Raw genomic sequence first — 43,127 nt, forward strand, 5'->3', positions numbered from 1 at the left:
TAGAGTGGCAGCGTGCCATAAAATTTCTGAGTTTCCGGCATCAGGGGCCATTGAACCGAAAATATAAGGAGCAATGGGACTTCTTCCAATAATCTCGGAAAGTAAGCCTAAAGAGACGAATCCCATTCCCATTCCGCCTACTTCGCCTGGCATGTGTCCGGCCCATAAACCTAAATCTTTAACCTTTTCTTGAAGCGGTTTCAAAATTTCATCAGGCAACCCGCGATGCGGAACCATATGTTTTTCGTTTGGATATACATACTCATCCATAAATGCAGCAGCCTTATCAATCATCTGTTGCTGTTCCGGTGTGGGGCTAAAATCGAACACAACACTCACTCCTTAGGGATTTTTATTCTCAAGCATGTATTAAAGCAAAAATAATGCCAATAAAATAATGCCGTTTTTACCGGGATAGCAGGGGAAAGCGATGAAAAAAGGAATCAATCATTGAAAAAGATAATCAATTCATAAATACACATATGTTTAGAATATTTAATATTAAAGGAATTACTTAAATAGTGCAGAAAGAAAAATGATTCAACAAAAGCTAGCTGAGCATAGAACCACACGGAAAACGGTGAAGGTGCCAGGGGTTAGCCGGTCATCTCTTGTAAAAAAAGATACAAAGACCAGACATAAAATAAAGCGGTTACAAGTTCAGGTTAATGTCAGGCATTATTTGATTCCAACTGGAATCAAATAACGTAGGACTGAGGAGCGACATGAAGCTTCTTTTTCAGACTTTTTTATATTAAATATGTTTATTACTGTGTCCAGGATTTATGGCATAACAATTGCTTAACCATTAAATGAGAGAAAGCTGACAAGATTTTGACTGTAGAAAGGAAGGGTATGATGCAAATCCCGAGTTTTAATTTAACAGGAAAGATAGCACTTGTGACGGGCGGTAGCAAAGGAATTGGATTCGGTATGGCTCATGCGTTAGGGGCGTATGGAGCTCAGGTTATTATAACAAGCCGTGGAGTAGAAGAAGGGCGGATTAATCAGCTTACGAAGGTATGGGCTGAAGAGCTGGCTCCTTATAACATTACCGTTAACGCTGTTGGTCCTGGTTATATAAGAACCCCCATGACGGATGGATGGTTAAGTGATTCGGTCAGGTATCAGAATATTGTTAATAATACAATGCAAAAAAGAGTGGGTGAGCTTACAGATTTAGCAGGGCCGATTGTCTTTTTAGCTTCCGATGCATCAGCCTATGTTACAGGCCAGGTGTTAAATGTAGATGGCGGATGGACCGCTCGATAAAACCATAGGTCAGGTGGTAATGACATGAAAATTGTAACAGAAAACCACTTTAATCGAACAATCAAAGTGTTTAAAGACAGACCCGGAAACTTAATGGAGATGCTTGAAAAAACGAAGGCTGCCTTTCCTGATAAGGAAGCGCTAGTATCACAAAATGAGCGTCTTACTTATCGGGAGTTATACGATAGAGTAGAATCAATTGCCGGAAACCTCCATTATTCATACGGTATCCGGAAGGGTGACCGAGTTGCTTTACTCGTCGGCAATACTATTGAATTTGTCCTTCTTGTTTTTGCCTGTGCCAGAATTGGAGCCATTGTTGTTACATTGAATACGCGCCTACAGGAAACAGAGCTATCGTATATGATTACTCATTCAGGAGCGGATATCCTGCTTTTAGATGATGAATTCATTGATACAGTGGAAAACATGAGAAGTAAATCGATGATTCAAAACGTTAAACACTTTTTCTTAATTGGCGATGTAAAAGCAAGCAAAAGAGACTATTTACCTTTTGAAATGTTAGAGCAAAAAGAAGTGCCACCGCAAATAGAAGTATCGGAAGATGATCCGCTGTTTATTATGTATACTTCCGGAACAACAGGTTTGCCAAAAGGCGCGATAGGCAGTCACCTGGGTGTCATTCATAGTGTAATGAATTATGAATTTATACTTAAGAGCAATCATAAGACAAAAACGCTCATTGCGATTCCGCTATTTCATGTAACCGGCTTGATAGGACAGCTTCTTCACATGATAAAAGTAGGTGGAACCTCTGTCATTATGAGGAAATATAAGACTGCGGAGTACATTCGATTGATTTCCGAGGAGAAGATTACATTTTTATTTAGTGTTCCAACGATTTATGTGATGGTGCTTTCCCATCCTGACTTTTCTAAATATGCCTATCACTCGGTTACTACTATTGCTTACGGCGGAGCGCCAATGTCTGAAGAAACGATTTCTGGTTTGCAAAAGGCATTCCCAGGGGCTTCTCTGCATAATGCTTATGGTGCTACGGAAACCTCCTCACCGGCTACTATTATGCCCCTGGGGTATCCGAAGGAAAAAATCCGCTCAGTTGGATTGCCTGTTCCGGTTGCAGAAGTGAAAATACTGAGTGAGAATGGAGAACCCTGTGAAGCAGGAGAAGTAGGCGAACTTCTTATTAAAGGGCCGATGGTAGTTGAGGGCTATTGGGACAATGAAAAAGCCAACCGAAGATCATTTGTGGATGGTTACTGGTACTCGGGTGATCTGGCAAAGATTGATAAAGACGGATATGTATATATTATGGATCGTATAAAAGATATGATTAATCGTGGGGGAGAGAAAATCTTTTCCGTAGAAGTTGAAAATATTTTGTATAATCATCCAAAAGTTTTGGAAGCAGCAGTCATTGGTTTTCCAGACAAAATTTTTGGTGAAATTGTGAAAGCGTTTATCGTGCCGAAAGAGAAGACAGAAATTGATGAAGAAGAGATTAAACAATTTGTCCGGGAAAGATTAGCCGACTATAAAGTTCCAGCGGTAGTAGAGTTTATTTCAGAATTGCCCAGAAATCCGGGTGGGAAAATAATTAAAGCTAAACTAAAAGAGATGTAATATCTGTTGATGGAGCTGCTTATGCTGCTCCTTTTATTTTTTATCTAATTGAAGAGGGCAAAGTTGTGTAGGTTTAAGTCCGACGATTCCGCATGCCGAAGAAGGAATGCGGATCGATCCGCCTGTATCGGTACCGAGAGACGCGATCGTCATGTCAGCAGCAACAGCAGCCCCCGATCCCCCGCTTGATCCACCGGGAATTTTCTCTAAGTCCCACGGATTGCGGCATGGACCAAAGTGCGGATTCGTTGTTGTAGCCCCCCAGGCGTATTCATGCATATTGAGCTTTCCTGTAAAAATAACACCGGCTTCTTTTAGCCTGGAAACGACGGTCGCATCATGGGACGGAACGAAATCTTTATGAATTTTCGAACCCATCGTGACGACTTCATTTTTAAAATAAAAAATATCTTTTAGCGCCATCGGAATGCCGTGAAGTGGACCGCGATAGTCACCGTTCATGATCTCTTGCTCGGCATTTTTCGCTGCAACTATGGCAGCCTCTGCATCGATTTGAATGTAAGCATTGATTTGCTTGTTATAGCGCTCTGTTTGGTGAAGAACCGCTTCTGTGATTTCAACAGGGGAGATTTCTCGGTCGCGAAGGAGAGGAGCCAGAGTTTCGATGGATTGGGATGCGAGTTCATGTCTCATTTAGTTGTCTCCTTTACTCGGTGGCATAAGGCGATATCAAAGGCCTTCAACTGCGCTTTGCTCGCTTGTTGTTGTAGAGAAAGAATCGATTGCCACTGGGTTACAAGAACAGAATAATCTTCGTCAGGGGCCTGGACACCTTTCGCCTGTAAAACAGTACGAATCATTTGCTCCAATCTTTTCATCTCCTTTAATTGATAGTGCAAGTTCTATAATACAGAATATAATAAAAATTCTATCAAATGTAAATGAAAAATACCCAGAAGGAGAAGTTAGCCCTTCTTCGCTAAAGCAACTGACCTGGTTAAATCCAGGTCAGTTGCTCTGCTGTGTTCTATAAGCCTGCTTGTTTTATTTCATATTAATCGTTCGATGCTGCTATCTTTGAAAAAAGGAAAACCATTTTTCAAATCCTTTTGTGCCATGTTTTTGTTGTACAGTATCAGGCTCGTATGGTTCATAAGCAAGTGGAACTTTCGTGACTTTACTTGTCCATTCGTCCAGGGCAACCAAATCGTCCTTATTTACTTGACGCAATGAATTTTTTCCGAGAGCCCGAATGGCAACCTTCATTTCTTCAACACAGGAGGTGAAAAAATTCTCTAAGTATTTTGCCGCTTCTTCTTCATCGAATTCATCTGCCATACTACCGGGGTAAAAAACAAGTTGCGTGGGCGGTTCCCATGGGATGGCCTTCGTTACCTGAACATGGGTCATTGCCCATATGAGGGCAGTTCCCATAAATACCGCATCAGCTCCTAAAGCAAGGGCTTTCAGACATTCCCCCGGGTTAAAAAATCCTCCTCCGATCAAGAGACTAATCCTGTCTTTTACCCCCTGCTTTTCAAGATAATCTGCAGCTCGGGATAAAGCATAAATCGTAGGAAGCCCAAAATCATCTTCTAAGATGGGCGGGCCTCCTTTTGTTCCTGCTTGCCCTCCATCAATGCTAATAAAATCAACATCTCCTTGAATCGCTACTTCTAAGTCGGCTTCCAGTGTGGCGCTGGCGCAAATCTTAACTCCAATAGGAACTCCTTCTGTCACTTTACGAAGCCTATTTACCAAAGGTTTAAGATCCTGCGGTTTATTTATTTCCTGGTGGCGGGCAGGGACTACAACTTCACCCGGTGGCACCTGTAAAACATCTCTCGCCCTGCCTTCTAGAAACTCAGGAGGAATAAAACTGGCGGAACCAGCAGTAGCGCCCTGGCCGATATGAATTTCAATTGCATCCGCTTGTTTTAGAATTTCGGGTTCTTTTGACCAGGTTGCCGAATTATATTGAAGGATTAAATACTTAGAGTTAGCCCTATCTTCAGGCAAAAAACCTCCTTCTCCCGTATTGGTGGCTGTGCCAACAGCGGCAGTTCCCTTAGCCATGGCTATTTTCATCTTTTCGCTTACGCCGATTCCATAGCCCAGGGCGGCCGACACCAGGGGGATATTGAGAGTTAATGGCTTTTTTGCCTTTGGCCCGATTGTGACCTTCATATCGACAGGAGCCTTTTCATGAGTGGGCAGAACAGCCAGTTGAGCGGGTGAAAAGATAAGACCATCAAAGTTGAGAAATTTACGAGGGCTGCCAAACGGCCTTTCGATAATTTTTCCTGAATCAGCACGCAGGCTATTTTCGATTACCATTGTCGGGTTTATTCTCGTCATGGCTGTTACCATTTCCCATATATTTTCGGGGTAACGCTCTGACATTAACCGTTTTGTGAAGCGACCTATGATCAATTTAATTAAAGGTCTCGCAAAAATAACGGCAAATATTCCTGTACAAATCATTGCCGTAAATGATGCAGTAAAGGCTCCGAGCCAAAATGAAGATATGTCGTTTTCCATCGTACACTACCTCTTTGTGTGAAGATTATACAGAAATAAATGATTACATACATTAGATATAGGGTTATTTTCTCGTTCTTTTTCCTTATTTATACGTTAGAGTCACCCACAACACCTGTAATAAGACATTATGTTTCTTTGCATACTAGGTAACAAAATCGTATGCGGAGGTATAATGGATGCGAATCGTCATTTTGGGTGGAGGATTTGGCGGACTCAATGCTGCTCTGTTACTTGGAAAAGCACTCCAATCAACTCCTCATGAAATTGTTTTGCTGAGTGATGCCCCCTGCTTTTTATTTCGTCCTTCCCTGATCTGGGTTCCTTTTAACAAGAGACAAATCAAAGAAATATCCTTTCCGCTTAACGAGATATTACAGAAAGTAAGAGTCCAGTTCATGCAAAAAAGGGTCGTATCGATTCTACCAAAGGAAAAACAGATACTTTGTGAAAATGGGACCCGGCTTATATACGATTACTTAATTATTGCTACGGGGGCCGTTCCGGCTTGGGAACAAATCGAAGGATTAAAAGGAAATACAGCATCCGTTTACAATGCGCACGCTGCATTACAAACGAAAAGACGAGTAGGAGAAATAAAAGTCGGACAACCGATCTTGATTGGAGTTGCACAACAAAACCCTTCACAGGGCATGGCTTATGAATTTTTGTTCGAATTACATGCTTTTCTACACGAGCGGAATGTTCAGTGTCCCATTACCTTTTTTACATATGAAAAAGAATTATTTAATCATAAAGGAAAAAAGGTTACATTGATTTTAGAAAAGCACATGAAGGAAAAACAGATTTCTCATTACAGCGATGTGTCGATCACAAAGGTAGAACCGGGCTGCTTGCAATTAAGCAATGGCGTATCGCTTCCTTACTCCTTTTCTTTGATTTTACCTCCTTACAAGGGAGCAGAGTTCATTTTTGCTTCGCCGGATCTAGATCATGAAAATGGTCTGCTTGTAACGAATAAAGGTCTCCAATCCACCCAGTGGGAAAATATTTATGTTGTGGGGGATGCAAATGCAATGAAAGAGTATAAATCCGGAAGAGCGGCTGAGGTACAGGGAAAGATCGCAGCCAGGAATATTTTGAACCGCATACAAGGACACTCCCGGCAACAGGAATATCATCCTGATATGCTGTACGTTATGGAACTTGGTACGGATGGAGGCATGTTCGTCATAAGGTACCCGGGTTCGCGCGAAGGCACGCCTTATTTTGAATGGGCAGTAGACGGATATCTTCCTCACTTGATGAAACTTGCGTTTGAAAAGTATTATAGCTGGAAATTAAGCTGAACAGTTTTTTGGGGAAGGGGAGAAGATGATTGATTTCGTTAGATCGTATGTAGCCCGAAAATTAGGAGTAGAGAAAAAAAGGGACAGTGTATATGCCATCCCTTTGCTTTTATCCAATCATAATTTTTCCTTCAGGATTGCGATAATGTTTTTTGTTGCGATCCCAGCTTAAAGCAAAAGCGATGTATGCATGGAAAGCCTTTTTGTCTTTTTATATTCTACAAGTTCAGCAATGACCACGAAGCCGATCCCCCCTGCGACAATCAGTGTCATAATGACGATGTTGACTACAGGATCATCTACAAAGAGAGTTAAGCTTCTAAAATGTCCAAAAAGATCAAACCCTGCGTTATTAAAGTTAGACACCGAATGAAAAAGGCCAAAATAAAAGCTTTTTTGCCATCCCATGTCCGGAAGCCAATATAAACCTAAGATAAGGGTACCTATCCCTTCAAAAATGACAGTAAAAAGAATCACATGGCGGATAAGACGAATAATTCCCCCAACAGTGAGATGGTTAAGCGATTCCTGAATAAGCAGTCGCTGTCGAAGCGTAATTTTTTTTCCCAGTATCAACACGAAAAGGGAAGCGACTGTCATAAAACCCAGCCCGCCTATTTGAATAAGGCTTAAAATAACGAGTTGTCCAAAATGTGTAAAGGTGGTGCCTGTATCAACAACAACGAGACCTGTCACACAAGTGGCAGAGGTGGCTGTGAACAGAGCGTCTACAAAAGATAGTCCTTCTCCATTTGTGGTGGAGATAGGCAGTGTTAATAATAATGCGCCGAATAAGATAAGCGCTCCGAATCCCATCACAAAAAGTTGAGGCGGACTTATCCAAGAAGCGATTTTTTTAAATTCATTTTTAAGTCGCATTGTTTTTTCTCCACGTTCAGTTTTTTACTTTTTCTTTATAATATTTCCTTTTTTTATCCATTTATAATGTAAAATGTGATAAGATGTGATTGAGGTTCTGTCTTCACGGAATCTCAATTTTTTTATTTGTGAGGAGGACAAAACGTGAAAATGAAAAACAAATTTTGCAATCAGTTAAATCCAGGTAAGGGGGTTATCTACGATGAACCATAGTCTTACCTACTATCCTTTACGAAAAAGTTTAATTAAGCAATTAATCTTTATCGAAGAGAACATGGTTGAGCTTTTAGATTTATATGTATCTTCTACTTTTGTCCACGACAGAGATTTTAATTTTTTCAAACGATATATAGCAGAAGTAGAAGAGTTTCTATCTGGTTCTGAGAATAGCACCTATCCTTCGCTCTCCAAGGTTTTCATCGGCAGTCAAGTTGCTTTGTTATACAAAGAAGATAACTATGTCGAACACTTTACGATCTGCTTCCCGGAAAAAAGTGATCCTGCTCGCGGGTATATTTCTTTTTTATCCCCGGTTGGAAGACAGTTGCTTTTGCATTCCCTAAATGAAGAAATTGTCTTATTAACACCCGGTGGTGAAACAAGAGTAGTGATTAAGAAAATCGAGTTTAAAGATTATCGATAAGGAATCGCTTTTTTAGCAGGAAGGCTAAACCGTTCCGTGTATCTTCAGTCTGAGGCCGTTGAAAACTCTCAACGGCCCAATCGATGTCTTTAACAAAACGTTTGTCTCTATCGTACATTCAATAAAATAGCCAAAAAAGAGACGCGGCCAGTGTCCTTACTTCCATTCTGAGCAAGGGTTCTGGTACGCGTCTCATATGTATAACAAGCGATTGGAACAGATAGATTATTTGTTCTCTATTTTATCTAAGAGTGAAAAAAATTCTCCAATCCATTATCACTTCGCCGGGTAGGAATCAATGTTTCCCATTCGCAATTCGCTATATCCATGCATTTTACTCGATGAACATTCATTTCGTATTCCTTATTATAATACGTTTCGAGAATTCGATAAGGGACTCGCTTGGGTAGACAACTCGGGCATAAACCATTAATAACAGTAGTTTTTTCACCTTCTGAATAATGCTTTCCTTGTTTCTTTGCCAATTCTTCCAGTAATAAAACATCAACCATGGTAGGGTCCTCCTATCGCTTTATCCAGGGTTACATAATTTTTTCGAAATAACCTCAGATGGAAAAGGCAAAACAATTTAAGCGATCGTATTTCGTAAAACGCCCAGCTTTTCAATTTCAACTTCCACAACATCACCCTCCTGTAAGAATCTGGGCGGTTCAAACCCGATTCCTACGCCTTTAGGTGTTCCCGTAGCAATAATGTCTCCAGGCTGTAATGTGATTCCAGCCGAAACCGTTTTGATAATAGTAGGAATGTCAAAAATAAGAAATTTCGTATTTGAATTTTGCCGTATTTCTCCGTTCACTCTGCACTGAATGTTTAAATGAACAGGTGTAGGAATCTCGTCAGCTGTTACAAGGTATGGTCCCATGGGTCCAAAAGTGTCCAGTCCCTTTCCAAGAAACCACTGGTTGTGTCTTTTTTGGAGGTCACGTGCCGTCACATCGTTGATAATTGTATACCCTAAGATATAATCATACGCTTCTTCTTCTGGAATGTTCGTTCCTTCCTTGCCAATCACAATTGCCAGCTCTGCTTCGTAGTCGATTTGATTTGTCACATGGCGATGACTTCTAATTTTTTGATCGGTTCCAATAACGGTTGTCGTGGCTTTACTAAAAACAATAGGATACTGAGGCACGTTTTTTGCCTTTTCCATCGCTGCTGTATATTCAAGCGCATGTTCATGATAATTAAGGCCTAAACAAATAATATCTCTTTTAGGATTTGGAATGGGAGCTTCAAGCGTCACTTCAGATAAAGGTACTATATAATTTGCAGGGATTTGCGACGCTTTATCGCTCATTTCTCTCAGTCGTGCCATCGCTGCTGGATTTTCAATCACTTCGCGCAATGTTTGAGGTAATAATGTATTGGAAAAAAGCTGCTTTTCTGCCTCCACTGCATCAACTAGAGAATTTTCGTCTTTTGTTCTAAATCCAAATTTTAGCTGTCCATCATGCAAAAAAGATGCTAAATACATACAATGTACCCTCCTCAATGTAACTTACATAATTGGAAAGACCAATTATAAATATTGGTATATCCATTAATTGATAATATCGTAGCCCACTTCGATATCTACAGTCAAGAGATATTTTGTATAAGGGGAACGATTTGACGTAATGGTCGACCAAAATGTATGATTTAGTAAAATACACTCTGAATTCAAGCTTTCCGAAGGTTTTATTGATAGGACAATCGAAAGGAGAAGATAAGGTGAAAGCGTTAGATATTACGTTTACACCCGTTGGTGAGAATAAAGCTTTTTTGGATATTGCCAATCAGATCCGGGATCATATCGAAAAAGGGGTGTTAAAAGTTGATTCCAGGTTACCTCCTGAGCGCGAATTAGCGGAAAAGTTTCAAACAAGCCGGGCCACCGTAAGAGAAGCATTGCGGGCCCTGGAAATTATCGGAATTATTGAAAGCAAGGTAGGGCAAGGAACTTTTATAAAGAATGTCAATTTCTCCAGTATGGATGGGTTGTTTGCTGAGATATCAAAACAAACGAGTCCATCTGAAGTCTTTGAGGCTCGGTTCGCGTTTGAACCTTATTTGTCCCATCTAGCGGCGCTGCGGGCTACACATGAGGATTTTGTTCGTTTAAAAAGTATACTAGATGAGTTTGACAGCGCTATTAGCAATATGGACATTCAACATTTCGAGAAATTGGACGGCCAATTTCATTACGGGATTGCTCTTTCGGCCAAAAACTCGTTCTTATTACACGTTGTTAACATCATCAACAATGTAAGGTTGGAGAGATTGTGGGGAACGCTAAAAGAACGGAGTTTGAATCCGGAAAGGATAAAGCAATACCATACAGAACACCACAATATATACCAGGCGATCTATGAACGTGATGCCCGCAAGGCTGAAGATTTAACGCTGCGGCATTTAAAGAATGTGCGTGAAAATATGCTGGGACAGTGATTGATTTTTAAGAAAACAAGCTGAATTTTTCACAATGAGGCTTGTTTTTTTATGCAAAATAAAAATGATTGTTGACGAATGAATACGGGTCCAGTATGATATGGATTATAAATATGGTTTAGCCAATTTTTAAATTTGGTAACCAATATTAATTCTGAAAATTCAGGAGGTACATAAGTGCTTACTCAGGTGAATGATCTTCAGGTGAACTATGAAGTGAAGGGAACTGGTGACGTAGTCGTTTTTGTTCATGGATTAGGCGGAAGTTTAAATATCTGGAATAGCCAGGTAAACGTTTGCTCGCGGTATTATAAAACAATTACCTATGACTTAAGAGGATCAGGTCGTACAGAAATTTCTACTCCCGAATATTCAATCAATCAATTTGTAGAGGATTTAAAGGACCTTCTTGATCAAGAAAACGTAAGTTCTGCACACTTTGTTGGACATTCCATGGGAACCTTAATTATTCAGCACTTTGCGGTCCTTTATCCGGAAAAAGTGAAAACCCTTTCTTTAGTTGGCGGCCTTACTGAAATACCTCCTGCAGGGAAAGAGGGACTGCATGCTCGTTCCGAGCAAGTGAGAGAAAAAGGGATGGATGCAGTGGCAGATGCAGTGATTGAAGGTGGATTATCCGCTTATTCTAAATTTGCAAATTCTGCACTTGTAGGGCTAGTACGTGAGCTGCTGCAACGGAACGATGCAGAAGGCTATGCGGCAACGTGTAGAGCGCTTGCAGATGGTAAGGCCATTGAGCATCAAAATATCAAGCAGCCTGTTCTTTTAATTGTGGGTGACGAAGATAAGGTGACCCCTATTCGGATGGCCCAACAGCTGTATCATGGTTTTCCAAATGCAACATTAGAGATTATTCCAGATTGCGGTCATTGGGCAACGGTTGAAAAACCAGAGAATGTAAACCGTGCACTTTTAACCTTCTTGACAACCCATTAACAGTATATAGATGCCGTTTTTATTATCTTAGTTATTCTTTAGACATTCTTTACTTCATTCTAAAGATTGGTTCTGTCTTATAAAACAATGGAGGTCTTCTTTTCATTACTTGTTCGAAGGTGGAAATAGACTGCTTTCGAACAAGTAATCTAAATATTTTTAATATTGAAAGGGGATTCACGTATGAAGGCAAAATTGTTACGGAATGGTTTATTAATTGATGGAACGGGACAAGAGGAGAAATTAGGAATGGATGTACTAATTGAAGGGAATCGGATTACCGCGATTGGTCCTCATTTAGACATTCCCTCTCAGTATCAACCCCACGAGGTTGACATCATTGAGTTGAATGGTAAGACCATTATGCCCGGAATGACAGAAGCGCATACGCATTTGACATGGCAGGATTCCCTTTATATTCAAGATATTGATTTCAAGCCGATTGAAGAAACGATGGTTGGTGCAATTAAAAATGCAGAAACAATGATTAAAAGTGGTTTTACTTCTTGTGTAAGCGCTGCCGCAAGAGGACGGGTGGATATTGCTATCCGTGATGCCATCAATCGCGGACAGTTAATTGGACCTCGTATGCTTGCAAATGGAGCGGAAGTATCAGCCACGGGAAGTTTTGTGGATGTACAACCAAGTCACGTATCTGTGCATGGGTTAGCTATCCTTGCAGATGGCGAAGATGCCGTACGAAGAACGGTACGCAGCCTATTTAAGGAAGGAGCAGATCTTGTAAAATTAAATGTAAGTGGTGAAAGTCTTACTGCACATGCACGCGGGGAAATGACACTCTACACTTACAAAGAGGTGCGGGCCGCGGTCGAAGAAGCGCATGCTCGTGGAAAAAGGGTCTATACACACGCCAGATCCTCGGACTCCGTTAAAATATGTGTAGAGGCCGAGGTTGATATTATCGGCCATGCCGATTTTATCGATGATGAAGCTTTTGAGATGTTGGTTCACAACAAGGATCGTCTCTTTGTAGTTCCGGCTTTGAATTGGCTGGTTTCTACATTGGAACATGGCGCCAAATATTTCGGGCAGGAGGCCATTGACGCGACTGGATATAAAGAAGGATTAGAAATCGCGCTGCGTAACATGAACCGCTTATATAAAGCAGGTGTACGGATATTGCCGGGTGGGGATTATGGATTTAAATGGTGTCCGCATGGTGAATACGCCAGAGATCTGGAGCATTTTGTTAAGCTGGTGGGTATGACACCGATGGATGCCATTGTATCGGCAACCAAATATGGATCGCAAATTATGGAGATGGAAGACGAGTTAGGAACAATCGAAGTTGGAAAACTTGCAGATATATTGGTTGTTGACGGAAATCCATTAGATGATATTACCGTATTACAAGATCATAGTAAATTAAAAGTCATTCTAAAAGATGGAGAATATATTGTCAATCTTTTAGACGTTGCCCATCAAGTAGAAAATGCAGTAGTCTAAAGCAGGCAAGACCATCGTGAAAAGAAGCGATGGTCTTATTTGTTTTATAAATATGGCTCAAAATCAGAAAATGTAGATGGCCGTTTGTACATAATGTATGGCAAGGACGGAAGAAGGGAGGGGCATGTCACTTCGTTACGCTCCGCAGAGACGGTATATACAGGCCGCTCCAGGGGACCCGCAAGCTCGCCCTAAAAACCTCCATGGCTGACCTAGCTACAAGCCCTGCTATGAAAATGAATGAGGGATCGAGCCCGTCCGTGGTACGAAGGCAAAGAGAGAAAAGAACGAGGATACGAGTTGAATGTAGAAAAAGGCGAAGGCCTTTTTCTTCCGTAAATCTCAGTTCCTCCTATCTTCCTTCATCCCTCTCTGTTTTTCACAGAAAGAAGAAGGATTGTGGGCAACAGCCCGCTCGCGGGTCCCCTGGAGCTTAGAGGTCGCGTAAAAGCGTTCCATTGCCCCTCCCTTCTTCCGTCCAAACAATCTTTATGTATGAAGCAGTCAACCACAGAGTTTGATGTTGAGCCATAAATATAGCACATCATCTGCCTTTAAAGAGATAACAAGTCATTATCGGTAACAGGAAGGAGGAAACAAAAACATGAATAGGAAAGAAGAGAATCATTGGGAAAATGTGTATGACAAAAACTCTGAAATTTTCGGTAAAAATAAAAGAATAACAGAAGATACTCAAGAAAAACCTACTCCATTTTACAACAAACAGCAAGCTCAACTACATCGCACTTTTGGCAGAAGTCCAGACAAGAAGTATGGATATTAGACTGCGGATTAAATGATATCTACTTTTAGCTGGATGGCTTGAAAGTAATGCTGAAATGATAAAAATAAATAAAACGCTTGCAAAGTAGAGAATATTGGATATATAATAAATTCAAGCAATCATATAAAGCGATTCACTTGCTGGCTTATCTATGAAGGATGGGACGTGCACCCAACTTGAATCAAGTGGATAAACAACCAGCAGAATTGAAGGTAGGAATGATATATGCTGTCTTAGCATATATGTACCCTTCTTCTCTTCTGCTGGTTTTTTTATTGCACGAAAAGAGATGAGTGTAAGTATAGAAGACGATGACTCCCGCAAATGAAATAGAAAAGATTGCTGAGTTATCTATGGGGGAGAAGTAACCCTTCTTCTCATTTAGTAGATATTAACCAGCCACTGAAACGACGGTACTGTCTTTTGGTGTGCTGGTTTTTTATTTTCATTCTGTATCTAGTTTTTTAAAAATCAAAGGAGGGTTTTATTATGAAATTTGGTTTGTTTACTGTTTTCGATAACTACAAGAAGAAGTTTGACCGTACGCCTGAACAATTGATTTACCAAGTATTAGAGCAAACGGAAGTGGCGGATCAGTTAGGGTATGAATCCGTATGGTTTGCCGAACATCATTTCAGTGAGTATGGCATTCTTACGTCACCGCAAATGCTGCTTACCGCTGCTGCCCAGCGTACAAAAAATATCCGTTTAGGGGTATCCATTGTATCCCTTCCTTTCCATAATCCCATTCGGATCGCAGAAGATTATGCCTTACTGGATGTATTGAGCAACGGTCGTTTAAACCTTGGTTTAGGAAGTGGATATCTGCCGCACGAATTTACTGGATTCAATGTGGATGGGAAAGATAAGGCATTCCGTTTCAATGATAGCCTTGCCGTCATTGAAAAAGCGTGGAGCGGTGAAACATTCTCGCATGAAGGAGAATACTACCAGTTTTCTGATGTACAACTACAGGTCATTCCGAAGCAGGCACAAGTACCGGTATGGATTGGCACCCTTAGCTCTCGGGGCGCTCAGTATGTAGGGAAAATGGGGTACAACATTATGGGTGTTCCTTATGTAGCCAGCAATTCTATTGCCGAATTGAAGCAGGTCATTGATGATTATAAAAAAGCATATCATGAAGCCGGTCATGATGAGCAGAAGATTAATATTCCACTGGCCCTTCATACGTATATAGCGGAAACAAGAGAAGAAGCGGAGCGAATCGCAAAACCACATCTGAATCTATATCTGGAAACTCGCCAATATGGTAAGGGGGCACAGTACGAGGATTTGGAAGCACGCGAACAATTACTGATCGGTACGCCAGAGGATGTAATTCATATGTTGAGGAAATATCAAGAAGTTGGTTGTGATCATATCATGATGCTTATGAACTTTGGAGGGCTGCCTCACAATAAGGTATTGAAATCCATGGAACTCGCTGCCAAAGAAGTGATGCCGGCCTTTAAGGAGCCCGTCAAGAGTCTCGTTTAAATGAAAGTATAAGCACAATCATTAGAAAAAATGTAAATGACGTGTGTGAAGGGTAGCCTCTTCCTTGTCCGCTACCCTTCGTATGTAAAAGCACAAAAGAACAGGGAGATGAAGAAAGATTATGAAACTACTTGGAATTTCTGGTACCATTCTTGGGGCCAAAACAGCCATACTGGTGGAGAAGGTGCTTCATGCAGCAAGGGAGAACCACTCCAATATAGAGGTAGAGATGCTTGATCTGCGTCATTATAACGTACAGTTTTGTGATGGAAGAGATCCTTCTTTTTATAATGAAGACACCCAGAAGGTGATTGAGATCGTATCTCAGGCAGATTTCTACCTCATCGGAAGTCCGATCTTTAATGGCTCCATGCCGGCACCCTTAAAGAATTTGTTCGATCTCATACCTCCGTCCGTCTTTCGTTATAAAGTTATGGGCTTTGTAGCAAATGGAGGAACGTACCAACATTACCTCGTTGTTGAAAATCAATTAAAGCCGATCGTCGGCTATCTTCGTGCCTATGTCGCCCCGAGCTATGTCTATGCCAATACAAATCATTTCAACCATGAGAATGAGATTGTTGATGAAGATGTACTTGAGCGTATTCAAAATCTAGCAAATGAGTTAGTACACATGCAGCAAGGCTTGAAAGAAAGGAAAACGTATATTATTTAACTTCTGGTTTTACTTCATCAGCGCAGTAATGAAAATTATGGCATTGAAGAACATAACAGGGATCACTTATATAGGATTATGATTCTGAGTTGGTATATCCCTTCATGGAACAAAATCACCTACAAAATAAACGCTTGTTTATAGTACAAACTGCCAGGGTGATATAAAATATTAAATAAAAATGATAGGGGAGGTCTCATATGAACTCAGAAAAAAAGAATCGTATACTTGTGGCGGGATTTGCTCAACTTCCTAAAGGGACGACGTTACACGAAATACAAAAAATTATCGCATGTGTTTTGATTATCGACACTGAAAACGCCATCATCGAGAGGGCCTCTTTTTCCTTTCTTATGGATGTGACAAATGAGTTTATTAGTTCGCTCGTAGAAGGCAAGTCGATCGAAAATGGGATTGACGACATTGTGAAAGATATTGAAGAATACTTTCACGTACCGCCGCAACGGGCCGTGATACAATCCCTGCGCTCAGCCTACGATCGATATATAGAAGCAAAAAACAAATGATAATCTCATGTAAAAGTGAGTCTTCAATAAAAGGACATGTATTTGATTTTTAATAGAACAAATATATTGAAAATTGAAAGCGTATACACTATAATAACAATCAAATAATTATAAAAGACTACTGGCTGTCTATGGAGAAGTTCCTGATAAGAGCTTTCTCAGCTGCAGTAGACAACAACCAGTCCATTACTTAACCATTTTTTCTTAAAGCACTCGAGGTGTATCTTGGTTGCTTTTCGAAAGGATTAAGTTGGACTGGTTTTTTTTATTTGCCAATGTATGCATCTAGGCAAAAGAGTAAAAAGGAGGGAAAGCCAGGATAGTGAAGCAGTAGGTTCCAAGGCATTGAAGTATGAGAGAATAAAAGGGAGTGTAAAGGATGAGTAAACAATATCTGCAAAGTAAAAAACAAGGTATAACCAATGTAAATGCATTTCCTTCATCTTCAAGCTTAGACATCGAGCAAAAAAACAAAAGGAGTTCTCTAACCATACTTGTTGTATTCTCATGTTGGTTCGCTATCTTAGCGGACGGTTACGATTTAGGCATTTACGGTGCGGTTCTTCCGAAGTTACTGGAGTATCAAGAGTGGGGATTAACTCCGGCGAAAGCCGGTGTGATTGCTAGTTATGCGCTGGTAGGCATGCTTATTGGAGCCATTTTGGTAGGTACCATTACAGATTTAATAGGTAGAAAATGGACATTGATCGTATGTCTAACGCTCTTCTCGATTACGATGGCGTTGGCTGCGATGGCGACTACACCAGAAATGTTTGGGTTATTCCGTTTTATTGGAGGAATTGGCTTAGGTGGGGTTATTCCAACGGCCTCTGCCCTTACCATTGAATACTCACCGGTCAAAAGGCGTTCCTTGGCTTACGCGATTATGTTTACAGGGTATTCATTTGGAATTGTACTCGGATCTCTTCTATCCATCGTGATGCTTGAGAGCTTTGGCTGGAGATTGATGTTTTGGATTGGAGCGATTCCGTTACTCGCCGTCCCTTTTTTCGTTCGTTATTTACCTGAATCGCTTAGCTTTCTCCTCATGAAAAACCGAAGGGATGAGGTTGAGAAGATTTGTAAGCGCTATGAATTAGAAGTGCTTGAACAGGATATGGAAGAAAAAAGCTCTCCACAAAGTCGATGGCAAGGAATTTCTACCCTTTTCTCTAAGCCGTATCTAAGAGCAACCATTTTGTTTTGGATCATTGACATTATGGCGATGTTTTTAATTTATGGTCTAAATACCTGGTTGCCGCAAATGATGCGCAAAGCAGGATATCCTCTTGGCTCTAGTTTGTCTTTTTTGCTAATGCTTAATTTGACTGCAGCCGGAGGGGTTTTGATTGCCGGTGCCATTGCCGACCGTTGGGGTTCTAAACGGGTAATCAGCATTTCTTACTTGTTAGCAGCTGTGGCCATCGCTGTACTTTCCATTAAATCATCCCTTTTGGTTGTGTATATACTAGTTGGAATAGCGGGTTTCGGTTCCGTAGGCATTACGCAAATTTTAAATGCCTATATTACGAAATACTATCCTTCACATGCACGTGCCACCGCTTTAGGATGGACATTGGGTTTTGGAAGAATCGGAGCCATCTCTGGACCTATCATTATCGGAATGTTTATGAGCATGCAGTATGAGCAAGTATGGAATTTTTATATTTTTGCCATTGCAGGCTTGATTGCAGCAATCGCTGTTTTACTGATTCCGATGAAGAAGGATACAATTATTTAAATAATATCTAGTCATTCTGGCTGTCTATGGGGAAGACTCCTTAAAAAGAGCTTCTCAATGTAATAGACAGACTCCCAGTCCATTTCGTATCCTTTCGGGGTTATTGAAAGTCAACCATGATTCATTTGACTTTTCTCGAAGGGAAATTGAGATGGACTTTATTTTTCATCTGAGAGAAGGCATAGAGTAAGAAATTAACTAACTATGTCATTTCATTAGAGGCCTAAAATTCGAATTATTTCACGATAGTCCAGTAAGAAATTAACTAACTATGTCATTTCATTATTGAGATATAACACGTAGGGGAGGAAATAACCATGCCATTTTATCATCGATTAGGCAGTATACCTGCAAAACGGCACACCACTTTTTATAAATCAGACGGACAATTATACTATGAACAATTAATGGGAACAAAAGGCTTTTCGGGTATTCAGTCGATTTTGTACCATCACCATCCACCAACACAAGTCACCAAGGTTGAAAAATTCGGAAAGATGGCCATTGATTATGTCGACCGTGAGATTTTAAAACACCAACACTTCTTAACATTTGATTTGCCTGCGGGGGGCGATCCGATTCTTGGGCGGCAATATGTAATGGGTAATGATGATCTAGTAATAGGTATATGTAGACCGACTGAAAAAATGGATTATTACTACCGCAATTCAGAAGGGGATGAAATCATCTTTGTCCACGAAGGGGAAGGGGAGCTTCATAGTGTGTTTGGTACCCTCACGTATCGACCCGGAGACTATTTAGTGATTCCAATTGGAACAACCTATCGAATTGAGCCAAAGAGTAAAGCCACTCGCTTTTTAGTGGTAGAATCGCAAAGTGCAATCGTACCTCCAAAAAGGTATCGTAATGAGCATGGTCAATTGCTTGAACATTCACCATTTTGCGAACGCGATATTCGCATTCCGGAAAGGCTAGAAACACATATCGAATCGGGCCGATTCGAAGTACGGGTCAAGCAGAAACAAACCCTTTACAGCTATTTCTTTGACTTTCATCCACTTGACGTAGTGGGCTGGGACGGATATCTCTATCCGTACGCATTAAGCATCCATGATTTTGAGCCAATTACGGGACGACTTCATCAACCACCGCCGGTTCATCAAACTTTTGAGGGACATAACTTTGTGATTTGTTCCTTTGTACCGCGGTTATACGATTATCATCCCAACGCCATACCGGCTCCCTATTTCCATAGCAATGTAGAAAGCGACGAGGTGCTTTATTACGTGGATCGGAATTTTATGAGCCGAAAAGGAGTAACTGAAGGATCGCTGACTTTGCATCCGATGGGAATTCCGCATGGTCCGCATCCGGGAAAAATTGAAGACAGTATTGGCAAGAAAGAAACGAAAGAATTGGCAGTCATGATTGATACCTTCAGACCTTTGAAAGTGACTCGACAAGCGCTTGCGATTGAAGTGGAAGATTACATGTCAAGCTGGTTACCTATCAAGAAGTAATGATTTTGCATGGAAGACATTCCGTTGGGGAAAGAGCACGTCGCCCAACATCCATTAGATTCATTATTTAGCGAGCAAAGGGGAGAAGAGTTATGAAAACGGAAAGCGAAATCCGGGCAAAGGTGGATGCGATGCAGAAAACAAGTTCCGGCGCCTTCTTGGCACACTTAATCGATTATGCCGGGCTGTTTCCGCCTGCAAGTCTGTCGCTAGAGACAGCGATCCGCAACTATGCTGCTTATCGAACCGGAGGAGACGCCTGGATGCTGGGGCGTTTCATTATATCCGCGTCACGGCTGAACGAGCTTGAGCCATATGTGCCGTTATTTTCAAGTAAAATGCCGCTGGCCATTTCAGTTGTAGGGAGCAAGAGTACGAATACGACAGATTGCCTGAAAGGACTGCAGAATGATTTGGCTCAAGTCACACGCTTTCGTGACCGATATGGAGACACCATAGAGATAGGCGTGTTTGAAATGCCGTTACCGCCTGTTCCGCCCATGCGAGAGCTGCTACACATCATTGCCAAGGAGACAGCTGCGCACGGCCTATACACGTTCTGTGAGGTGACGGTGTCATTAGAAGAAGACTGGGAGTACCATATGATGGATACGCTGGATGCTATAGCGGCACACAATGCCGTGGGTGATCCGGTGCTCGGCTTTAAATTGCGTGCTGGCGGTGTTACGGCTGATATGTTCCCGACACCTGAACAGGTTACTGCTGCCCTCCTCGGATGTCGCGATCGCGGCATCGCAATGAAGTTTACTGCCGGATTGCACCATCCTATCCGGATGCATCGTGATGAGGTCCATACGCGGATGCATGGTTTCGTCAATGTTTTTGCTGCAGGGATGTTGGCTCACGTTCATAACCTGGATGCATTGACGACAGCAAAAATCCTTGCTGACGAGGTACCGACGAACTTTTCCTTTACTCCTAAGAGGTTGGCTTGGTGTAACCTAATGGTTTCTGTTGATGAGATCATACAACTGCGCAAGGAAATGTTATGCTCCTATGGCAGCTGTAGTTTTGATGAGCCACGTGATGACCTGCGGACATTACACATCCTATAATACAATGGAGGCCTATATATGAAACGTTCCTTTATCCCAGTAGAAGCTGAATCTCATTTTCCTATTCAGAATTTACCTTATGGTGTATTTCGTCCTAAGAATAGTGATGTTCCCCGTATCGGTGTTGCCATTGGTGATTACGTATTAGACCTTGCAGTATTAGATGAGGCGGGACACTTTAACACGACTTCAGTGGCCGGCAAACAGGTTTTTCATCAATCTTCTCTTAACGCATTCATGGCTCTTGGACGTACAGCCTGGCGTGAGGTGCGAACGCAGCTCCAGCGTTTGCTGAGCGAAGACGAACCGACCCTACGGGATAACGTTTCGCTTCGTAAGCGCGCACTTCTGCGACAAAGCGACGTGGAGCTGTTATTACCTGCACAAATTGGTGATTATACCGACTTCTATGCTTCGAAAGAACATGCAACCAATGTGGGCATCATGTTCCGCGGCAAAGAAAATGCACTCATGCCAAACTGGACTCACTTACCAGTTGGGTATCATGGTCGGGCGAGTTCAGTCATCCTTAGTGGTACTGACATACGCCGTCCGCAAGGCCAGATGAAGCTCCCTGATACTCCCACCCCCGTTTTTGGACCATGTCGTCAATTGGACTTCGAGCTGGAGTTAGGCTGGTTTATTGGTCCAGGGAATTCGATGGGACAACCAATTTCCGTTGAGAACGCCGAGGAGCAAATCTTTGGGCTTGTGTTGGTTAACGACTGGAGTGCTCGTGATATCCAGTCCTGGGAATACCAACCGCTTGGCCCGTTTCTCGCTAAGAACTTTGCGACCTCAGTCTCGCCATGGGTTGTACCACTTGATGCGTTGGAGCCTTTTCGTGTAATGGGTCCACAGCAGGACCCCGAGCCTCTTTCTTACCTAAGAACAAAGGGAGCTGGTGCGTTTGATATTCATTTGGAGGTCTATCTGCAAGGAGAAAAGATGAAGAACCCCCATCGTATTTTAACCAGTAACTTCCGTTATCTCTATTGGAGTATGGCGCAGCAGATTGCCCATCACACTGTAGGTGGCTGTAATTTACGTCCAGGAGATCTCCTTGCCTCAGGGACCATCAGTGGGCCACAGAAAGAGACACGGGGCTGTATGCTGGAGTTGACCTGGCGTGGAGCCGAACCGATTCGTTTGAATAACGGAGAACAGCGAATATGGGTAGAGGATGGCGATACGGTCACCATGACTGGCTGGTGCCAGGGCGATGGTTACCGTGTCGGATTCGGGCAAGTGACGGGGCGAGTACTGCCGGCGTTGAAATAGGTATCGAATGTGTAATGAAGTAAGTAGTTATGTAACCGAAGTCCGAAATTCCATTGGACTTCGGTTATTTAGTTTGGCTTAAAAAATGCCCGTAGGTGTAAAGAGATATTGTTGAATTGCTTGATTCATCACGCGGCCATCAAGATTAAATTTTATTCCCATAATTGTCAGAATTACAAACGCACGTTCTTGTTTTTCTGCTATAATTTAGAGTGAAGATAATTCTGCAAAGCCCCAAGCTAACTTTTGAAAAATGACAAAAGATATCATGGTAGAAGAACAAAAAACAAGGGAGAATATCTGGAGGGAATATCATGGGATTAATTCTGGAGGAGAAAACACGTAAGAAGTTAGAAGATGGAAAGAGAGCGGTTTTTACCCTGAGCGCCTACACAGACGATTTTCACCCTGATAACGAAGAAGGAGCTTACACCTGTAACATCCGTGTTTTTGATGGAAATGACAGGCTGGTTGATGAGTATTTCCGGTTATTTCTCGTCCGAATCTTTAATGAGCGGCACTATAAAGCTTTTATCCAGAAGTTTGTTCGAGATCAAGCGTATCGTGAACAATTTAATATTCGTCAAGATACCAAAGAGCAACGTCCGGATGGGTGGATTGATATTGAGTTACAAGACATCATTTTGCGATTAAACGATCTGGGATTACGAACTAAATACAGTTGTCAGGGCACTCGGGACCCCTGGATTGATCGTCCTCACCACAGCGACGGACATAGTATAACTGCATACATATTGTTTGAAAAACAGTTACCAGACGATTTCCTATCGATAGCTCTACGGTATCCGTCTTTGCATGTGAATTATAGGGAGATTAGTACCAAACGGAGAAGCGATAATATTCACTTTGCCGATATAATCAGGTCGGTAATTGATCAATGGGTCGTCATAAAGAAAAACGAAATTAGTTGACTAAATATATTGATAGAAAACAAGACAATTCACTATGGGACAAATGCTATCAAGATAAAGTTTAATGAGGACAAACTGTGTAAATCTGGTCGCCATTGTGTAATAGCCCTTTAACGACTTTGGACATGTAAATGAAATGAATCATCGTTTCAACACAACAACGTTACCTAATATCGAATTTTCTAATATTTAATATTATTATTTAAATAATATATATTGTAATAAATAATAATTTTCTATTAAATATGAGAAATTGGAATTACTTAATTGGGCGTTTTGCAAAACACTCAGTTAAATAACGATTTTAATAAATAAATTTATGTCTGTATTATGGAAAGGGGGATCATTAGCAATGTTTTCAGGTGATTCTGCTGTATTATTTGAAGTGATAGATCAAATCGGTGTGATTACCTTAAATCGTCCGCAAAGAATGAACGCAATTTCTGTAGAAGTTTATGAAAAGTTGGATAAAATCTGGAGTACAGTAGATAAGGATAATAATGTACGGGTACTTATTATAACCGGTTCTGGTGAAAAGGCATTTTGTGCCGGAATGGATTTAAAAGAACAAACCGAGCTTAGTAATCAAGGAAAAGACTTTCTGCAAATGGTTACCGACCCGTTGATGATAAATATGACAAAAGTAAAAAAACCAATTATTGCAGCAATTAATGGTGTTGCAGCTGCAGGGGGGTTTTTACTTGCTCAAAATGCAGATCTTCGTGTTGCAAGTTCTAGTGCTCAATTTTCAATTCGGGAGGCAAAAGTAGGGCGTGGTTCACCTTGGGCAATGCCATTATTATGGATGCTTCCTCTTAATATAAGTATGGAATTGACAATGATGGCAGAACCGATTAGTGCGGAAAGAATGTATCAACTAGGTTTTCTGAACCGTTTAGCACAACCAGGAGAAGTACTCTCTTCAGCGATGGAAATGGCTCAAATCATTCGTGACAATGCACCTTTGTCTGTTATGGCTGCAAAGGAGTCTTTTAAGAAGGGAATGGATATGGGGATTACTCTAGCGACTAAAAATGCTGCCCGCATATATGAGCGCGTTTACAATAGCCAAGATGCTATTGAAGGTCCTAGAGCTTTTGCAGAAAAACGCAAACCAAATTGGAAAGGAAATTAATTAATTAATTAACTCCAGGTTCAAGAGGTCCGTGCAAATAAATACTGATCCAGATGTTCCCTATGCTCTGCCAGGAAGTCCAAGGCTCGGTAGTAATGATGAAGCTGAATGTCGGAGATTACCAGAGTATAAATGATCTGCGCCCATTGAGGGAAGAGACCATACATGTAGAAGCATTGAAGATTTTATTTTTTTGTTTTATTATGATGCTCCAAAGCCAATGAACAAATCTGTAACCGATAGATGATGTTGCTATCCCTCTAACAATAGTTGCCGTTCTCATGTTTTTAGCCAATAACTGAGGAGCAGTAATCGTAACAGCGTAAACATAACATTTTAAAATTGACGAAATATCAGGCTTGCCAAATGTTCATATTTATGGAGTAATGCAGGTGGATGTTGCGATTGTAAGGTGATCATGATTAATTCAGCCACTAATGGTTAACAGCTATAATTGACAATCAGTTGTGGTTTGGTTAGAATATATTTAAAAATTTACTTAATATTTAAATTAATCTAAATTTTATAATTTATATCCAGCTTTGTAATAAACTTAAATTAAGTAATTTCTAAGGAAAAACACACTCGTATCCACATCGCTAAGTATATACTAGCAGTGATGAATGCGAGTGTTTTTCAATATTTTGTCATTCATAATAATTTAGAAACAATAAAATATTTTCAGAGGGAGAAGCATAACATTGAATGAATTTTCATTAAAATATAAACAGCCTATGTTACCGGACGGTACTTTAGAGGGTAAAGTGGCTATTGTTACAGGTGGAGCAACAGGTTTGGGTAAAACAATGGCAAACGAATTTGCTAGGTTGGGTGCCAACATAGTCATAGCGAGCCGAAAACAAGAAAATTTAGATGAAGCAGCAGAAGAGATTTCCAAGCACGGTACAAATGTTCAGACAATTAAAACCGACGTTCGTCAACCGGAACAAGTTGAAAGAATGATTGAAAAAACTGTAGAAAAGTTTGGAATGATAGATATCTTGGTAAACAATGCAGCAGGGAATTTTCGTGTTCCTTCATTGGAAATGTCCTTTAATGCTTGGAATACAGTCATTAATATTGTGCTTAATGGCACCTGGTATTGTAGTCAAACCGTTGCAAAACAAATGATAAGACAACAAAGAGGTGGAGCAATTTTAAATATTGGTTCTGTTCATGCATGGACCGGGAGTCCATTAACAGCTCATTCAGCTGCAGCTAAGGCAGGTGTTTTGGCTCTAACAAAAACTCTAGCAGTAGAATGGGCGCCTTATCAGATCAGAACTAATATGATTGCTCCTGGACCAATCGAAGATACCGGTGCTGTGACCCAATTATGGCCCACCCCCCTGAAGCTGTAGAAAAAATATTAAGTGATATTCCGTTGAAACGATTTGGTAATCCTCAAGAGATTGCAAACCTTGCGTCTTATTTGGTTAGTGACTATGCTAGTTATATTTCTGGAGCTTGTATTGTAGTCGATGGGGCAGGATGGCTGAATAAAGGTAAGTATAAATCACCGTGAAGAGGCGGGAATTATTTATAATTATTAGAATTTTTGATTAATATTTCGTTTGAATAGTTAAGTGTATTCTGGTGAGTTACCTTATTTAAATAATGGGGTGGGATTTTTATAATGATGACCATGGATAAAGAGGCTTTAATTGGATTGCGGATCCTGGATTTGACACGTCTTTTGCCGGGCCCTTATTGTACTCTTCTATTAGGGGATCTTGGAGCGGAAATTATTAAAGTAGAAGAAAAAGGGCGTGGTGATTATACACGTGACATGTTACGTGGCATCTACTATGCCGTAAATAGAAATAAAAAAAGTATTTCTGTTGATTTAAAGTTGGAAGAAGGTCGTCAAATTGTTCTCGATCTCGCAAAACAATGTGATGTTCTGGTAGAAGGTTTTAGACCCGGAGTGGTGAACCGTTTAGGGATCGATTATGAAACAATAAAAGCTGTTAATCCAAAAATCATCTATTGTTCAATTTCTGGATACGGGCAGGACGGTCCTTATAAACTGGAACCCGGGCATGATCTTAATTATCTATCGGTTGCCGGAGCAATGAGTATACCTGGACAAATGGGTTATCCGCCTATGCGCAGTGGTTTGCCTGTCGCAGATCTGTCATCTTCCATGTTTGCAGCCGTAAGTATTTTAGCCGCTGTGGTTTACCAGCGTAGTACGGGTAAAGGACAATATATTGATGTCTCAATGACAGATTCTGTATTTTCCTGGGCCAGTACCCGATTTGGAGATTATATGATAGAAAGGGAATTGATTGATCCTGAAAAAATGGAACATATCCTTGCAACAAATGATATTTTTGAGACTAAAGATGGCAAAAAAATTGCACTTGGAGTACTAGAAGAACATTTTTGGATTGGTTTATGTAAAGGGATTAGTAGAGAGGATTTATTACAAGATAATCGTTTTCTTACAAATGAATTACGTAAACAAAATAAAGAAATTCTTCATGAAATCTTAAAAGAGATTTTTAAAACAAAAACCAGGGAAGAATGGTTACGTCTATTAAAGGAACAAAAAGCTCCGGCAAGCAGTGTAAATAACGTAGAAGAAGCCTTTTCGGATCAACAATTGAATTATCGTGGAATGATTCAGAAAATATTTGTATCATCCCTAAATAAGGATATTCTTCAAGTTCCATATCCAGTCAAATTATCAGAAACTCCTGCTAAAATTAAATCGGCTCCACCGGAATTAGGTGAGCATACAGATATGATCTTGCGGTATATTCTCAACTATTCAGAAGAAAAAATAAACAAATTAAAGGAAAGCTGCGTTTTTTAAAAGGAATTCTATAATTTCGTGATGGGGGGGTAAAATCCTGTTTTGTTGAACATACTCCCAGGACCTGGATTTCCAATCCAATCACGGAGGATGAGAATAAAACGGAATATTCAATGAAAACAGAAGATTCAATGCAGACCATTCACCGTGCCATACAAGTTTTAAAAGCCTTTACGTTTGAGAACAGAGAGTTATCCTTGGCCGATTTACATAAGAAATTGGGAATATCCAAGTCAAGCTTGCAAAGAATTCTGAAAACACTAAGTGCAGAAGGGCTTTTAGAGAGAGATGAAAAACAAAAATCGTATAAATTGGGCCTGGAACTTTACTTCCTTGGACAACTGGTGGGGGTAAATTCCCATTTATTGTCGATTGCAAAACCTTACATGGAAAAATTGTCGAACGAGACAGGAGAATCCATTACCTTAAATATCATACATGATAAGAAACGTAAATGTATAGGTTATGTACAGGGAAAACATGAATTAACAACCTTTACCCATATCGGCCACTATTCTCCCCTGTATGCTGGGGCGTCTGCTAAAGTATTGCTTGCCTTCTTGCCGGACCAATTAAGAGATCAATTGTTAAATGAGATGGAATTTGTCTCGATTACAGCAAATACGATTGTAGATAAAAATAATTTACGCAGTGAATTATTGAAGATCAGGGAACAAGGATACGCAACCAGTGAAGGAGAACGCGTACTGGGAGCGTTTAGCTTCTGTGCTCCCATTACAAACCATGTAAATGAAATAGTCGCCAGTCTATCGATTACAATGCCGGTCATCAGAGTGGGAAATGATACGTATGAAGATTATGTAAACTTAATCAAGGATTATGCCAGACAAATTTCCACTCATTACGCAAAAAGTTTTAGATAAATTTTCTATCCATCTTGCAATAAATAACCTGTTTACTTACACAAAATTCTTGACGTTGCCCTCAGGGTACGTCTTTTTTTATTTTTCTAAAAACTTGAAATAATCAAAATAATATAATATTATATGATCATACCGATTAATGAATATAAATACCGATAGTCGGTACATCTATAGTTCTCATAAATTTATAAAACACATGACAAATTTGTTTACCGGAAAAATTTTTGTCATATGGTCACATGACGAAACTTACACTGTTAAAGGAAAGAAAATGTAAGCGATTCACTTAAGTGAATAAAATTTAAAAAGTAGGAGTGAGTATAATTGAGTGGTCCGTTATGTGGAATCCGAGTCCTGGATTTGACCTCAGTATTGATGGGGCCTTACTGTACGCTTATTTTAGGGGATTTGGGCGCTGATGTGATAAAAGTTGAAACTCCCAAGGGAGACAGTACCAGATACCTCGGTCCCGCGAGAAATGATGGAATGGCAAGTGCATTTCTTCAAATGGGACGCAATAAAAAAAGCATTGTTCTTGATCTTAAAACAGATAAAGGAAAAGAAGTGGTATTAGCACTCGCGAAAAACGCCGATGTCTTTATTCACTCTATGCGTCCGCAGGCGATGGAAAAGCTAGGCCTTTCATACGATGAAGTATCAAAGGCTAACAATCATATCATTTATTGCGGCACTTATGGATTTCGTAAAGATGGGCCGTATGGGACTAAGCCTGCGTATGACGATATTATTCAAGGAGCTTCAGGGCTTGCAGCAGCTCAGGGTGAAATGACAGGTGTTCCCCAATATATGGCAACGGTTCTGGCGGACAAGACAACAGGTCTGATGGCAGCAAACGCGATCATGGCAGCGCTCTATTATCGGGAGCAAACCGGTGAAGGGCAGAATATCGAGGTACCTATGTTTGAAACGATGATTTCTTATACATTAATTGAACATATCTATGGGATGGCTTTTGATCCGCCGTTAGGCACCTCTTTGTATCCAAGGGCTACATCAAAACATCGAAAACCGTATCGTACACTGGATGGTTATATATGTGTATTGATTTACAACGATAAACAGTGGCGTTCTTTCTTTGAATTTTCCGGCCACCGTGATCTTATTGAGGATGAACGTTTCCGCGATATTGCGGTAAGAACGGAACATATTAATGAAATATATCAAATGCTTGAAAAAATTATAGCGACCAAAAAAACGAACGAATGGATGGAAATTTTTGAGCAGGCAGATATTCCTGCTATGCCGTTGAATAAACCGGAGAATTTATTAGAAGATCCTCATTTAAAGCACATCGGCTTTTTTAAAAAAGTGAATCATCCTACTGAAGGGCAAATCATTGACATTGATTTTCCTGTAACATTCTCTAAATCTCAGGTAGAAGGTAGACATTTTGCTCCCCGACTTGGTGAGCACAGCGTGCAAATTCTTTCTGAACTCGGATATAGTCATGATGAAATTGATGATTTTATTCAAGATGGAATTACAGTGGATGGCACGATGCAGCATAGTACCAAACCATTGTAGTCGAATGTAAAGGAGGCGCTCGCCCACATGACTGTAACCATTCGAGCGGATGAGGTTCCGCAGCTTTTCCAACCGGGGATGCATGTATATATACAGGGATATGCGTCCGAACCTGTTACGATCCTCCAGGCATTGAAAAACATGCCTGAGGCAAGCAATGGAATTCATTATATATCAAATGTTTTACCGGGATTAAACCAATTGGATTTTACATCGTTGCATAAAAACGCATCGATGACAGCATTTTTTTTGACTCGAGAATTAAAAAAGTCATTTTTAAATGAAAAAGTTCGTTTTGTTCCTTTGCATTTAACCGAGACGTATAATTACCTGAACAATGAGGCTCAAGTTGATGTTGCGATTATTCAGGTTTCTCCTCCTAATGATTGGGGATATTGTAGCCTTGGAATTTCGGCTGATTTTGTTCCGGCTGTTTTGAACAAAGCGAAAGTAATCATTGCCGAAATGAATGATTGTATGCCGTGTACTCATGGAGAAGCGCCGATTCATATCGATAAACTGGATTATATCGTCAAAACGAATCGTCCGCTTCCGGAAATGCCGAAAACGAAATACACTCCGGACATGGAACGGATAGGAAAATATGTTTCGACCTTGGTTAAGGACGGCGACACGATACAGTTCGGGATCGGGGCAGTCCCGGAAGCGATTCTGTCCTGTTTAAAAGACAAAAAGGATCTTGGGATTCATTCTGGCTTAATCATCGATACGGTGGTTGATTTGATTGAAGCGGGAGTAGTGACCGGAAAAAAGAAAACGCTTGACCGTGGGAAAATTGTAACCGGTATCGCGGTGGGGACGAAACGACTTTATGATTTTGTAAACAATAATCCTCTGGTGGATTTTCGTCCTGTATGTTATACCCATTCGATTAACGTGCTTAAGCAGATCGATAATTTTGTTTCTATCAATTCTGCAATAGAGATTGACCTGTTTGGACAAATCAATGCGGAAACGATTAGAGGCGCCCAATTTGGGGGGACAGGCGGTCAAGTTGATTTTATTCGCGGCACCAGGCTTTCTCTAAACGGTAAGTCTATCATTGCACTGTTGTCAACTGCTGATCAAGGGAAAATATCCAGAATAGTACCTGCTCATAAAAGCGGAACCATTATAACAACGACTCGTACCGATGTCCAGTTTGTCGTGACAGAGTATGGGATAGCCGACTTAAGAAATAAATCGCTTCAGGAACGAGCCGATCTATTGATCTCTATTGCAGCTCCGCAGTTCAGAGGAGAATTGGAATCCGCATGGGGTGAGATAAAAGCAAAGTGGAAGGAGTGGGAGTGATTGGTAAAATAAGCTGTATATTCATTGATGGACATGAATTCGTAAGATGCCGGTACTGACGGATTATTAACATTTTTTCAGAATCAAAGGAGGAAAAATGATGGCAGACATCTTGTTTGAAAAGAGAGGGAAAATTGCGATTATCACATTGAATCGCCCGCAAGTCATGAACGCATTTACGATGGATATGATTGACCAATGGGCGGAGGCTTTAGACGAATACAGGAAAGATGATTCGGTTCATGCCGTCGTTTTAACGGGAGCCGGTGAACGCGCTTTTTGTTCGGGGGTTGACCTTGCGGCTTTAGATGCAATGGATGCGTCGAAGTCAATTAACCGGAAGAATATTTTATGGGAGCATATTCATCGTATTGCTCTTACTCTGGAACAGTTGGAGAAGCCGATGATTGCGGCAGTCAACGGATCGGCGGTTGGTGCAGGGATGGACATGGCGTTAATGTGCGACATTCGGTTTGCTTCAGAAAATGCCAGATTCTCTGAAGGGTATATCCGTGTGGGACTCGTCCCCGGAGATGGGGGGGCATATTTTCTGCCGAGAATAGTCGGTATGGCTAAAGCGTTGGAATTATTATGGACAGGTGATTTTATTTCTGCTAAAGAAGCAAAAGATTTGTCAATTGTCAATCATGTATATGCACCACAGGATTTAATGCAAAAGACATTGGAATTTGCAGAAAGAATAGCCAATTCGCCAACAATTGCGATCCGTATGATAAAGCGGGCTGCTTACCAGTCTGCAAATCTTGACCTGCGGACAGCTTTAGATCTTATTTCATCTCACTTTTCTATCGTAAGAGATACGGAGGATCATCATGAAGCATTAGCCGCAATGATAGAAAAAAGAACCCCACATTTTACCGGGAATTAATGTGTTATGTCAATTGATTAGGGAATAAAATGGCCAGGCTCGTTTATGGCGGGGAAGAAATTAGGTGAAAGATTGTCTAAAAAATTGATATTGAATGAATTTACAGGGGGGGGATGTTACAAGATGAAAAAATCGTTTTTCTTCATATTAGGAATTTTATTAGTTTTGGGTACGATAGGATGCGGCACTAAAAGCGAAGAGACGGCAACAAAACAAAATGCTAAAGAATCCAACTCTTCAAACGGTGAAAAAGTAGTCATCAAAATTGCCGATTCTTTTCCTGGCTCGCATTTGATTCCGAAAGTTGCAACGATTCCTTGGACTAAGCGGATCGAGGAGTTAGGTAAAGGGAAAATTAAAGTGGAGTATTATCCAGCGGAACAACTGGGTAAGGCAGCAAGTTTACTGGATGTTGCGAGAACCGGGGTGGCTGATATTACTTATGTGGGACCGCTATATGTTTCCGATAAGATGCCGTTAAGCGGGGTAAGCGGCAATCCTGGCCTTGTTAAAGACTCATTAAGCGGTTCAAAGGCATTTAATAAACTGGTATTGGAGGACCTTTACGAACTCGAATTTAAAAAACAAGGGGTTAAACCACTGTGGGCCGGAACGACCCCCCCATATCAAATTGTAAATTCCAAGCATCCCGTTAAGACGATTGAAGATTTTAAAGGTTTGAAAATCCGCACATCGGGAGGGTTGCAGGAACAAATGATGCAGGCCTGGGGCGCAACACCGGTTTCCATATCAGGTACAGAGATTTATAGTGCCTGGGATCGCGGAACGATAGACGGAACGCTTATATCATTCTTTAGCTGGCCTGGTTATCAGGTGGACAAAGTAGCGAAATATACTACTACGAATGCGGCGCTTTCTGCATTTGGTATAACTTATGTAGTCAATGAGAAAAAATGGAGTAGTTGGCCGAAAGAAGTCCAAGACGCCGTATGGCAGGCGAGCCAGGAAATGCCTGAAATAATGGGAAAAGGGGCTATGGAAGACGAAGACAAATTGATAGAAGAATATAAGAAGTTTAACATCGAATTTTATGAACTGCCGGCAGACGAATTGGAGCATTGGAATAAGGAGTTAGCGCTGTTTAATGATAAGTGGGCTAAAGATTTCGATGCAAAAGGATTGCCTGCATCAGAAATATTACGAAAATTCAAGCAATATAATGAGGAATTTCAACAAGATTTTAAAAAGGGAGGAAATTAGGTTGGTTCCATACCGAGGAATCAGGCGCTCACTTCTTTTTGTGCCGGGTGAGAGTGAACGAAAGTTCCAACATGCCCTGAAAACGGCAGCTGATGGAATTATTTTCGATTTGGAAGATTCTGTAGCGGCTCATTTGAAGCCGGTGGCTAGAAAGCAAGTAAACAGATTGTTGAAAACAAGTGATTTTGCAGGGAAGGAGCGTCTTGTTCGAATTAATCCTTTGTCTTCTGGTTTAACAGAACAGGATATTGAGGAAACGATTGCAGGAAGGCCGCATACGTATGTCATTCCGAAAGTGAGCGTTCCTGAAGACATTCAGCAAATTGACCGTATTTTAGAACGAAACGAAGATAAATATGGGTTCCCTTTAGGTTCTACAGGGCTGCTGGTTATTGTGGCGGAGACACCTGCTTCCATGCTTTATCTGCGTGAAATCGCTGCTTCTTCAACAAGAATTACAGGTTTTACATGGGGAAATGAAGACTTAATTACCGCTCTTGGTGGCAAAAAAATTCGTGATGACGCCGGAGAGCTTATTCCATTGTTTCATATTGTTCGTTCATTCGCTTTGCTAACAGCTGTTTCTTTTAATATTGATCCTCTGGACGCAGTATATGCCAATTTTAAAGATTTGACGGGTTTATCGAAAGAGGCACAGGATGCGGCTGATTTAGGATATATCGGTAAAATCGCAATTCATCCTGACCAAATTAATCCGATTAATCGTCACTTTGAAATAAGTGATGAGGAAATAGCGGAAGCACGTGAACTGGTGGAAGCTTTTGAGGTTGCGAGAGCTAATGGTCAAAATACGTTTGCTTTCAAAGGCGGTATGGTGGATGAACCTCATTATACTCGTGCTATGAAACTGTTAAAACGTGCTGACAGATTAAAGAATAGAATGAAGTTTTAGGGGAGGGGTGTATTGTGGGTGGCAAATATTTCGAAGAGTTAGAAGTAGGGCAAATTTTAAAACATCAGACAGCTAGAACGGTACATGATTACGATAATATTTTATTTTCTACATTAACAATGAACCCGCAACCGCTTCATCTTGACGCGGAATATGCATCCAAAACAGAGTTCGGCAGGCCTCTTGTGAACAGTTTGTTTACATTGGGTTTGGCAGTTGGGCTTTCTGTACAAGATACTACACTTGGAACGACAGTGGGGAATCTTGGTTTTCAGAATGTTGAGTTTCCTCGTCCTGTATTTGGTGGAGATACGATCTATACCGAGACCGAAGTCATAAGTAAAAGGGAATCGAAGTCACGCCCTATGCAAGGAATTGTCGTTTTTGAGCATCGAGCTTTGAATCAACGCGGGGAAATTGTGATGCGTTGCCAGCGGGTGGCTCTGATGCTTAAACGTCCGATCGACAAGTAGATAAATAAGAGATTCAAATACATTAAAAGAAGGTGATGAAGATAAACTTCGAATGGACCAAAGAACAATTAATGATTCGACGGGAAGTAGTCCGCCTGTGTTCCAAATTTGACGATAATTATTGGTTGAATTGTGACAGGGAACACCGTTTTCCCTGGGAGTTTTACAATGCCATTGCCGATGGGGGATGGATCGGTGTAGCGATACCCGAAAAATATGGCGGTGCCGGACTCGGCATTACGGAAGCTGCGATCGTATTGAATGCCATCGCCTCAACCGGGGCGGGGATGAATGGGGGAACTGCGATCCATCTCTCTTTGTTTGGCTTAAATCCGGTTGTAAAACATGGTTCCGAGGAAATGAAGGAAAAATATCTTCCCCTTGCTGCTTTAGGAAAATTGCATGTTTCGTTTGGAGTGACTGAGCCGGATGCAGGCACAGACACGACGCGAATCACTACATTTGCCCGGAGAGATGGAGATCATTTTATTATTAACGGAAAAAAAGTGTGGAATTCAAAAGCGAAAGAATCAAGCAAAGTACTTTTGCTTACAAGAACTACTCCCCTGGAAGAATGTAAGAGAAAAACGGACGGAATGACTCTTTTCCTCGCTGATTTGGATAAAAGGTATGTCTCGATAAAGGAAATCGAAAAACTGGGAAGGAATGCAGTCGATTCTAACGAGCTGTTTATTGAAGATCTCCCCGTCAGTGAAAAGGATGTAGTTGGTGAAATTGGCAAGGGATTTTATCATTTGCTCGATGGACTCAATCCGGAGAGAATCCTGTTATCGGCGGAATTTTGCGGATTAGGCATGTGCGCATTAAAGAAGGCTGTCCAATATGCCAACGAAAGGGTAGTTTTTGGGCGTCCTATTGGTAAAAACCAGGCAATACAGCATCCGCTGGCAGAAAGTTATGCCGAGTTGGAGGCAGCCGATTTGTTATGGCAACGTGCAGCATGGCTGTATGACAATGGTCAGCCCAGCGGAGCCGCTGCAAATGTTGCGAAATACATTGCAGCCGAGGTTGTTTTTAATGTTTGTGATCGGGCTTTGCAGACGTTTGGCGGGTTTGGGTACGCGAAAGAGTATCATGTCGAGCGGTACTGGAGGGAAGCGCGTCTATTAAAGATTGCCCCTGTTTCTCAAGAGATGGTGCTCAACTATATTGGTGAGCATGTGCTTGATTTACCGAAATCTTACTAGATGATCTTGTCTATCCATTTGTTTTCGGAATGGCTCGTTTTATAAACGGCTTTTGTAAAGATAGAACTTACGCATAATTTTAATTGGGGGTGGGTTTTTTGTTCAAAGATTTGCAATTACCGGTAATAAAACTACCGGAAGCTGCAGAAAAAGTACGGAAAGAAGTCCGTGCTTTTATTAAAGAGGAGCTTCAGAAAGGCACATTCGAGCCTCACTGTGATTCCTGGTTGGGAGGGTTTTCTCCTGAATTTAGCCGTAAACTTGGTGAGCGTGGATGGCTTGGCATGACATGGCCCCGTGAATACGGAGGTCATGGACGTTCAGCACTCGAGAGATTTATAGTAACCGAAGAATTGCTGGCTGCCGGTGCCCCGGTTGCAGCGCACTGGATAGCAGACCGTCAAACGGGGCCGCTTTTGTTGCGATTTGGAACTGAATCACAACGGAAAAGGTTCCTTCCTAAAATTTCTGCCGGAGAATGGTATTTTGCCATTGGGTTAAGTGAACCGAATACCGGTTCCGACCTTGCATCGGTCCGTACAAGCGCGAAAAAAGTTGAGAACGGCTGGATTATAAACGGTAGTAAAATATGGACCAGCGGAGCACATCGTGCCCATTACATGATTGCATTATGCCGAACTTCCCTTGTTACTGACGAACGTCATGAGGGAATGAGTCAATTGATCATTGATTTGGCTTCTCCTGGTGTAACTGTTCGCCCCATTCGCCTGATCACGGGGGAGCATCATTTTAATGAGGTGATATTAGAAGAGGTCTTCGTTCCTGACGAAATGGTGATCGGTGATATCGGAAACGGATGGAAGCAAAGTATGACGGAATTGGCGTATGAGCGGAGCGGTCCGGAACGTTTCCTGAGCACATTCCCTTTACTGGTTGAGTTAGTAAGGGTTTTGGATAAGAATGCGAATGAAAGAGCAAGAATTTCGATTTCCGAATTGGTGGCCCATTTATGGACCCTGAGACGGATGTCATTAGGGGTGGCCGGACTCCTTGAAAAAGGTATCGCCCCAGACATAGCGGCCTCTCTGGTAAAAGATCTGGGTACTCAATTTGAAAGCAAAATTGCGGAAACAGCACGCTTGCTTTACGCTTCTGTGCCATCCCTTGCTTCATCTTCCCGCTTTGAAGTCCTGCTTGCACAGGCTTTACTTCATTCACCAGGGTTTACACTGCGTGGAGGGACTACCGAAATATTACGTGGAATTATTGCGAGGGGGTTAGGGATTCGATGACAGATATTCAAGATATGATTTTAAATACCGCGACAAAAATCATGGAAGATTTATGTACAAAAGACGTTATTCATGCTGCTGAACAAGGCGCCTGGGCCGGTGATTTGTGGAATACTTTGGCGGAAGTGGGAATGACTACGATTGGTATCCCCGAAGAATCAGGGGGGGCGGGTGGAAGCTTGGAAGATGCGATGGCTGTTTTGCGGATTGCGGGCAGATTTTCGGCTCCGATCCCGTTAGCGGAAACATTGATGGCCAACAGGTTGCTTTCATTGTCCGGATTACCAGTTTCTACGGACCCATTAACCGTTGTCCCCGTTGTTCAAAACGAAATGATTTTTGCGAAAAAGTCTTCTAAAGGCTGGGTGATTACCGGTAAAGCGGGTCAAGTGCCCTGGGCAGAAAAAGCAAAGGGCATCGTGGTAGTAGCGAATACAGATGAACAACCGATTATCGCATTTGTTGACTCAAATTCATGCACGATTAAACCCGGAATAAACTTAGCAAATGAGCCGCGCAACGAAGTTGTTTTTCAGGATGTGTTTGTAGAAAACCAGCTTGTTGCGACTGTGCCGTTTTCTACTCAAACAATTTATAACCTGGGTGCTTTGACCCGGGTGGTGCTTATGACCGGGTCTTTAGAACGCATTCTAGAGCTTTCAGTACATTATTCGAAAGAACGCTCACAATTTGGGAAGCCAATCGGACGCTTTCAAGCAATCCAGCAACAGCTGGCGGTTTTGGCCGGTGAAGTTTCTGCAGCAAGTATCGTAACGGATTTTGCCGTTTATGCATTCGAGAGCGAATACGCTAAGGAAGAAATAATGATCGCCAAAATTAGAGTCGGAAATGCAGTGAGCACCGCTGTGCCTATCGCTCATCAAGTCCATGGGGCTATTGGTTTTACTGACGAATATCCACTACATCATAGTACGCGCAGGTTATGGTCATGGCGTGATGAGTTCGGTACGGAAAGTGAGTGGGCAAATGATCTTGGGGAAATGATAATCGAAAACGGTCCGGAAAAATTATGGCCTTTCATTTGCTCATCTAAATCGTACTCTTATGAAAGAACGGTTTAGAAAGAACAGAAAAAATAATTCGGATAAGGATGTGAAGATATGAGAGAATTAATGAAATATTTTGATTACTTAGAATTATTTTTCTATTTCATCTCGAAGCTTGCGGTCTTCCTTATGATGTTGACGACAACGGCTGATGCCATATGCCGTTATTTATTTAATAGCCCAATTGTCGGCGCATACGAGTTTGTAGAAAGTTATTTGATGGTTGTGGTAGTGTTTTTAAGCTTGAGTTATGTGATGAAAGTGAATGGCCATATAAAGGTAGATATGCTGGTGGAGCATTTGCCTGACCGCCTTGTCAGAGTATTGAATATTATGTTTCTGCTTGCCGGCGCCCTGTTGATGCTGGTGATCGGTTATCAGGGAGTACTGGCGACGGAAGAAGCATGGGTAAACAATTACACATCAAGCGGTTTGATTGCCTGGCCCACATGGCTTTCGGTTATTTGGGTGCCAATCGGCTCTTTTCTTTTTGTGTTGCGTTTGATTCTGGAAGCAATCAAAGTTGCGCTAATGAATAGCGATGATGAAGAAGCGGCCAATGCTGCGATGGGAATGAATAGTGATGATGAAGATGCGGCCAAGCATAATGTCTTTTAATGTTGAAATAGAAAGGAGTACGACATAGTATGACTGTTGCCATTCCTCTTTCACTATTACTATTTTTGTTGGCATTTGGCATGCCAATCGCTTTTGCGATGGCGGTATCGGGAACCGTTGGCTTGATTATGCTCGGAGGGGTAGAGATGTTTATGGGGATTGCCCAAACAACCCCCATCGAAAGTGTATCCAGCTTTTTATTAAGTACAATTCCGATGTTTATCTTGATGGCTGAGTTTATGACAGCGAGTGGAATTACAAAAGATTTATTTCGTGCCGGTTATAAGTGGCTTGGTCATTTGCCGGGCGGATTGGGAATTGCAACCGTTTTCGCCGGAACGGGACTAGCTGCCGTATGCGGGTCCTCAACAGCCTCTGCGGCGACCTTAGCGGCATCCGCTGTTCCAGAGATGCAGCGGTATGGATATAAGACACATTTTGCAATGGGTGCTGTAAGTATTGCTGGAACATTGGCGATTATGATTCCACCCAGTGTCGTACTGATTCTTTATGGAATTTTGACGGAAACGGGAATCGGTTCCCTGCTCATCGCTGGAATTATTCCGGGAGTACTTACTGCCGTCGGCTACATTATAACGATTTTGATTTGGGTGAAAAAGTCTCCGGACGTTGCGCCAAAAATTGACGTTATACCGACAATGAAAGAACGGTTTCAATCTTTAAAGAATATCTGGCCTATGCTCCTTTTGGTCGCTATTGTCGTTGTTTCAATTTACTCGGGCATGGTTACGGCTACAGAAGCCGGTGCCATCGGCGCTTTTGCGGCTTTTTTAATCGCTTTTGGGATGCGCCGCCTGACAGTGAAGAATATACTTGAGGCATTGAGCCGTACGCTTAAGTCAACGTCGATGATACTGCTGATCGTCATGGGGGCCATGTTTTTTGGCTATTACCTTACATCGACACAGGTTACACAGAATCTTGTTGAGCTCATACAAATGATGGATATACCTAGATGGATCATCCTTATGTTTATTATAATTTTGTATTTAATATTGGGAATGTTTCTTGATCAAATAGCCATTCTTATCCTTACGTTACCGTTTACATTCCCTTTAATTATTGCCCTGGGATACGATCCGGTTTGGTTTGGGATCATTGTCACAAAAACAGCGGAAATAGGATTGGTCACCCCTCCCGTAGGAATGAATGTATTTGTGGCTTCCGGCTCGGCCGGTGTTCCGACTGCTGTTGGTTTCAAAGGGGTATTTTGGTTTGTTGTTGCTGATTTATTCATCTTATTGCTCCTTATCCTGTTTCCCTTCCTTTCCACCTGGTTGCCGGGCCTTATGATGTAATGCATGCATTCAAGGGAAATGGAAAACGCTCTGAAGATTCTATTTGTCGGGGAGTGACCGGAATTGAATATTGATTTATCAGAAGAGAATAAGCTTATTAGACAGTTAGCGAAGTCTTTTGCTGAAAAGGAAATTCTGCCAAAAATAAAAGAATACGAACAAAAGAGGAGATTTCCCCGTGATATTATTCGGAAAATGGGAGAGCAAGGCTTTTATGGTGCTTGTTTCCCCGAAAAATATGGTGGTTCTGAACTTGGTTTCTTAAATTTGGCAATTATTGCGGAAGAAATATCGCGTGTCAGTGCATCGATTGGGAGTACTTTCAACGCACAATCGATGACCGTCCCTTTTACCATTTTAAACTGGGGGACGGAAGTGCAGATCGAAAAATATGTTCCAAAACTTATTGGGGGGGAATGGATTGGGTTTTTTGGTTTGACTGAACCCGGAGGAGGATCTGATGCTGCAGGTTCGATGAAAACAAGAGCGATATTGGACGGTAACGAATATGTAGTAAACGGGCAAAAGGTTTTCGCTTCTTATGCCAGTGTTGCAGATGTAGGGTTGCTTTTTGCAAAGACGGATCCCGATGCTGGCCATAAGGGCATATCCGCTTTTATCATTCAAATGGACAGACCGGGGATTGAAGCAAAAGATATCTCAATGAGTTCTCTCGGTAATTTAACCAAAACGTGCGAATTATTTTTAACCGATTACAGAATTCCAAAAGAAAATTTGTTAGGCAATGAAGGGGAAGGTTTCAAGATTGCTATGAATGCCCTCGATTACGGGCGTTTAACAATTCCGGCCCGGTCGGTGGGGCTGGCGCAAGCTTGTTTAGAGGCCGCTATTCAATATTGTAACGAAAGAGTTGTAGGCGGCCACAAAATCGGTGAGTACCAGATGATTCAAAAGCTGATTGCTGATATGACAGTGGAAATTGAAGCGGCCCGTTTATTGACTTATAAAAGCGCTTACTTAAAAGACAAAGGGGCGGCGACTACGAGAGAAAGTTCTCATTCCAAATATTTTGCGGCTGAAGTCGTATGGAGAGCCGCTCAGGCGGTTTATGAAATTTATGGCGGCTATGCTCTGGCTGATGAATATCCGATTAATCAATACCTGGCTTATGCAGGTTTATTCCGTACGGGAGAAGGTTCTGCCAATATTCAACGAATTTTAATCGCGGAAGATGCTCTTGGCTGGAAGGATGCCAATCGGCATAATATGAAGCGCCGTTTTTCTCTTAAAAGCGATATCTTCTAGATTAAATTCAATATTTGAATCCTATTATACAGGGAGTATGAAGATGAAAAGTCTATTCAATACAAAGGTTTGCAAAATACTTGGAATCAAATACCCGGTTATGCAGGCGGGGATGGGGTATCTGGCCCGGGGGAGATTAGCAGCGGCCGTTTCCAATGTCGGTGGCCTTGGCGTAATCGGTACCGGGCACTTGACTCTGGATGAGCTGCGCGAAGAAATCCGTCTGGCGAAGTCGCTAACCGATAAACCGTTTGGCGTCGATATCTTGTTCGGAAAAATTATAGCGGATCACAGCAGCCAGCAGGTTGCCCGTTATTCCCACGAAGTTGAGAAGCAAATTGAAATCACACTGGAGGAAAGAGTGCCGGTGCTGATTTCCGGGTTGGGGAATCCGCTGGGTGTGATTAAGGAAGCTCATCAATTGGGCATGGTGGTTATGTGCGTGGTCGGTAATGTTAAACAAGCGGTGCAACTGGAAAAAGACGGTGTTGACATCATCATTGCCCAGGGACATGAGGCAGGAGGGCATACCGGAAGTGTAGGGACGATGGTCTTAGTGCCACAGGTCGTTGATGCTGTCAAGATCCCGGTAGTGGCTGCCGGCGGCATCGCGGATGGAAGAGGGCTGATAGCCTCCCTATCATTGGGTGCCGGCGGTGTCTGGATGGGGACCAGATTTATTGCAAGCCACGAAGCTCATGCCCATGATAATTATAAGCAAAAGATCGTGTCTATTAATGAGGAGGGAACCGTCATCTCCCGGGGCCACAGCGGCAAGCCTGTCCGTATGATTAAGAATAACTTTACTGATTACTGGAAAAAACGTGAGAATGAAATTCACCCGTATCCTTTGCAGTTGATCGAAGTCGGAAAAGAGGCCTCTAAGCGCGCGAGAATTGATGGCGATGTCGAAAACGGCGTTGCTCCGGCCGGGCAGATCGCCGGTATGATCAAAGGTGTGAAAAGTGCCGGACATATCGTTGAAGACATCATTCAAGAAGCGGAAGAAGTGCTGAGCCGCTTCCAGGCATGAGATCATGGCTCCTGGTTTTTTCTATGATATTTTTCCCTAAAATATTATTTAGCCTCTTCTGGCTTCCCCTCATGGATAGGTTGAACAGTGTATAGCATACATATCAAATGGGTACGCTTATTTGATACAAAGAAAAAAGTCGACGATTCCTTAGTTAGCGTAGGAAAAATCGACTTTTTTCGTATGCAAACATTCTTAGCGTATATTTTCCTTAAAAAGTTAACGGTACCCTTAAGCCGGTGTTTTTTTATTTTTATCCACATATTACAAGTATTAACCGTCCATGTAAGAACGTTATTTTGTTTTGGTTCCCTCAGACCCGGCGATCCATATTTTTGATCCATCTGTGTATTTTCCGCCGCTATCCCACAACAAAACAATCTTTCCATCTTTACTTTCCGCTTTTTTTACCGCTTTTTTTACCGCCCAATCAACCTTGTCAGGTCCGTTTGTTAAAATAATAGCGCTCTCTGCTCCATAAACTTCCCCTGGTTTTGCCGCTCTCCATTTCCCCTTCGTTTTATTAAACGTGTAAGTACCATCTTTATTAATGGTCAGTGTACCATTCGAAGCGCCAGGGTTATATTTGCTTCCAGCATAGTTTCCTGAATTAACGTAATAATATGATGTCATGCCGCCCGGTATCCAAAGCTTCCATTTCCCAATGAAATCATTTACATTTAGGTTTTGTTTCTGTTTTTCCTGTGACTTTTTTGTATCAACTGGCTGTGTATTTGTTTTTGTATTCCAATTCTCTGTCCATATCTCCGTTTTAGTTGGTTGGGACCATACTTCTGTTTTAGACGGCTCCGACCATATTTCCGCAGCTTCTGCCTGACTTGCGATGAAAAGGGCAAGTATACTCAAGCATAAACTTTTCTTAACCACTAAAATCACCCTCCCTCTTTTTTTGAAACCCCGTAATTTTCAGTATATTATATGTATTTAGATAAATCAATTCCCAAAATAAGAAGAGGATATCCAAAACTAATATGGCCTGCATCATGTTCCAGAGAGGAAGTGATCGGGATGGGATGCTATTTTGGAACGATGTTTGACGGTCACAATTTTTTATCCTCAACAA

The 43,127-nt window shown here is 41.6% G+C and carries 39 protein-coding genes and 2 pseudogenes; 33 read left to right on the top strand and 8 right to left on the bottom strand.

What is annotated here, in order from left to right; translation table 11 throughout:
* Positions 1 to 330 (bottom strand): acyl-CoA dehydrogenase family protein (locus ADA01nite_RS14225; RefSeq protein ID WP_174760616.1); only part of this gene is annotated, 330 nt, incomplete at its 3' end.
* A 525-nt stretch (positions 331 to 855) separates the two neighbouring features.
* Between ADA01nite_RS14225 and ADA01nite_RS14230 the strand changes: the two genes are divergently transcribed.
* Complete coding sequence (locus tag ADA01nite_RS14230) at positions 856 to 1,272, top strand: SDR family NAD(P)-dependent oxidoreductase (RefSeq protein ID WP_246147349.1); 417 nt, start codon at positions 856 to 858, stop codon at positions 1,270 to 1,272.
* A gap of 24 nt (positions 1,273 to 1,296) precedes the next feature.
* Entirely contained in the window at positions 1,297 to 2,877 is a 1,581-nt protein-coding gene (locus tag ADA01nite_RS14235; RefSeq protein ID WP_146810944.1) for a class I adenylate-forming enzyme family protein, read from the top strand.
* Positions 2,878 to 2,943: 66 nt separating this feature from the next.
* On the opposite strand, the pseudogene ADA01nite_RS14240 reads toward ADA01nite_RS14235, so the two are convergent.
* From ADA01nite_RS14240 to ADA01nite_RS14250, 3 genes and pseudogenes are all read right to left on the bottom strand, one after another.
* Positions 2,944 to 3,531 (bottom strand): annotated as a pseudogene (locus tag ADA01nite_RS14240) (amidase); the annotation flags it as partial.
* Positions 3,528 to 3,707 (bottom strand): hypothetical protein, encoded by a 180-nt coding sequence (locus ADA01nite_RS14245; protein ID WP_146810946.1) that lies wholly within the window; start codon positions 3,705 to 3,707, stop codon positions 3,528 to 3,530. The pseudogene ADA01nite_RS14240 and the gene ADA01nite_RS14245, both read right to left, overlap by 4 nt.
* 202 nt (positions 3,708 to 3,909) lie before the next feature.
* A complete protein-coding gene (locus ADA01nite_RS14250) occupies positions 3,910 to 5,379 on the bottom strand; it encodes an FMN-binding glutamate synthase family protein (protein ID WP_146810947.1) in 1,470 nt (489 codons plus the stop codon).
* A gap of 179 nt (positions 5,380 to 5,558) precedes the next feature.
* On the opposite strand from ADA01nite_RS14250, the gene ADA01nite_RS14255 reads away from it, so the two are divergent.
* On the top strand, positions 5,559 to 6,689 hold the full coding sequence (locus ADA01nite_RS14255) for an NAD(P)/FAD-dependent oxidoreductase (RefSeq protein ID WP_146810948.1): 1,131 nt from the start codon (positions 5,559 to 5,561) through the stop codon (positions 6,687 to 6,689).
* Between the two features lie 168 nt (positions 6,690 to 6,857).
* On the opposite strand, the gene ADA01nite_RS14260 is transcribed toward ADA01nite_RS14255, so the two are convergent.
* Positions 6,858 to 7,568 carry a potassium transporter TrkG gene (locus tag ADA01nite_RS14260; RefSeq protein WP_146810949.1) on the bottom strand — a complete coding sequence of 237 codons (711 nt, stop codon included), beginning with the start codon at positions 7,566 to 7,568 and terminating at the stop codon, positions 6,858 to 6,860.
* 202 nt (positions 7,569 to 7,770) lie between these two features.
* Here ADA01nite_RS14260 and ADA01nite_RS14265 point away from each other — a divergent pair, with 202 nt between their 5' ends.
* On the top strand, positions 7,771 to 8,211 hold the full coding sequence (locus tag ADA01nite_RS14265; RefSeq protein WP_146810950.1) for a GreA/GreB family elongation factor: 441 nt from the start codon (positions 7,771 to 7,773) through the stop codon (positions 8,209 to 8,211).
* A 245-nt stretch (positions 8,212 to 8,456) separates the two neighbouring features.
* Here the strand turns inward: ADA01nite_RS14265 and ADA01nite_RS14270 are convergent, their stop codons facing one another.
* Positions 8,457 to 8,723 (bottom strand): hypothetical protein, encoded by a 267-nt coding sequence (locus ADA01nite_RS14270; RefSeq protein WP_146810951.1) that lies wholly within the window; start codon positions 8,721 to 8,723, stop codon positions 8,457 to 8,459.
* Positions 8,724 to 8,800: 77 nt separating this feature from the next.
* The gene (locus tag ADA01nite_RS14275; protein WP_146810952.1) at positions 8,801 to 9,709 is read right to left on the bottom strand and encodes a fumarylacetoacetate hydrolase family protein; all 909 of its coding nucleotides are present in this window, start codon (positions 9,707 to 9,709) and stop codon (positions 8,801 to 8,803) included.
* 236 nt (positions 9,710 to 9,945) lie between these two features.
* Here ADA01nite_RS14275 and ADA01nite_RS14280 point away from each other — a divergent pair, with 236 nt between their 5' ends.
* From ADA01nite_RS14280 to ADA01nite_RS14420, 29 genes and pseudogenes are all read left to right on the top strand, one after another.
* Positions 9,946 to 10,662 carry a FadR/GntR family transcriptional regulator gene (locus ADA01nite_RS14280; RefSeq protein WP_170230300.1) on the top strand — a complete coding sequence of 239 codons (717 nt, stop codon included), beginning with the start codon at positions 9,946 to 9,948 and terminating at the stop codon, positions 10,660 to 10,662.
* A gap of 177 nt (positions 10,663 to 10,839) precedes the next feature.
* Positions 10,840 to 11,619: an alpha/beta fold hydrolase gene (locus tag ADA01nite_RS14285; RefSeq protein WP_146810954.1), complete on the top strand. Its 780-nt coding sequence runs from the start codon at positions 10,840 to 10,842 to the stop codon at positions 11,617 to 11,619.
* A 183-nt stretch (positions 11,620 to 11,802) separates the two neighbouring features.
* Positions 11,803 to 13,086 carry a metal-dependent hydrolase family protein gene (locus ADA01nite_RS14290; protein ID WP_146810955.1) on the top strand — a complete coding sequence of 428 codons (1,284 nt, stop codon included), beginning with the start codon at positions 11,803 to 11,805 and terminating at the stop codon, positions 13,084 to 13,086.
* Positions 13,087 to 13,690: 604 nt separating this feature from the next.
* Positions 13,691 to 13,870, top strand: coding sequence for a hypothetical protein (locus tag ADA01nite_RS14295; protein WP_146810956.1), 180 nt, complete (start codon positions 13,691 to 13,693; stop codon positions 13,868 to 13,870).
* Positions 13,871 to 14,359: 489 nt separating this feature from the next.
* Positions 14,360 to 15,370, top strand: a complete 1,011-nt coding sequence (locus ADA01nite_RS14300; RefSeq protein WP_146810957.1) for an LLM class flavin-dependent oxidoreductase — start codon at positions 14,360 to 14,362, stop codon at positions 15,368 to 15,370.
* Between the two features lie 121 nt (positions 15,371 to 15,491).
* Positions 15,492 to 16,046 carry an NADPH-dependent FMN reductase gene (locus ADA01nite_RS14305; protein WP_146810958.1) on the top strand — a complete coding sequence of 185 codons (555 nt, stop codon included), beginning with the start codon at positions 15,492 to 15,494 and terminating at the stop codon, positions 16,044 to 16,046.
* Between the two features lie 200 nt (positions 16,047 to 16,246).
* Entirely contained in the window at positions 16,247 to 16,573 is a 327-nt protein-coding gene (locus tag ADA01nite_RS14310) for a DUF3870 domain-containing protein (protein ID WP_146810959.1), read from the top strand.
* A 379-nt stretch (positions 16,574 to 16,952) separates the two neighbouring features.
* Positions 16,953 to 18,314: an MFS transporter gene (locus ADA01nite_RS14315; RefSeq protein WP_146810960.1), complete on the top strand. Its 1,362-nt coding sequence runs from the start codon at positions 16,953 to 16,955 to the stop codon at positions 18,312 to 18,314.
* A 317-nt stretch (positions 18,315 to 18,631) separates the two neighbouring features.
* A complete protein-coding gene (locus ADA01nite_RS14320; RefSeq protein WP_146810961.1) occupies positions 18,632 to 19,795 on the top strand; it encodes a homogentisate 1,2-dioxygenase in 1,164 nt (387 codons plus the stop codon).
* 92 nt (positions 19,796 to 19,887) lie between these two features.
* Positions 19,888 to 20,871, top strand: coding sequence for a hypothetical protein (locus tag ADA01nite_RS14325; RefSeq protein ID WP_246147350.1), 984 nt, complete (start codon positions 19,888 to 19,890; stop codon positions 20,869 to 20,871).
* Between the two features lie 18 nt (positions 20,872 to 20,889).
* Positions 20,890 to 22,152 (top strand): fumarylacetoacetase, encoded by a 1,263-nt coding sequence (gene fahA, locus ADA01nite_RS14330; RefSeq protein ID WP_146810962.1) that lies wholly within the window; start codon positions 20,890 to 20,892, stop codon positions 22,150 to 22,152.
* A 314-nt stretch (positions 22,153 to 22,466) separates the two neighbouring features.
* Positions 22,467 to 23,084: a hypothetical protein gene (locus tag ADA01nite_RS14335; protein ID WP_146810963.1), complete on the top strand. Its 618-nt coding sequence runs from the start codon at positions 22,467 to 22,469 to the stop codon at positions 23,082 to 23,084.
* Between the two features lie 352 nt (positions 23,085 to 23,436).
* A complete protein-coding gene (locus tag ADA01nite_RS14340; RefSeq protein WP_146810964.1) occupies positions 23,437 to 24,219 on the top strand; it encodes an enoyl-CoA hydratase/isomerase family protein in 783 nt (260 codons plus the stop codon).
* Positions 24,220 to 24,953: 734 nt separating this feature from the next.
* Positions 24,954 to 25,744: pseudogene (fadH, locus tag ADA01nite_RS14345) on the top strand (2,4-dienoyl-CoA reductase).
* A gap of 111 nt (positions 25,745 to 25,855) precedes the next feature.
* Complete coding sequence (locus tag ADA01nite_RS14350) at positions 25,856 to 27,040, top strand: CaiB/BaiF CoA transferase family protein (protein WP_146810965.1); 1,185 nt, start codon at positions 25,856 to 25,858, stop codon at positions 27,038 to 27,040.
* A 113-nt stretch (positions 27,041 to 27,153) separates the two neighbouring features.
* Positions 27,154 to 27,924, top strand: a complete 771-nt coding sequence (locus ADA01nite_RS14355) for an IclR family transcriptional regulator (protein ID WP_146810966.1) — start codon at positions 27,154 to 27,156, stop codon at positions 27,922 to 27,924.
* Positions 27,925 to 28,248: 324 nt separating this feature from the next.
* Positions 28,249 to 29,469 (top strand): CaiB/BaiF CoA transferase family protein, encoded by a 1,221-nt coding sequence (locus ADA01nite_RS14360; RefSeq protein WP_146810967.1) that lies wholly within the window; start codon positions 28,249 to 28,251, stop codon positions 29,467 to 29,469.
* Positions 29,470 to 29,496: 27 nt separating this feature from the next.
* Positions 29,497 to 30,783, top strand: coding sequence for an acetyl-CoA hydrolase/transferase family protein (locus ADA01nite_RS14365; RefSeq protein ID WP_146810968.1), 1,287 nt, complete (start codon positions 29,497 to 29,499; stop codon positions 30,781 to 30,783).
* Between the two features lie 97 nt (positions 30,784 to 30,880).
* Entirely contained in the window at positions 30,881 to 31,672 is a 792-nt protein-coding gene (locus ADA01nite_RS14370) for an enoyl-CoA hydratase/isomerase family protein (RefSeq protein ID WP_246147351.1), read from the top strand.
* Positions 31,673 to 31,795: 123 nt separating this feature from the next.
* On the top strand, positions 31,796 to 32,893 hold the full coding sequence (locus tag ADA01nite_RS14375; RefSeq protein WP_170230301.1) for a TRAP transporter substrate-binding protein: 1,098 nt from the start codon (positions 31,796 to 31,798) through the stop codon (positions 32,891 to 32,893).
* Entirely contained in the window at positions 32,853 to 33,806 is a 954-nt protein-coding gene (locus tag ADA01nite_RS14380) for an HpcH/HpaI aldolase/citrate lyase family protein (RefSeq protein ID WP_281286019.1), read from the top strand. Before ADA01nite_RS14375 ends, ADA01nite_RS14380 begins: the two co-directional genes overlap by 41 nt.
* A 14-nt stretch (positions 33,807 to 33,820) precedes the next feature.
* Positions 33,821 to 34,279, top strand: coding sequence for a MaoC family dehydratase (locus ADA01nite_RS14385; protein WP_146810971.1), 459 nt, complete (start codon positions 33,821 to 33,823; stop codon positions 34,277 to 34,279).
* Between the two features lie 35 nt (positions 34,280 to 34,314).
* On the top strand, positions 34,315 to 35,487 hold the full coding sequence (locus ADA01nite_RS14390) for an acyl-CoA dehydrogenase family protein (protein ID WP_246147352.1): 1,173 nt from the start codon (positions 34,315 to 34,317) through the stop codon (positions 35,485 to 35,487).
* An 89-nt stretch (positions 35,488 to 35,576) separates the two neighbouring features.
* The gene (locus tag ADA01nite_RS14395; protein WP_307724491.1) at positions 35,577 to 36,740 is read left to right on the top strand and encodes an acyl-CoA dehydrogenase family protein; all 1,164 of its coding nucleotides are present in this window, start codon (positions 35,577 to 35,579) and stop codon (positions 36,738 to 36,740) included.
* The gene (locus tag ADA01nite_RS14400; protein ID WP_146810972.1) at positions 36,737 to 37,822 is read left to right on the top strand and encodes an acyl-CoA dehydrogenase family protein; all 1,086 of its coding nucleotides are present in this window, start codon (positions 36,737 to 36,739) and stop codon (positions 37,820 to 37,822) included. The genes ADA01nite_RS14395 and ADA01nite_RS14400 overlap by 4 nt, the downstream gene beginning before the upstream one ends.
* A 39-nt stretch (positions 37,823 to 37,861) precedes the next feature.
* Entirely contained in the window at positions 37,862 to 38,425 is a 564-nt protein-coding gene (locus ADA01nite_RS14405) for a TRAP transporter small permease (RefSeq protein WP_146810973.1), read from the top strand.
* Between the two features lie 29 nt (positions 38,426 to 38,454).
* Positions 38,455 to 39,744 (top strand): TRAP transporter large permease, encoded by a 1,290-nt coding sequence (locus ADA01nite_RS14410; protein ID WP_146810974.1) that lies wholly within the window; start codon positions 38,455 to 38,457, stop codon positions 39,742 to 39,744.
* Between the two features lie 63 nt (positions 39,745 to 39,807).
* Positions 39,808 to 41,010, top strand: a complete 1,203-nt coding sequence (locus ADA01nite_RS14415; protein ID WP_146810975.1) for an acyl-CoA dehydrogenase family protein — start codon at positions 39,808 to 39,810, stop codon at positions 41,008 to 41,010.
* A gap of 43 nt (positions 41,011 to 41,053) precedes the next feature.
* Positions 41,054 to 42,043 carry an NAD(P)H-dependent flavin oxidoreductase gene (locus ADA01nite_RS14420; RefSeq protein WP_146810976.1) on the top strand — a complete coding sequence of 330 codons (990 nt, stop codon included), beginning with the start codon at positions 41,054 to 41,056 and terminating at the stop codon, positions 42,041 to 42,043.
* Between the two features lie 294 nt (positions 42,044 to 42,337).
* Here the strand turns inward: ADA01nite_RS14420 and ADA01nite_RS14425 are convergent, their stop codons facing one another.
* Complete coding sequence (locus ADA01nite_RS14425; RefSeq protein ID WP_146810977.1) at positions 42,338 to 42,931, bottom strand: hypothetical protein; 594 nt, start codon at positions 42,929 to 42,931, stop codon at positions 42,338 to 42,340.
* Positions 42,932 to 43,127 lie beyond the last annotated feature (196 nt).

It is taken from the genome of Aneurinibacillus danicus, from assembly GCF_007991215.1.
Taxonomy (GTDB): domain Bacteria; phylum Bacillota; class Bacilli; order Aneurinibacillales; family Aneurinibacillaceae; genus Aneurinibacillus; species Aneurinibacillus danicus.

Excerpts from the sequence above, each read along its gene's own strand:
- ADA01nite_RS14320 (WP_146810961.1), top strand. The coding sequence starts at position 18,632 with ATGCCATTTTATCATCGATTAGGCAGTATACCTGCAAAACGGCACACC.
- ADA01nite_RS14275 (WP_146810952.1), bottom strand. The coding sequence starts at position 9,709 with ATGTATTTAGCATCTTTTTTGCATGATGGACAGCTAAAATTTGGATTT.
- ADA01nite_RS14235 (WP_146810944.1), top strand. The coding sequence starts at position 1,297 with ATGAAAATTGTAACAGAAAACCACTTTAATCGAACAATCAAAGTGTTT.
- ADA01nite_RS14380 (WP_281286019.1), top strand. The coding sequence starts at position 32,853 with ATGAGGAATTTCAACAAGATTTTAAAAAGGGAGGAAATTAGGTTGGTT.
- ADA01nite_RS14390 (WP_246147352.1), top strand. The coding sequence starts at position 34,315 with ATGAAGATAAACTTCGAATGGACCAAAGAACAATTAATGATTCGACGG.
- ADA01nite_RS14365 (WP_146810968.1), top strand. The coding sequence starts at position 29,497 with ATGACTGTAACCATTCGAGCGGATGAGGTTCCGCAGCTTTTCCAACCG.
- ADA01nite_RS14310 (WP_146810959.1), top strand. The coding sequence starts at position 16,247 with ATGAACTCAGAAAAAAAGAATCGTATACTTGTGGCGGGATTTGCTCAA.
- ADA01nite_RS14290 (WP_146810955.1), top strand. The coding sequence starts at position 11,803 with ATGAAGGCAAAATTGTTACGGAATGGTTTATTAATTGATGGAACGGGA.
- ADA01nite_RS14325 (WP_246147350.1), top strand. The coding sequence starts at position 19,888 with ATGAAAACGGAAAGCGAAATCCGGGCAAAGGTGGATGCGATGCAGAAA.
- ADA01nite_RS14355 (WP_146810966.1), top strand. The coding sequence starts at position 27,154 with ATGAAAACAGAAGATTCAATGCAGACCATTCACCGTGCCATACAAGTT.
- ADA01nite_RS14265 (WP_146810950.1), top strand. The coding sequence starts at position 7,771 with ATGAACCATAGTCTTACCTACTATCCTTTACGAAAAAGTTTAATTAAG.
- ADA01nite_RS14270 (WP_146810951.1), bottom strand. The coding sequence starts at position 8,723 with ATGGTTGATGTTTTATTACTGGAAGAATTGGCAAAGAAACAAGGAAAG.
- ADA01nite_RS14250 (WP_146810947.1), bottom strand. The coding sequence starts at position 5,379 with ATGGAAAACGACATATCTTCATTTTGGCTCGGAGCCTTTACTGCATCA.
- ADA01nite_RS14370 (WP_246147351.1), top strand. The coding sequence starts at position 30,881 with ATGATGGCAGACATCTTGTTTGAAAAGAGAGGGAAAATTGCGATTATC.
- ADA01nite_RS14420 (WP_146810976.1), top strand. The coding sequence starts at position 41,054 with ATGAAAAGTCTATTCAATACAAAGGTTTGCAAAATACTTGGAATCAAA.
- ADA01nite_RS14230 (WP_246147349.1), top strand. The coding sequence starts at position 856 with ATGATGCAAATCCCGAGTTTTAATTTAACAGGAAAGATAGCACTTGTG.
- ADA01nite_RS14400 (WP_146810972.1), top strand. The coding sequence starts at position 36,737 with ATGACAGATATTCAAGATATGATTTTAAATACCGCGACAAAAATCATG.
- ADA01nite_RS14410 (WP_146810974.1), top strand. The coding sequence starts at position 38,455 with ATGACTGTTGCCATTCCTCTTTCACTATTACTATTTTTGTTGGCATTT.
- ADA01nite_RS14255 (WP_146810948.1), top strand. The coding sequence starts at position 5,559 with ATGCGAATCGTCATTTTGGGTGGAGGATTTGGCGGACTCAATGCTGCT.
- fahA (WP_146810962.1), top strand. The coding sequence starts at position 20,890 with ATGAAACGTTCCTTTATCCCAGTAGAAGCTGAATCTCATTTTCCTATT.
- ADA01nite_RS14295 (WP_146810956.1), top strand. The coding sequence starts at position 13,691 with ATGAATAGGAAAGAAGAGAATCATTGGGAAAATGTGTATGACAAAAAC.
- ADA01nite_RS14335 (WP_146810963.1), top strand. The coding sequence starts at position 22,467 with ATGGGATTAATTCTGGAGGAGAAAACACGTAAGAAGTTAGAAGATGGA.
- ADA01nite_RS14375 (WP_170230301.1), top strand. The coding sequence starts at position 31,796 with ATGAAAAAATCGTTTTTCTTCATATTAGGAATTTTATTAGTTTTGGGT.
- ADA01nite_RS14260 (WP_146810949.1), bottom strand. The coding sequence starts at position 7,568 with ATGCGACTTAAAAATGAATTTAAAAAAATCGCTTCTTGGATAAGTCCG.
- ADA01nite_RS14405 (WP_146810973.1), top strand. The coding sequence starts at position 37,862 with ATGAGAGAATTAATGAAATATTTTGATTACTTAGAATTATTTTTCTAT.
- ADA01nite_RS14340 (WP_146810964.1), top strand. The coding sequence starts at position 23,437 with ATGTTTTCAGGTGATTCTGCTGTATTATTTGAAGTGATAGATCAAATC.
- ADA01nite_RS14305 (WP_146810958.1), top strand. The coding sequence starts at position 15,492 with ATGAAACTACTTGGAATTTCTGGTACCATTCTTGGGGCCAAAACAGCC.
- ADA01nite_RS14300 (WP_146810957.1), top strand. The coding sequence starts at position 14,360 with ATGAAATTTGGTTTGTTTACTGTTTTCGATAACTACAAGAAGAAGTTT.
- ADA01nite_RS14350 (WP_146810965.1), top strand. The coding sequence starts at position 25,856 with ATGATGACCATGGATAAAGAGGCTTTAATTGGATTGCGGATCCTGGAT.
- ADA01nite_RS14315 (WP_146810960.1), top strand. The coding sequence starts at position 16,953 with ATGAGTAAACAATATCTGCAAAGTAAAAAACAAGGTATAACCAATGTA.